46 protein-coding genes, 2 tRNA genes and 2 pseudogenes (1 of these 50 running past the window's edge) are annotated in these 57671 nt (G+C 52.9%); 10 read left to right on the top strand and 40 right to left on the bottom strand.

From position 1 onward, the window contains the following. From ICT70_RS01825 to ICT70_RS01740, 18 genes are all read right to left on the bottom strand, one after another. Window positions 1-209: the 5' portion of a hypothetical protein gene (locus ICT70_RS01825; protein WP_191153681.1), read on the bottom strand. It extends 181 nt beyond the left edge of the window; the window shows 209 of its 390 coding nt (coding positions 1-209); its start codon is at window positions 207-209; the stop codon falls past the left edge of the window. Between the two features lie 99 nt (window positions 210-308). After that, a complete protein-coding gene (locus ICT70_RS01820) occupies window positions 309-611 on the bottom strand; it encodes a hypothetical protein (protein ID WP_191153680.1) in 303 nt (100 codons plus the stop codon). 100 nt (window positions 612-711) lie between these two features. Beyond that, window positions 712-972 (bottom strand): hypothetical protein, encoded by a 261-nt coding sequence (locus tag ICT70_RS01815; protein WP_191153679.1) that lies wholly within the window; start codon window positions 970-972, stop codon window positions 712-714. Window positions 973-1414: 442 nt separating this feature from the next. Next, window positions 1415-2791 carry a sigma-54-dependent transcriptional regulator gene (locus ICT70_RS01810; RefSeq protein WP_191153678.1) on the bottom strand — a complete coding sequence of 459 codons (1377 nt, stop codon included), beginning with the start codon at window positions 2789-2791 and terminating at the stop codon, window positions 1415-1417. Continuing rightward, the gene (locus ICT70_RS15155) at window positions 2778-4394 is read right to left on the bottom strand and encodes an ATP-binding protein (protein ID WP_191153677.1); all 1617 of its coding nucleotides are present in this window, start codon (window positions 4392-4394) and stop codon (window positions 2778-2780) included. The genes ICT70_RS01810 and ICT70_RS15155 overlap by 14 nt, the downstream gene beginning before the upstream one ends. A gap of 36 nt (window positions 4395-4430) precedes the next feature. After that, entirely contained in the window at window positions 4431-5639 is a 1209-nt protein-coding gene (locus ICT70_RS01800) for a type II secretion system F family protein (RefSeq protein ID WP_191153676.1), read from the bottom strand. A 48-nt stretch (window positions 5640-5687) separates the two neighbouring features. Beyond that, the gene (locus ICT70_RS01795) at window positions 5688-6800 is read right to left on the bottom strand and encodes a type IV pilus twitching motility protein PilT (protein WP_191153675.1); all 1113 of its coding nucleotides are present in this window, start codon (window positions 6798-6800) and stop codon (window positions 5688-5690) included. 47 nt (window positions 6801-6847) lie between these two features. After that, entirely contained in the window at window positions 6848-8548 is a 1701-nt protein-coding gene (gene pilB / locus ICT70_RS01790) for a type IV-A pilus assembly ATPase PilB (RefSeq protein ID WP_191153674.1), read from the bottom strand. Window positions 8549-8569: 21 nt separating this feature from the next. Continuing rightward, entirely contained in the window at window positions 8570-9433 is an 864-nt protein-coding gene (aroE, locus tag ICT70_RS01785; protein ID WP_191153673.1) for a shikimate dehydrogenase, read from the bottom strand. 17 nt (window positions 9434-9450) lie between these two features. Next, entirely contained in the window at window positions 9451-10416 is a 966-nt protein-coding gene (locus ICT70_RS01780; RefSeq protein ID WP_191153672.1) for a bifunctional riboflavin kinase/FAD synthetase, read from the bottom strand. A 152-nt stretch (window positions 10417-10568) separates the two neighbouring features. Further along, window positions 10569-11321 carry a succinate dehydrogenase/fumarate reductase iron-sulfur subunit gene (locus ICT70_RS01775; protein ID WP_191153671.1) on the bottom strand — a complete coding sequence of 251 codons (753 nt, stop codon included), beginning with the start codon at window positions 11319-11321 and terminating at the stop codon, window positions 10569-10571. Next, window positions 11321-13237 carry a fumarate reductase/succinate dehydrogenase flavoprotein subunit gene (locus tag ICT70_RS01770; protein WP_191153670.1) on the bottom strand — a complete coding sequence of 639 codons (1917 nt, stop codon included), beginning with the start codon at window positions 13235-13237 and terminating at the stop codon, window positions 11321-11323. The genes ICT70_RS01775 and ICT70_RS01770 overlap by 1 nt, the downstream gene beginning before the upstream one ends. 10 nt (window positions 13238-13247) lie before the next feature. Further along, window positions 13248-13922: a succinate dehydrogenase cytochrome b subunit gene (locus tag ICT70_RS01765; RefSeq protein ID WP_191153669.1), complete on the bottom strand. Its 675-nt coding sequence runs from the start codon at window positions 13920-13922 to the stop codon at window positions 13248-13250. A 385-nt stretch (window positions 13923-14307) separates the two neighbouring features. Next, the gene (locus ICT70_RS01760) at window positions 14308-16977 is read right to left on the bottom strand and encodes a valine--tRNA ligase (RefSeq protein WP_191153668.1); all 2670 of its coding nucleotides are present in this window, start codon (window positions 16975-16977) and stop codon (window positions 14308-14310) included. Between the two features lie 166 nt (window positions 16978-17143). Continuing rightward, window positions 17144-18781, bottom strand: a complete 1638-nt coding sequence (locus ICT70_RS01755; RefSeq protein WP_191153667.1) for a response regulator — start codon at window positions 18779-18781, stop codon at window positions 17144-17146. Further along, the gene (locus tag ICT70_RS01750) at window positions 18753-19235 is read right to left on the bottom strand and encodes a chemotaxis protein CheW (RefSeq protein WP_191153666.1); all 483 of its coding nucleotides are present in this window, start codon (window positions 19233-19235) and stop codon (window positions 18753-18755) included. The genes ICT70_RS01755 and ICT70_RS01750 overlap by 29 nt, the downstream gene beginning before the upstream one ends. Further along, complete coding sequence (locus tag ICT70_RS01745) at window positions 19232-19684, bottom strand: chemotaxis protein CheW (protein ID WP_224746750.1); 453 nt, start codon at window positions 19682-19684, stop codon at window positions 19232-19234. Before ICT70_RS01745 ends, ICT70_RS01750 begins: the two co-directional genes overlap by 4 nt. A 96-nt stretch (window positions 19685-19780) precedes the next feature. Continuing rightward, the gene (locus tag ICT70_RS01740) at window positions 19781-20863 is read right to left on the bottom strand and encodes a deoxyguanosinetriphosphate triphosphohydrolase (RefSeq protein WP_337906523.1); all 1083 of its coding nucleotides are present in this window, start codon (window positions 20861-20863) and stop codon (window positions 19781-19783) included. Window positions 20864-21072: 209 nt separating this feature from the next. Between ICT70_RS01740 and ICT70_RS01735 the strand changes: the two genes are divergently transcribed. Continuing rightward, window positions 21073-21495, top strand: coding sequence for a Ros/MucR family transcriptional regulator (locus ICT70_RS01735; RefSeq protein ID WP_191153664.1), 423 nt, complete (start codon window positions 21073-21075; stop codon window positions 21493-21495). 65 nt (window positions 21496-21560) lie between these two features. On the opposite strand, the gene ICT70_RS01730 is transcribed toward ICT70_RS01735, so the two are convergent. From ICT70_RS01730 to ICT70_RS01685, 10 genes are all read right to left on the bottom strand, one after another. Then, complete coding sequence (locus ICT70_RS01730; protein ID WP_191153663.1) at window positions 21561-21944, bottom strand: DUF2914 domain-containing protein; 384 nt, start codon at window positions 21942-21944, stop codon at window positions 21561-21563. Between the two features lie 46 nt (window positions 21945-21990). After that, window positions 21991-23160 (bottom strand): phosphopentomutase, encoded by a 1170-nt coding sequence (locus ICT70_RS01725; protein ID WP_191153662.1) that lies wholly within the window; start codon window positions 23158-23160, stop codon window positions 21991-21993. 10 nt (window positions 23161-23170) lie between these two features. Then, window positions 23171-23866 carry a deoxyribose-phosphate aldolase gene (gene deoC / locus ICT70_RS01720; RefSeq protein ID WP_191153661.1) on the bottom strand — a complete coding sequence of 232 codons (696 nt, stop codon included), beginning with the start codon at window positions 23864-23866 and terminating at the stop codon, window positions 23171-23173. Continuing rightward, the gene (gene argJ, locus ICT70_RS01715; RefSeq protein WP_224746749.1) at window positions 23847-25037 is read right to left on the bottom strand and encodes a bifunctional glutamate N-acetyltransferase/amino-acid acetyltransferase ArgJ; all 1191 of its coding nucleotides are present in this window, start codon (window positions 25035-25037) and stop codon (window positions 23847-23849) included. Before argJ ends, deoC begins: the two co-directional genes overlap by 20 nt. Next, window positions 25034-26755, bottom strand: coding sequence for a GAF domain-containing protein (locus tag ICT70_RS01710; RefSeq protein ID WP_191153660.1), 1722 nt, complete (start codon window positions 26753-26755; stop codon window positions 25034-25036). Before ICT70_RS01710 ends, argJ begins: the two co-directional genes overlap by 4 nt. A 24-nt stretch (window positions 26756-26779) precedes the next feature. Then, a complete protein-coding gene (secA, locus tag ICT70_RS01705; RefSeq protein WP_191153659.1) occupies window positions 26780-29470 on the bottom strand; it encodes a preprotein translocase subunit SecA in 2691 nt (896 codons plus the stop codon). Window positions 29471-29659: 189 nt separating this feature from the next. After that, window positions 29660-30475, bottom strand: coding sequence for a M23 family metallopeptidase (locus ICT70_RS01700; protein WP_191153658.1), 816 nt, complete (start codon window positions 30473-30475; stop codon window positions 29660-29662). A 131-nt stretch (window positions 30476-30606) separates the two neighbouring features. Further along, a complete protein-coding gene (locus ICT70_RS01695) occupies window positions 30607-31065 on the bottom strand; it encodes an N-acetyltransferase (RefSeq protein ID WP_191153657.1) in 459 nt (152 codons plus the stop codon). A gap of 90 nt (window positions 31066-31155) precedes the next feature. After that, a complete protein-coding gene (gene recN, locus ICT70_RS01690; protein WP_191153656.1) occupies window positions 31156-32832 on the bottom strand; it encodes a DNA repair protein RecN in 1677 nt (558 codons plus the stop codon). Window positions 32833-32864: 32 nt separating this feature from the next. Continuing rightward, window positions 32865-33719: an NAD(+)/NADH kinase gene (locus ICT70_RS01685; protein WP_420488571.1), complete on the bottom strand. Its 855-nt coding sequence runs from the start codon at window positions 33717-33719 to the stop codon at window positions 32865-32867. Window positions 33720-33934: 215 nt separating this feature from the next. On the opposite strand from ICT70_RS01685, the gene ICT70_RS01680 reads away from it, so the two are divergent. Then, a complete protein-coding gene (locus ICT70_RS01680) occupies window positions 33935-35245 on the top strand; it encodes a replication-associated recombination protein A (protein WP_191153655.1) in 1311 nt (436 codons plus the stop codon). A 150-nt stretch (window positions 35246-35395) separates the two neighbouring features. On the opposite strand, the gene rodA is transcribed toward ICT70_RS01680, so the two are convergent. The 5 genes from rodA to ICT70_RS01655 form a co-directional block, all read right to left on the bottom strand. Further along, on the bottom strand, window positions 35396-36493 hold the full coding sequence (gene rodA, locus ICT70_RS01675; protein ID WP_191153654.1) for a rod shape-determining protein RodA: 1098 nt from the start codon (window positions 36491-36493) through the stop codon (window positions 35396-35398). Between the two features lie 11 nt (window positions 36494-36504). Beyond that, window positions 36505-38343: a penicillin-binding protein 2 gene (gene mrdA, locus ICT70_RS01670; RefSeq protein ID WP_191153653.1), complete on the bottom strand. Its 1839-nt coding sequence runs from the start codon at window positions 38341-38343 to the stop codon at window positions 36505-36507. Then, window positions 38340-38867, bottom strand: coding sequence for a rod shape-determining protein MreD (gene mreD, locus ICT70_RS01665; RefSeq protein ID WP_191153652.1), 528 nt, complete (start codon window positions 38865-38867; stop codon window positions 38340-38342). Before mreD ends, mrdA begins: the two co-directional genes overlap by 4 nt. Next, window positions 38864-39682, bottom strand: a complete 819-nt coding sequence (gene mreC, locus ICT70_RS01660; protein WP_191153651.1) for a rod shape-determining protein MreC — start codon at window positions 39680-39682, stop codon at window positions 38864-38866. The genes mreD and mreC overlap by 4 nt, the downstream gene beginning before the upstream one ends. A gap of 109 nt (window positions 39683-39791) precedes the next feature. Then, window positions 39792-40838, bottom strand: a complete 1047-nt coding sequence (locus tag ICT70_RS01655; RefSeq protein WP_224746748.1) for a rod shape-determining protein — start codon at window positions 40836-40838, stop codon at window positions 39792-39794. A 205-nt stretch (window positions 40839-41043) separates the two neighbouring features. On the opposite strand from ICT70_RS01655, the gene ICT70_RS01650 reads away from it, so the two are divergent. The 3 genes from ICT70_RS01650 to ICT70_RS01640 all read left to right on the top strand — a co-directional run bounded on the left by ICT70_RS01650 (window position 41044) and on the right by ICT70_RS01640 (window position 46316). Further along, the gene (locus ICT70_RS01650) at window positions 41044-42987 is read left to right on the top strand and encodes a SurA N-terminal domain-containing protein (protein WP_191153650.1); all 1944 of its coding nucleotides are present in this window, start codon (window positions 41044-41046) and stop codon (window positions 42985-42987) included. A gap of 11 nt (window positions 42988-42998) precedes the next feature. After that, window positions 42999-43880 carry a phosphoribosylaminoimidazolesuccinocarboxamide synthase gene (locus ICT70_RS01645; protein ID WP_191153649.1) on the top strand — a complete coding sequence of 294 codons (882 nt, stop codon included), beginning with the start codon at window positions 42999-43001 and terminating at the stop codon, window positions 43878-43880. Window positions 43881-44162: 282 nt separating this feature from the next. Further along, the gene (locus ICT70_RS01640; protein ID WP_191153648.1) at window positions 44163-46316 is read left to right on the top strand and encodes a 3'-5' exonuclease; all 2154 of its coding nucleotides are present in this window, start codon (window positions 44163-44165) and stop codon (window positions 46314-46316) included. 34 nt (window positions 46317-46350) lie between these two features. Here ICT70_RS01640 and ICT70_RS01635 read toward each other — a convergent pair whose 3' ends face one another. The 4 genes from ICT70_RS01635 to selA all read right to left on the bottom strand — a co-directional run bounded on the left by ICT70_RS01635 (window position 46351) and on the right by selA (window position 51015). Further along, entirely contained in the window at window positions 46351-46515 is a 165-nt protein-coding gene (locus ICT70_RS01635; protein WP_191153647.1) for a Sec-independent protein translocase family protein, read from the bottom strand. After that, window positions 46515-47552: a selenide, water dikinase SelD gene (gene selD, locus ICT70_RS01630; RefSeq protein ID WP_191153646.1), complete on the bottom strand. Its 1038-nt coding sequence runs from the start codon at window positions 47550-47552 to the stop codon at window positions 46515-46517. The genes ICT70_RS01635 and selD overlap by 1 nt, the downstream gene beginning before the upstream one ends. 134 nt (window positions 47553-47686) lie before the next feature. Further along, window positions 47687-49600, bottom strand: a complete 1914-nt coding sequence (gene selB / locus ICT70_RS01625) for a selenocysteine-specific translation elongation factor (RefSeq protein WP_337906518.1) — start codon at window positions 49598-49600, stop codon at window positions 47687-47689. Further along, window positions 49594-51015 carry an L-seryl-tRNA(Sec) selenium transferase gene (gene selA, locus ICT70_RS01620; RefSeq protein WP_191153645.1) on the bottom strand — a complete coding sequence of 474 codons (1422 nt, stop codon included), beginning with the start codon at window positions 51013-51015 and terminating at the stop codon, window positions 49594-49596. The genes selB and selA overlap by 7 nt, the downstream gene beginning before the upstream one ends. Window positions 51016-51217: 202 nt before the next feature. Here selA and ICT70_RS01615 point away from each other — a divergent pair. From ICT70_RS01615 to ICT70_RS01595, 5 genes are all read left to right on the top strand, one after another. Beyond that, a tRNA-Ala gene (locus ICT70_RS01615) sits at window positions 51218-51293 on the top strand. A gap of 77 nt (window positions 51294-51370) precedes the next feature. Further along, a complete protein-coding gene (locus ICT70_RS01610) occupies window positions 51371-52732 on the top strand; it encodes an anthranilate synthase component I family protein (protein ID WP_191153644.1) in 1362 nt (453 codons plus the stop codon). A 3-nt stretch (window positions 52733-52735) separates the two neighbouring features. Then, window positions 52736-53569: an aminotransferase class IV gene (locus tag ICT70_RS01605; protein ID WP_191153643.1), complete on the top strand. Its 834-nt coding sequence runs from the start codon at window positions 52736-52738 to the stop codon at window positions 53567-53569. Between the two features lie 35 nt (window positions 53570-53604). Beyond that, a tRNA-Leu gene (locus ICT70_RS01600) sits at window positions 53605-53689 on the top strand. Between the two features lie 393 nt (window positions 53690-54082). Further along, window positions 54083-54676 (top strand): MarC family protein, encoded by a 594-nt coding sequence (locus ICT70_RS01595; RefSeq protein ID WP_191153642.1) that lies wholly within the window; start codon window positions 54083-54085, stop codon window positions 54674-54676. Window positions 54677-55083: 407 nt separating this feature from the next. Here ICT70_RS01595 and ICT70_RS01585 read toward each other — a convergent pair whose 3' ends face one another. The 3 genes and pseudogenes from ICT70_RS01585 to ICT70_RS15220 all read right to left on the bottom strand — a co-directional run. Continuing rightward, the gene (locus tag ICT70_RS01585) at window positions 55084-55584 is read right to left on the bottom strand and encodes a GFA family protein (RefSeq protein WP_191153641.1); all 501 of its coding nucleotides are present in this window, start codon (window positions 55582-55584) and stop codon (window positions 55084-55086) included. A 930-nt stretch (window positions 55585-56514) separates the two neighbouring features. After that, window positions 56515-56616 (bottom strand): annotated as a pseudogene (locus ICT70_RS15225) (SEC-C metal-binding domain-containing protein); the annotation flags it as partial. Between the two features lie 111 nt (window positions 56617-56727). After that, window positions 56728-57396: pseudogene (locus ICT70_RS15220) on the bottom strand (DUF1186 domain-containing protein); the annotation flags it as partial. Between the last annotated feature and the right edge of the window lie 275 nt (window positions 57397-57671).

The following is a 57671-nucleotide window of genomic DNA, read 5'->3' as shown; positions in this document are numbered from 1 at the left end:
GTGGCGTTCAGATCAGCTGCTACAGCATCGATTTTTTTCGAAAGATGATCATTGACGGTATCGACCTTGAAATCGAGCAACTTGAAACGCTCTTCGTTTTTTTCAGCCTCTTCACGGATCTCACGACGTAGGGCATCATGGCCCTCGAGAACCAGATTGAATTTGCTGTCGATACTTTCGAGAATCACTTCAAGGTGGTCTTTTTGCACGGTTTCCCTCCAGGTGTTGATGTGACAGTCCATCATATTGATGATGGTTGCTGGGAGACGACCCATCGACCGGTTAATGGCACCGCCCGCCGCTGTTGACTACGATTCCTTCACCCGATAGATGTTCCCGTGGGCTTCGGTGTCGGCGCGGTGGGCCTTCAGGTCGGCGGCTACGCCATCAACCTTTGCGTCCGTGATTTTCAGGTCTGCGGTAACGGCATCGATTTTTTTCGAAAGATGATTGTTGACCGTGTCGATCTTGAAATCGAGCAAAGAAATATCCTGCTTGAGTTCATCACGAACAGAATCAATTTTACGATCAAGGGCATTATAACCCTCGATAATAATATCTAATTTTTTATCCATGTTTTCGAGAATCACTTCAAGGTGGTCTTTTTGCATGGTTTCCCTCCGGGGTGTTGATGTGACGGTCCATCATATTGATGATGGTTGCTGGGAGCCGACCCATCGACCGGTTAATGGCACCGCCCGCCGCTGTTGACTACGATTCCCTCACCCGATAAATGTTCCCATGGGCTTCGGTGTCGGCACGGTGGGCTTTGAGATCGGCGGCGACGGCGTCGATTTTTTTCGATAGATGATTATTGACGGTCTCGATCTTGAAATCGAGCAGGTCAAAGCGTTCATCGTGGCGCTTTTCGAGGTTGTCAATTTTGCGATCAAGGGCATTGTAGCATTCAATGACAACATTGAACTTGCTGTTGATATCTTCCGGAATGATCTGCAGGTGGTCTTTTACCATGGGTTCCCTCCGGGGTGTTGATGTGACGGATCATCATAGCGATGATGGTGGTTAGGAGCAACGGTAAATCGCCGGCGGCAACCACACAAGCAAGGGGGACAGAGGCGGGGTAGTGCCTTCTAGCGATCAAACCAACGATTTTTAGTCGTAAAATAAGACCGCTCCCCCGTCGTGTCGAGAAGCCTTTGGGGTTTCAACCGATTCTGATAGATTTTCATCGCGGCCAATCGTCTTTTGAAGTTCTTTTAGCCGCTATCAGAATCTATGAAGGGCTGATAACAGCAATCACCAGAACCTCTTTGTCGCGTTGAAAACCTTTAAATCATACGCGGTGTCAAATGCCTCAACACCATGAACTGGGTACTAGGTAGTGGACTTGGGGAAATTTTTTCGCCGTTGACTTGTACCGCGTCGAAATCTTTTGAATCGCAAGTGATGCTTTTCAACCATCGCCGATACCAAGCTTATCAAGGCGATAACGGATCTGGCGAAAGCTGATGCCGAGCAGTTCAGCGGCCCTGGTGCGTACGCCATCGGCCTGCTGCAGGGCGGCGAGAATAATCTGACGTTCCTGGTCCTCCAGCCACTCTTCCATCTTGAATCCTGCCGGTATCTCGTGCAGTTCGGTCGGGCTGGACGATCTCTTTTTCTGCAGTTGCGGCGGCAGAGAGTCGACGGTGAGCACTTGCTGATCACCTAACACCAGACAACGCTCGACCAGATTTTCGAGCTCACGCACGTTACCGGGCCAGTCGTAGTTGAGCAGCAATTCCAGGGCGTGCTTATCAATCTGGTAGTTGTTGTCACTACCGGTTTTCTGGTGGTAAAAGTTCTGAATCAGCAAAGGAATATCACTGCGCCGTTCACGCAAGGGGGGCAGCTCGATGGTCACGACGTTGAGACGATAATAGAGATCCTCACGAAAGGTTCCTTGCGTGATATTGGCTGACAGATCCTGATTGGTGGCAGCAATCAGGCGGATATCGAGGGGAATGTTGCTGGTTCCGCCCACCCGTCGGAATTCGCGCTCCTGCAATACCCGCAACAGCTTGACCTGCATTCCCATAGGCAGTTCGCCGATTTCATCAAGAAACAGGGTTCCTAAATGGGCGCTTTCGAACAACCCCTGCTTTTTTTTGTCAGCTCCGGTAAAAGCGCCGCGCTCATGACCAAAGAGTTCACTTTCCAGCAGGTTTTCAGGGATTGCCCCGCAGTTAATGGCGACAAAGGGGTGGTTTTTACGCTCGCTACCCAGATGCAAGGCCTGGGCGACCAGCTCCTTGCCGGTACCACTCTCGCCGGTGATCAACACATTGGCCCGACTCGGCGCAACCCGCTCAAGCAGAGCAATCAGCCGAGTCATTTCATCACTCTCCCCAATCAGGTTTTTGAAGGAAAAGCGTTCTTTGAGCTGGCGTTTGAGCTGAAGATTTTCGCGTTGTAACTGACGGCGTTCCAGGGCATTTTTGACCACCAGTCGGATTTCATCATTTTTAAATGGCTTGGTGATATAGTCGTAAGCCCCGAGCTTCATTGCCTCTACCGCCTCTTCGGTGGAAGAAAAAGCGGTTATCATGATCATGGTGGTATCATTCTCCTGCTCACGCAAACGCCGCAACAGATCAATACCGGTCAAGCGCGGCATCTTGATGTCACTGATGATCAGATCAACGGTGTTCTCTGCCATCTTTGTGAGGGCATCTTCCCCATTGACCGCCTGATCAATCTGATACCCCTCGCGCTGCAATAACACCGTCAGCATGTCACGTAAACTTTGTTCATCATCGACGATCAGGATGCGTGAGCTATGGTTGGTCATCTTCTCCCCCTGCTGCATGCGGAAAACTCATAATGAAGCGTTCGCCCCCCAAGGTTGATCTTTCAGCACGAATGGTCCCACCGTGGGCTTCAATAATCGAGTAAACGGTCGACAGCCCCAGGCCGGTACCTTTGTCCTTGGTTGAAAAAAACGGCTCAAAAATCCGCTCCCTGATCTCGGGTGCAATGCCGGGGCCGCTATCTTCAATGGTTAAGGTCCAGGGATTCCCGTGGGCATAGGTTATCAGCAGCGTTCCCTGCCCTTTCATTGCCTCGGCCGCGTTAATTGACAGATCCCACAACACCTGCCAGATCTGGCTACGATCGAGGGAGACCTGACAGGGTGGCGCTGCGTTCATCTGCACATCAATCTCTTGAAAGCGCAGATCACGCTGGAGCATGCGGCCTAATTCAGCGATCATGACAGCCATATCAACGACGGTTTTCTGTGGGCGATGGGGTCGGGCAAAGGCCAGAAAATCGGTGAGCAGATGGTTCAGCCGATCCGCTTCCTTGACCATGATGGTCAGCAGATGCTTATCCTCAGCACTTAATTGTTCATTTTCACCAAGCAGTTGAGCTGAACCGCTGATGGAAGCCAGCGGGTTGCGGATTTCATGGGCCAGGCCGGCCGATAACCGGCCGATGGCGGCAAGGCGATCAGAACGTTTGAGTTGTTCTTCAATCTTTTTGAGCTGGGTTAAGTCCTGGAAGGTCACGAGGGTTCCCAGGGGTTCACCATGATTTCCCTTCACCAGGGTTGTCGCATATCCGAAAGAAAGGCGTTCCCCGGACGGGTGGGCAAAAAACCCCTCGGCGCGGTTAACCGGCTCCGTGTCAGGAGTGACGATCTTGTTGAACTCAGGAAACAATTCAGCCGCCGGGGCATCGTACACCTGCTGCAGGGAGAATCCGGTAATGTCGCTGGCGGCAAGGTTGAACGCACGGATCCGTCCCTGCGGGTTGATCAGCATCACACCGCTGCTGATATGGGACAGAATCAGCCGGTTCATCCGCTCCAGCTCGGAGAAATCAATGCTCTTGCGCTGATAGAGGGCTTCGCTCTGGCGCCAGCGTTCTGCCAGGGTCCCACTTAACATAGCGGTCAGGAAAAAAGCGACCAGATGAACAAACAGGGAATTCAGGAAAACGGCATCGGCGGTGGCAGTGGGAACCTGAAAAGGGCCGAGCAACTGATAAAACTGCAACAGCAGGATGCCGCCAAACAGAATGGAAGAACTGGCGGCAGCAAGGATCGTCAAACGCCGGGATAGAAGAAAGCTGGCCGAGATGATGACCAGCAGATAAAAGAACGAAAAAATGCTCTCCACCGCGCCGGTGGTGAGAATCAGCGCCGACACCAGGAGCAGATCCCAGACGATCTGTGCCTGATTTAAAATCCAGAGATTGTTCAGCCGCGGCAGGATCAGAGCGACAACAATCGCATGGACATAGGAGATGCCAACCAGAAAAAACAGCGGGGTGACTGAATAGGCGAGGTTGCCGTGGAGATAGAAAAATGCCGCGCCACCCAGAACCAGGGTGATCACCGCAGTCCGGCAGACCAGATACCAGATCAGGCTGCGATGTCCTGCTTGTGTCACTTGTTTTGCGCTTGGTTCTCCCGCTGACATTAACCGCTAAACATTCCCGGCCATCTGGAAAATCGGCAGGTACATGGCGATAACCAGACCGCCAACGGTGGTTCCAAGGAACAGCATCAACAGAGGTTCCATCATCGCGGTCAGATTGTTGACAGCGTCATCCACCTCATCATCATAAAAATCTGCGATCTTGGCAAGCATGGTATCAAGGGCACCGGCCTGCTCACCGACTTCGATCATCTGACAGACCATCGGCGGGAAGACACCTGACTCCTTGAGGGGTTCGGCGATGGTTTTACCTTCGCTGATACTGGTACGCACCTTTTTGATGGCATCTTCAACCGTGCGGTTACCGGCGGTCTTGGCGACAATATCAAGACCATCGAGGATCGGCACGCCACTGGAGATCATGGTCGACAGGGTGCGAGCAAACTTGGCCACGGCAACCTTGCGAATCAACATCCCGAAAACCGGCAGCTTCAACGCCCAGCGATCAAAAGCCCGCCGCCCCTTGTCAGTGGCATAGATTTTTTTGAAGGCAAAAATCGACAGAAATATCAACGCAATAATAATGACAATATAATTCTGGATCAGGTTACTTAGGTTAATAACAATCTGGGTTGGTGCCGGCAACGCACCGCCAAAATCGGCAAAGATTTTCTCGAAGGCCGGGATAACGAAAATCAGGATAACCGCAATAACCACCACCGCAATACCGACAATCGTGGTTGGATAGGTCATGGCACTTTTGACTTTTTTCTTGAGCTTGAGCGCTTTTTCAATATAAACCGCCAGGCGGTTGAGGATCGTATCAAGGATACCACCAACCTCACCGGCAGCAACCAGATTGACGTAAAGGTCATTAAACGCCTTGGGGTGTTTGCTCAAGGCATCGGCAAAGGTCGAACCGGATTCAACATCCGACTTCACTTTCAGCAGCACCTCCTTGAAGGTTTTATTGGGCTGCTGATTCGACAGAATATCGAGACACTGCACCAGCGGCAGGCCGGCATCGATCATGGTGGCAAACTGGCGGGTAAAGACGACGATATCCTTGGTGGTTATCTTCGGCTGCAGAAAACTGATATTAATCTCGGCATTCAGGCCCCCAGCCCCCTTGACCTTGGTCGCCTGGATCCCCTGGCGCCGCAGACTGGCCGTTACTGCCCCTTCGCTGACCGCTTCCATGGTTCCTTTATGAGTTTTTCCGTCTTTCGACCGGCCTGTCCAGCTGAACTTCGGCATGGTCCTCCCCTTTCACATTTGGCTTTTACGGGCCTTAACAGTGATCTGTTACATCATCCGATCGGGACTGATGGTACGCTTGCGACTTAACACCGCCTGCGGATTGGCGAATATCTGGCGCAGCTCATCAGGATCATGCGAACGGGTCAAGGCATCATCCTCACTGATCTGGCGACTGTGGGCCAGTAAAAACAGCGACTGGTTCATCGTCTGCATGGCAAACTTGTCCTGACCGATCTGCATCTGGGAATAAATCTGATGGATCTTGTCCTCACGGATCAGGTTACGAATGGCCGCATTGGGGACCATGACCTCCAGGGCCATGCAGCGCCCCTTACCGTTTGCATTGGGGATCAAGGCCTGGGACAGGACCCCTTCAAGCACGAATGACAGCTGAGTCCGGACCTGCGCCTGCTGGTTGGTGGGAAAGACATCGATAATCCGGTTCATGGTCTGCACACAGGAGTTGGTGTGCAGGGTGGCAAAGCACAAGTGCCCGGTTTCAGCAATCGTCAGTGCGGCCTCAATGGTTTCGATATCGCGTAATTCTCCAAGCAGTACCACATCGGGGTCCTGGCGTAGAATGTATTTAAGGGCTTTTTTGAAGGTACTGGTGTCGGCCCCGACTTCGCGTTGATTGACCAGACACTTTTTGTGCGAATGGATATATTCAATCGGATCTTCAATGGTGATGATATGTTCGCTGCGCTCAGAGTTGATCGCATCAATGATCGCCGCCAGGGTCGTGGTTTTACCACTACCGGTCGGTCCGGTCACCAGAACCAGTCCTCGCGGTTTTTTCGACAGACTCTTGACTACCGGCGGCAGGCCGAGCTCATCAGAGGTTTTGATCTCAAAAGGAATAGCGCGAAATGCTCCGGCTACCGCCCCACGCTGGACAAAAATATTACCACGAAAGCGCGATAACCCCTTAACGCCGAAAGACAGATCCAGCTCGTTTTCCTCTTCAAAACGACGCTTCTGGGCATCGGTCAAGACACTGTAGCAGAGCTGTTTGGTATCAGCTGCCGTCATTTTTGGTGCATCGAGCGGCTGCATTTTACCGTCGATGCGGATCTGTGGTGCGGTCCCGGTCGACACATGGAGGTCAGAGGCCCCCTGCTCGATCATCGTTTTCAGTAACTGGTGCATGTTCGCCATACAGCTAACCCCCGTTATTCCTGGTTCTTACTTCCTGGTTCCAAAAATTAATCATCCGCAATCGTCGTCCTTAACACCTCTTCCAAGGTGGTAACCCCTTCCGCCATTTTGGTCAGCGCTGCCTGACGCATGGTTTTAACCCCAAGCCGCATCGATTCCTCTTTGATTTCTGCGGTATTAGCACCGGCGAGAATCGCTTCACGGATCGGTTCAAACATCGGCATAACCTGATAGAAACCAACCCGCCCACGATAACCGGTATCATTACACTCAGCGCAGCCACGTCCTTTGTACACGATGATTTTACCAGCTTCATCCTCGGGGATCCCGGCGGTGACAAGAGCTTCGAGGGGATGTTTGACCGGTTCTTTACAGGCGGCACAAACCCTCCGACCAAGACGCTGGGCAGAAATCAGATTGACTGCTGAAGCGACCAGGAACGGCTCAATCCCCATATTCAAGAGTCGATTGACCGTACTCGGGGCATCGTTGGTATGCAGGGTTGACAGCACCAGGTGACCGGTAAGGGCCGCTTTGACGCCAATCTCAGCGGTTTCAAAATCACGAATCTCACCAATCATGATGATATCCGGATCCTGGCGCAAGAAGGCGCGCAGGGCAGCAGCAAAGTTCAGGCCGATTTCCTCGTGCATCTGAACCTGATTGATGCCGGCAAAGTTAAATTCGACCGGATCCTCTGCGGTCGAGATATTTTCACTGACCTTGTTCAGTTCCGACAAGGCTGAATAGAGGGAAACGGTCTTACCACTACCGGTTGGTCCGGTAACCAGCACCATGCCAAAGGGCTTGTGAATTTCATGTTTGAACCACTTCAGGGACTGTTCCTCATAGCCAAGCTTGGTCATGTCCAACTGCAGATTACTTTTATCGAGCAGACGCAAAACGACTTTTTCACCAAACAGGGTCGGTAGGCAGTTCACCCGATAATCCATTTCCTGATTACGAGCCAGCTTGATTTTGATACGTCCATCCTGCGGCAGGCGCCGCTCGGCGATGTCGAGGTTAGCCATGATTTTCAAGCGGGAGGTGATAGCGTTTTTCAGTTTACGCGGCGGCTTCATCACCTCATAAAGGACACCATCGATCCGATAACGGACCCGGAACATATGCTCATAAGGCTCAATATGGATATCTGATGCCTTCTTTTTGATCGCATCAGTAAGGATCAGATTAACCAGTTTGACAACCGGTGCATCTTCACTGGCCTTTTCCAGTTCATTAATATTCTCGAGTTCGTCGTCACCAACCAACTCCAGATCAACATCATCAAATTCGCTTAAGGCATCGGCCATGGTGGCTGACTGATCATAGTAGATGTCGATCGCCTCCTTGACGGCCGCTTCGGCAGCAACAACCACCTCAACATTGTAGCCGGTCATAAATTTAATATCGTCGATAGCGAAGATATTGGAAGGGTCGGACATGGCAACAATCAGGGTCGCACCGGCTCGATTGATCGGCAGCAATTGATATTTTTGAGCGACTGCTGCCGGCACCAGCTTGATAACGGCAGGATCAACTTCAAACTCTTTCAGATCGATGGAAGGAACACCGTAGTGTTTGGAAAGAAAGGTCGCCAGATCATGTTCCTGAACGTAGCCCAACTTAATCAGTGCCGCACCAAGACGGATCCCCTCGGTTTTCTGCTCAGAAATGGCTTTTGCCAGTTGATCATCAGAAATCATCTGGTTTCTGATCAGTAATTCACCCAGCCGGCTGACGCTCATATGCCGCTATTCCTTTCCCATTTAGGCCAAATAATCCACCAGCGTTTGGCGCATAAAACCATGCGGCAAACGCTTTTCCGTCCAGATATAAAACGCGTCTGTCCCCTGCGCAGCGAGCAGACTCAAACCGTCCACACAGGTTAAGCCGTGGCGTTGGGCAGAGTGAACCAATGCTGTGCCGGTTTTGGAATATACCATATCAAATATTAATGCGCTACCTTTAATATTCTCCAATGGAAGAAAATCGAGGGATTCACCGTGCAAGCCGACAGAAGTGGTATTCACCAATAAATCTGCCGCTGTAACTGCCTGTAAAAACTCGGGAGAAGCATAGGGCACAGCAACCAGATAGGGCTGCCCGGGATCAGACGTAAAGGCCGTAATCAGGTCGGACGCCCGCTCAACATGGCGATTGGCGACGGTTATCTGTTCTACCTGGGCCGTCATCAACGCCTGAACTGCTGCGCGACAGGCACCGCCCGCACCCAGCAACAGCACTTTTTTACCATGGGGAGAAAACCCTAGATCGTCGATGGCGGAGCGGATAAAACCACTGCTGTCCGTATTGTAGCCAATCAACCGGCCATGGTCATTCACCACCGTATTCACCGCACCAATCTGCCTGGCGGTTGGGTCAACATGGTCCAGCAATGGGATAATAGCTTCTTTGTGCGGGATTGTGACATTAATTCCCTTAATATCGAGGGCTTTCACTGCAGCGACAGCGGCAGCGAGGGAATCTGCTGTTACCTGAAAGGGAACATAGACGGCATCAATGGCACAATGAACAAAGGCCGCATTCTGCATCAACGGAGACAACGAATGGGCAATCGGATCGCCAAATATGCCGTAGACTGTTGAATTGCCTGTTACAATCTGCATCATTCCTGGCCTCCCTGAGCCTAAGCATTGGAGGGCAGGTATTCAGAATACTGAACCACCTGTACCCGTTGCAGGATTTGCCGCGCCTTTAATACATCTTCTGCTATAGCCACCGTCAATTCATTCACATTGGCGAAGGCGGTTTCATCCCGCAACCGCTCGATAAAGTAGACTCGTAATTTTTCGCCATAAATTTCACCGCTATAATCGAGCAGATGAACTTCAATGCTTAAGTCATGACAACCAAAGGTTGGACAGTAGCCGACATTGACGACCCCTCCATATTCAAGATCACCATGGCGTACCTTCACCACATAGACACCAGGAGCCGGAATCAATTCTTTCTCTGTGCTGATATTGGCTGTCGGAAAACCCAGTTCGCGGCCGCGTTGGAAGCCACTGACCACCTCGCCGTAGAGATTATAATGGCGTCCCAGCAAAGGCAGAACATCAGCGACCCGACCGGCACTGATCAATTGACGAATGCGGGTAGAACTGTACGGAGTTCCGGCTGCGCTGACCGGTTCTACGATGTCGACGGCAACCCCCTTGCCGGCACAAAAGTCACGCAGAAATGCCGGAGTGCCGCTGCGCCCTTGGCCAAAGGCGTAATCGTAACCAACAACAAGTTTCTGTGCTGCCAGGCGGTTGAGTAAAACCTTATCGACAAATTCTGCCGGTGATTGCTGGGCAAAGGATCGGTCAAACGGGATTTCAATCAGCCAATCAACATGAGAAGCGGCGATCAGGCGGCGCCGCTCTTCCCTGGTGTTGAGCAGTAACGGCGCATTATCGGGAGCAAGGACCTTGAGGGGATGGGGATAAAAAGTACAGACAACCGACTGGAGTTGCTCGGTTCGGGCAATGGAAGTCAAACGCCGAAACAGGGCTCGATGACCCAGATGCACACCATCAAAGTTACCAAGGGTGACTACGCTCGGGGCAAAGTCATCAGGGATACGGGTCAGGGAGTCAATGATAATCACAATACAGGCCTGCCTCTAAATTTCAACAATAACAGTGTCTTGGATAGTACCGATTGTGTGCCGTCAGAGACAAGGGCTAAATCGAATCAACCTGAAAAAAAAAGGGCGAACCGTTGCCGATTCGCCCTGAAATACCGAATATAATGAGATATTTACTCAGTTGAACTGGGAATCATCGACTTTATGTACTCACGATTAAGCTTGGCGATAAACTTGACACTGATTCCTTTGGGACAGGCCGCTTCACATTCATAGTGGTTGGTGCAGTTACCGAAACCTTCTGACAGAATCGCTTCAGTCATGGCCTTGACCCGGCGCTTTGCTTCCGGTTTACCTTGCGGCAGTACCGCAAGTTGAGCCACTTTGGCGCTGGTGAACAGCATGGCTGAACTGTTGGGACAGGCAGCTACACAGGCACCACAGCCGATGCACTCGGCCGCATCCATGGCATAGTCAGCCACCGGCTTGCCAACCAGCAGGGCATTACCGTCGGCAACCCCGCCGGTATGGCATGAGGTGTAACCACCAGCCTGCATGACCACATCGAGGGAGGTACGGTCAACGATCAGGTCCCTGAGGATCGGGAACGCTCTGGCACGCCAGGGCTCAATAAAAATTTCATCACCATCTTTAAACTGGCGCATGTGCAATTGACAAACAGTCGTCAATTCCTGCTGACCGTGAGGACGGCCATTAATCACTTGTGAACACATGCCGCAGATTCCTTCGCGACAATCATGGTCAAAGGCGATGGGATCTTTTCCGGTCTTGATCAAATCATCATTCACCTCATCCAGCATTTCGAGGAACGATTGATCGGGGCTGACATTGTCAGCCTTATAGGTCTCCAGTTTGCCACTGTCTTCCGGCCCCTGCTGGCGCCATACATGCAATGTAAGTTTCATTATTTATAACTCCTTACGGCAAGCTTGACGTTATCAAATTTCAGCGGTTCCTTGTGCAACTCGGGAGCCTTGCCGGCGCCTTTGAATTCCCAGGCAGCAACATAGCTGAAATCTTCATCGTTACGCATCGCCTCACCATCGTCGGTCTGATGTTCGACACGGAAGTGACCACCACAGGACTCTTCGCGATTCAAGGCATCGGTAGCCAGCATCTCAGCAAACTCGATAAAATCAGCCAAACGCCAGGCATTCTCTAGTTGCTGATTAAGCTCCATAGCATTACCGGTGACATTGACGTTGTTCCAGAACTCTTCACGGATTTCCGGAATACGCTTGAGAGCATGCTTGAGGCTGGCGTCGCTACGAGCCATGCCAACGTCTTCCCACATCACGCTGCCAAGCTCGCGATGCAGTTCACCGACAGTTTTCTTTCCTTTAATCAACAACAGCTTATCAAGCTCACTTCTGACGTCTTCAGCAGACTTCTTGAATTCAGGATGGTCATTTTTGACCTTGCCCGGCTCGATCGATGCCAGATAGGGGGTGATGGTGTATGGGATAACAAAATAGCCATCAGCCAGGCCCTGCATAAGCGCTGAAGCGCCAAGACGGTTGGCACCATGCACCGAAAAGTTGGCCTCACCCAGGACGAACAGACCGGGGATGTTGCTCATGCACTGGTAATCAACCCAGAGGCCGCCCATGGCATAGTGAGGGGCAGGGTAAATGCGCATCGGCCGTTCGTAACCGTTTTCATCGGTAATCTTTTCATACATGTCAAAAAGGTTGCCGTAACGCTCAGCGATAGTTTTCTGACCAAGGCGATTGATAGAGTCAGCAAAGTCGAGATAGACTCCCCGTTTGCTCTCACCGACACCGCGACCGTCGTCGCACTGTTCCTTGGCCGCACGCGAGGAGATATCGCGGGGAGCCAGGTTGCCGAAGGACGGATACTTACGTTCCAAGTAGTAGTCACGAGCAGCTTCAGGCACTTCGCTGGGATGCTTGGTGCAATCTTCGGCTTTTTTAGGCACCCAGACGCGACCATCATTGCGCAGGGACTCAGACATCAGAGTCAGTTTCGACTGTTTGTCACCATGCTGAGGAATGCAGGTTGGGTGAATTTGGGTGTAGCAGGGGTTGGCCATGAAGGCCCCCTTCTTCACCGCTTTCCAGGCAGCGGTAACACTGCAGCCCATAGCGTTGGTCGACAGATAAAAAACATTAACATAGCCACCGGTCGCAAGGATGACAGCATCACCCCAGTAAGATTCAATTTCTCCGGTCACCAGGTTACGGCAGGTGATCCCTTTGGCAACACCGTCAACGACAACCAGATCAAGCATTTCACGACGCGCAAACATTTTGACCGAGCCGTTTTTGATCTGCCGGGACAGGGCCGAATAGGCTCCCAGCAACAACTGCTGACCGGTCTGGCCACGGGCATAGAAGGTCCGCGAAACCTGAGCACCGCCGAAGGAGCGGTTATCGAGGTATCCGGCATAGTCACGGGCAAAGGGGACGCCCTGGGCGACACACTGATCGATAATGTTATTGGAAACCTGAGCCAGACGCCAGACGTCCGCTTCGCGGGCGCGGAAGTCACCACCCTTTACGGTATCGTAGAACAGGCGATAAATACTGTCACCATCGTTGGGATAGTTCTTGGCGGCATTGATACCACCCTGAGCAGCAATACTGTGAGCACGCCGCGGGCTGTCCTGATAACAGAAAGCCTCAACATTGTAGCCAAGTTCGCCTAAAGAAGCCGCTGCGGCACCACCGGCAAGGCCGGTACCGACAACGAGAACTTTATACTTACGTTTGTTGGAGGGATTAACCAGCTTCATATCGAAGCGATGTTTGTCCCAGGAAGTTTCAATCGGACCTGCAGGTGCTTTTCCGTCTAATATCACAATAAGCCCCCTATTTCACAATGCGAGCGAGAATTAATAAAGGAATGGCGATATACGCCAGACCATACACGATAGCCAGTACCTTACCGATGGAGATCACCTTGTCCTGGCTCGGTCCAGTGCTCAAGCCGAAGGTCTGAACCCAGCTTGAAATACCATGGGCCAGATGCAACAGCAGGGCGATCATCGCAATAATGTAAATCAGCGAGATAAAGACCTTCTGGAAACTCAGAACCATCATGGTATAAACATCGAGCCGTGAGGCCGCATCAAGGGGAAGATTAGCCGCCGAAATCGACGGGTTAGTGACCTGAATGGTGAAGTGCAACAGGTGGTAGAGCAAAAACGCCAGGATAATCAAACCGGTAAAGATCATAGTCTTGGCAGAAAAACTGGTGACCAGGGTTTTTTCAATGGCGTAGGGATCAGGTGTCGCTGCTTTGTTCTCAAAATACAGTTGAATACCGAAGGTGATATGAATGGCAAACAGAGCCACCATACCCAAACGGAATATCCAGACCAGGGGGCCCAGATCTTGCAGCGCTTTGGCGTAGGCATTAATGCTGTCGGGGCCTGCAAAAACCGACAGATTGCCGATCAGATGGACTGTAACAAACGCGATCAGTAACAGACCGGTTACAGCCATCAAAATCTTTCTTCCCACTGTGTTCGTCAAAAAATTCATAGTTCTTTTCCCTCGAGAGTGTGAATGATTGCCAATGAAAGGTTTTGTTCCAATTTCAATCAGCGTTGTTCAGCTCCTGCGTTTACCGGTCAGGCCCGGCCCTTCTCTCCTCCTGAAAACAAGCCCTGTACCAGTGCCCCGGCGGTGCACGCCAGGAATCAATCCTCCTGTCCATGCTGACATCCCTTCGGTGTCGTCCAATACATTGCAAAGCCCTGAACCAGATTCAGGGCGGCACGTGCAAACAGTATACTGTATACTAAACATTGTTATAAATTTAAACAAAAAAAACGGTAGTTTGGCAAAATCTAATGGCAACACCAATCAGCGTAATTGCAGAAACTGGTCCCAGGGCAAAAAAAGATATCTGAATCACCAGGGTGAATTAACAGGTTGATTGCTGTAGGGCAACAATCTTATCGAGCCCCTGGGTTAATATCTCGCACTTCTGTTGCGCCGCCAGCAACTTCGCCCGATCTTTTTCAAGCACCGCAGCCGGAGCGTTGCTGACGAACTTTTCGTTGCCCAACTTGCGGGTGAAAAAATCAACATCCTTCTGAATCTTCTCGATTTCTTTTTTCAGGCGGGTGGCTTCCTCTGCAAGATCAATCAACCCGCTCAGCGGGATGAGCACCTCGACGTTACCGGCGACCTGGGTTGCCACATCCTCGGGACGCTCGATCGCGACTCCGACCACCAGATCTTCAACCCGCGCCAGGCTGCCGATGGCGGCCTCGCCGGCGCGAATCAGCTGGACGGTGGCCGCATCGTTACAATCGAGCAGCACCTTGATCTTTTGTCCCGGCGATACGTCCAGTTCGCCACGCACATTACGGATGGCTGAAACAATCGCCATGATCAGTTCCATCTGAGCGACCGCTCCGGCATCGGTGACAACACCGCTGCCACTGGGGTAGGCGGCCATCATGATCGACTTATTGGGACGTTGTCCGGGCAGAGCCTGCCAGATTTCTTCGGTGACAAAGGGGAGAATCGGATGGGCCAGCCGTAACAACCCTTCGAGAACGGTAAAGAGCACCATCTGGGTTTGCCGCCTTGCCAACGGGTCGTCTCCGTTGAGAGGTTGTTTACTGAGCTCGACGTACCAGTCACAAAATTCGTGCCAGGTAAAGGTATACAGTATCGAAGCGGCTTCGTTGAATCGATAATCTGCCAGGGCCTGATTCATCTGCGTAGCGGTCTGATTGAAACGGTGCAGAATCCACTGTTCGGCCGGGGCGAGATGCGCTACGGACAAGTCGCTGGTTGCCGGATCAAAGTCTTCCAGATTGAGCAGCGCAAAGCGACTGGCATTCCATAATTTGTTGACAAAGTGCCGGTAACCGCTGATCCGATCGGTCGACAGGCGAATATCACGCCCCATAGCAGCAAAGGCACAGAGGGTAAAGCGGAAGGCGTCGGCCCCATATTCATCAATCACGATCAAGGGATCAATCACATTGCCCTTGCTCTTGCTCATTTTCTGCCCCTGGGCATCGCGCACCAAGGCATGGATGTAGACCTCCTTGAAGGGAACTTCATCCATGAAGCGCAGTCCCATCATCATCATGCGTGCAACCCAGAAAAACAGGATATCAAAACCGGTGACCAGGCAACTGGTGGGGTAAAATTTATCCAGGGCCAACGTTTTGTCCGGCCAGCCCATGGTAGAGAAAGGCCAGAGTGCTGACGAAAACCAGGTATCGAGGACATCGGTTTCCTGCACGATGGCGGTACTGCCACAATGCCGGCAGGCGCTGATATCCTCAATGGACACACTGATCTGGTCACAGTCTGAGCAGAACCACGCCGGGATGCGGTGCCCCCACCAGATCTGGCGACTGATACACCAGTCCTGGATATTGTACATCCATTCAAAATAGGTTTTCTCCCACTGACGCGGGATAATCGCCGTTTGCCCGTTTTCAACTGCAGCAATGGCCTGTTCGGCAAGGGGCTGGACCGCCACATACCACTGCTTGCTCATATAGGGCTCAATCACGGCATGGCAGCGATAACACTCCCCCACTGCGTGGGTATGATCCTCAACCTTGGCAAGCAAGCCCAGGGCATCGAGATCTGCAACAACCTGCTGGCGCGCCTCGGCCGCCGACAAGCCCTGATAAACCCCGCCGTTTTCATTGATGCAGCCCGACTCATCGAGCACATTAATAAATTCCAGGTCGTGGCGCTTGCCCACGGCAAAGTCATTGAAGTCGTGAGCCGGAGTCATCTTGACGGCACCGCTGCCAAACTCTTTATCAACATACTCATCAGCGATGATGGGAATTTCACGATTGACCAGCGGCAGCATCACGGTTTTACCGATCAGGTCACGATAACGTTCATCGTCAGCGGCAACGGCAACCGCTGAATCGCCCAGCATGGTTTCCGGCCGCGTAGTTGCTACGACTAGATGGTGATCGCTACCGATAACCGGATAACGCAAATGCCAGAGGTGCCCCTTCTTGTCATCATGCTCCACTTCCAGATCAGACAGGGCGGTATGACAGCGCGGGCACCAGTTGATCAGGCGGTTATCCCGGTAAATCAGGCCATCCTGGTAAAGGCGGACAAAAACTTCACGGACCGCCTTTGATAAGCCCTCGTCCATGGTGAAACGTTCGCGCTGCCAGTCACAGGACGCGCCAAGGCGCTTGAGCTGGTTGATAATCTGCCCGCCGGACGTCTGTCGCCATTGCCACACCCGCTCGACAAAGGCTTCACGACCGAGTTGGTGGCGATCCAACCCTTCGGCAGCTAATTGCTTTTCCACTACATTCTGGGTTGCAATACCGGCATGGTCGGTACCCGGCATCCACAGCACTTCATAGCCACACATGCGCTTCCAGCGGCACAGGATATCCTGCAGACTGTTATTCAGGGCGTGCCCCATATGCAGGACACCGGTAACATTGGGGGGCGGAATAACGATGGAATAAGCCGGCCGCGGCGAATCGTCGTGGGCGCAGAAATCACCGCGCTGTTCCCAGATATCAAACCATTTTTGTTCTATCTGCGCCGGATCGTAAGCCTTGGGCAATGACATGCTCATTGTATCTACGTCCTTTTTCCTGCATTAAAGGTGATATGATTTTTTTAAGGAGGGGTACTTACGCCGGGGACAATAAAGCGGGGAGGCAAAAGATGTCAAGACCTCCTTTGCCTCCCCGCGGGAGTTTTACTGATTTTCCGGATAACCTGGCTAAATGAGCCGTGGTTCAGGATTCTCCGCGCTTGATTTTTTCGATTTCAGCACGGATCATCGTTTCTGCCAGATCGGGAACCACCTCCCAGACGGTCTGCTCCAGCATTTCACGCGCCAGGCGCTCGATCAGCGGTCCAGCGACCTTTTCGACAATCCGGGCAACCTCCTCCTCAGGCAACTGGCGAAGCTGCTCTTCGACCATCTCGCTGGAGGGCTGGGGATCGGCGCCGGCAAGCGCTGGTTCGAACGTCGGCGACTCGGACGGATCAACCTCCGCGGCCATTTCCTCAGGTTCTACCTCAACCAGATCTGACGCTTCAAACTCGGCCTCATAATCGGCAGTTGTGCTGGTCATGGATTCAATATCGTCCTCGGTGGCGGCTAAACTCTCGTCCACGTCAGTGAAAAGGTTGTCGTCACGCCGGCGGTATGATCCTTCAGCGGCATCTTCCTTATCAGCAGTCTGATCCTGAGGGGCAACGAAAAGATTATCATGCGCCTGAGTTGGTGCTTCTGCCGCAAAGGAGTCAGCAGGGGCAGCAACCACAGCCTCTTCTTCAAGCACGTCACCTTCGGTCAGATCAAGGATCTCATCATCATCCGGGTTTTCATCTGCCTCAAAGGTAAAAACTTCGCCATCCGTAGAAACAGGTTCCGCCGTTGCCTCCTCAGCCTCCGTCAAATCAATGAAGGTTGTGGAATCCTCGATCAGCTCTTCCTCTTGATCAAGAGTTTCCTCCATCAACTCCAGCTCATCATCCCCATTGGCCGTAGGGCCGGCAACAAGATGGTCTATTTCGACAACTTCTTCGCCGACCGGTTGATCGCTGACCAACTCGAATTCCTCTTTGGCTTCATCAAACTCCGGCGCATCCAGATCTTTTGATGGCGCAGCAGATTCCGGGGCAGAGGCATAAGGGGAAAGCTGTTCGGGGGTCAGACCCTGGTCCGGCTCATATAAATCACTTTCGTCGGCGGAAGCGTCAGCCGCGTCCTCTTCATCCTGATCACTGGCAGCAAGCAGCTCCTGTGGTTTGAGATCTTCTTCCTCAAAAGAAACCTCACCCCACAACTCACCGTCAGCATCTTCACTGGCGTCAGTGGTTTCAATCTCTTCTTCAACAAGATCAATGATCGGCTCTTGCGGAGCGAAAGAGACCTCTTGTTCGGTGGCGAAGGAGGTGTCGGTATCCGAATCAGCTGATTGTCCTGCAAAATCAATTGTCTCAGGAGTTTCATCAGCAACGTCACTGGTAGCGGCGGTGACCGCCAGGCGTAAGGGTGGCATCTCAACCAGGGCCGTTACTTTGTCAATCAACGCCTGGGACTCAAAAGGTTTGATCAGCCAGCCATCAGCACAGACCTCCACCGCTCTGGCTTCATCAAATTCCTCAAACGCGCCGGGTAGCAATAATACGGAGGTTACTCCGAGGTCAGGATGACTTTTGATCTCCCGACAGAGGTCGAAGCCGTTTTTTCCAGGCATAAAGATGTCGGCAATCACCAGGTCGGGCTTGTGAACCAGTGCCAGCTCAAAAGCTTTGTCACCGTCGCTGGCGGTTAACAGCTCATAATCTTCCGTCGCAAAAATGATACCGACAACTTTCTGTATGGTAATACTGTCATCGGCGAGCAGCAGCTTCTTCTTCATTGAGCCTCCTTGAACCTGACAGTGTCAGGCAAATTGAACCGTTCCCCCGGGTTATTTCCATGGCCAACACGTCCACATCCAGAATGTGATAGGTTCGTTCTTGATAATAGAAAGTACCAACCTGCCAAGGCGCGTCCCTTTGGCGCGGAACTGACAAGGTTCCTTTATGATCTGCAATAATACGGCTGTTGGGTTGGCTGGCAAAGGCCAAAGATCCATATTCAGAATCAACCAGCACGAAGCATTCCGACTCCGGAGACCCTGTCAACCGATCGCGTCCTTGACCAAAAAATACGATGGGGACCAAGGTCGACTCATGAACCAGGACATAATCAACGCCAGCCGGCAAGAGCGGCAACGGATAAATGGTATGGCCCTGGATAATTCTGCGAATGTGAATCAAAGGCACAGCATAATCAAGTTTACCGGTTTGGAAAAGACCAAATGCGGTCATACCTGTGCTCGATTAATTCCGTAAAATCGTTCCGGTTCAAATACCATAAGTGGCGCATCCTCAACCAGCAGAACCTGACAATCAGCACAGCCCGGTGCAGCGCGGAGCAACGCCGGAATTTCTGCCCTGCTGAACAGGGAGCCCGGGGCAAGCCCGTCGACCCGATCAACCAGAATCGCCCAGTTGCCCTCTGTGCCGCGCAACACCAGGGCACTACGCTGGGTCAGGCCAAGATCGGACACTAACCCGAGCGAAAGCGTCGGATCAATGACCGGAATGGCGGTGTGACGAAATTCCAATGCGGCGACAATCCCCTGGCGCAGATCGCTGCGCTGCACGTCAAGCCGCCCCGACAACGGCTCCAGAACTTCAACAACATGATCCAGATCAAGAACAAAGCGGATGTCTGCCAGGACAAATATCAGCATCTTTCCATCAGCTTTTATCATGTTCCCTCAAAGGTTCAAACATGTTGATATGTTATTCAAACTGCAGCGACGCTAGCATAAAGATTAGAAAGTGTCAAGCTATTAACTAATGGTTCTTCACATAACCCGCCACGGTTGCGGCAAAAACAGTTGACCATGTAATGACAGGGCAAACCGATCGGTCATCCCTGCAATAAAATCAGCAACCGAAACGGCAAGACTGTCGCCCGGATACTGATGACCGCCACAGGCAAGGAAAACCGTCTGGTTGTCCATAAAGTGGCCGAAGAGTTGGCGCAACACGGCAGCGGCCTTGTCGAATTCAGCCTGCACACAAGGGGCCTGATAGACATGTTCGAACAACCAGCTGCGCAAGGCACAGACAGCCTGATCCATATCCGGCGACAACTGAATAAGGCGTTCAGCCGGCACAGACTGTTGGATCAGATCGGTCACCATGTGATTGATTCGGAGCGAATGTCGTGCACCAACTACCGCGACGATTTCTTTAGGAACGTCCTTGTTATTGATAATTCCGCCCCGGATCGCATCATCAAGATCGTGACTGACATAGGCAATAATATCTGCCAGACGCACAATCTGCCCTTCAAGTGTCTGTGCCCGCTGCGTTATCGATGCCGAAAGGGAGCCCCCCTGTCCTTTTGAATGATGAAGGATGCCGTCCCGTACCTCAAAGGTCAGATTCAATCCGGCGCCGTCGTTTTCAAGGACATCCACAACGCGCAGACTTTGCCTGACATGATGAAAACCGCCCGGCACCAGCTCATGGAGTACCCGCTCGCCGGCATGGCCAAAGGGGGTATGACCGAGATCATGAGCCAGAGCAATCGCTTCAGTAAGATCCTCATTCAACTCCAGCGCGCGTGCCACTGTCCGCGCCACTTGTGCTACTTCCAGCGTATGGGTCATGCGCGTACGATAATGGTCCCCCTGTGGAGAAAGAAAAACCTGGGTCTTATACTTTAATCGACGAAATGCCTTACTGTGAAGAATCCGATCACGATCATGCTGAAAAGCCGTGCGGATAGAACATACCTTACCGGCACACAAACGACCTTTACTGTTGACACTTAAACAGGCGCCCTGAGCTAGATGTTCCATCTCATTCTTTTCTTGTTTTTCTCTTATGTTCATATAGGCCTTGATCTGATGAATATCGATGGTATCAGCTATTATCACGGTGACTTCAGTTGCAGTTTGTTATAATCACAACAAAGATCCAAAAATTGACCGACGATAGATTAATCGAATAGAAATAATCATTCCCTCTTGATTTTTTAGTACAGGATGTTCTAGTTAAGATCAGCGTCTATTTTTATTTCCGAAAAACACATCACAAAAAAAATAGATCCTTACCCCAACAAACAAAGAAGGAGGCTAGAAAAAAGATGTCCAGTATCATGAAAATGGCGGCTGATATTATAGCGGCGCATGCATCAACAACACCAATGACCAAGGAAGAACTGATCGCCGAGCTGACCGATATCCATGCCGCCCTGGTGGCGCTGGAAAAAGGGGAAAACGTTGCACCTGAGCCAAGCGATGAAGCAACCCCCGTGGTCAGTCGCAAGAAGGCCTTTGGCAAAGAGGCTATTTACTGCATGATCTGCGGTAAAGGATTTAAAACCCTTTCGCGCCACTTGAAAACCGCCCATGGCATGACAGCCGGAGAGTATCGCAAAGCCTATGACATTCCTCGTGCGCAATCGCTGGCAGCAAAAAATTATTCCGAAAGCCGGCGCAAAATGGCAGTTGATCGGGGCCTTGCCGACAACCTGGCCAAGGCACGAGCCAGTCGCAGCAAAAAATAATGTCTCTGTTCAGCACCGGGGAGGACGGACAACCTATCCCCGGTGGCTGCTACTGCAGTTTCGCCCTATTCAAGGCGAAACATCACCTGGGCCAGGGATGAACCCTGCTGGTCCTCGATGACCACCGACCACTGTCCGATCCACTGCGGCAGAAAACGCTTTGAAGAAAAGGTGCGCCAGTCGGCCGACTGGACCGGCAGGGTGACCCGCGCCATTTCCTGATCTTCATAAAACCACACGTGGGTGACCTGTGTCTCACCCTCGGCTCCAACAATCCGGGTAAAACAGTACAGCTTTCCGTAGTCAGCTGGATAAACCTCCAGGTTGTCGACCGGCATGCGGTTTTCGATGGCGCTGGTAATGGAGACATCGACAACCTGAATGTCCGCTGCCTGAACTGAAAACGCAACGGCACAACAAATCACGAATAAACATAGTTTACTAAACATAAATTAAGCCCCTTGGATGTTAAAACTGGTCATTTGGATAGACAGGTCAAGCTCCGAGAGTAGCCAGAAAACTTCTACCTGTCCGGCATTCCAGCCCAAAATTCTCAGCCAGAGTAGCGGCGAGATCAGCAAAACTATCACGTATCCCCAGATCTTTGGTTTTGCTCAAAGCCGGTGAATATACCAGCAAGGGCACATATTCACGCGTATGGTCAGTTCCAGGGGTTGTCGGATCGCAGCCATGATCAGCGGTAATTACCAGCAGATCATCAGCTTCCAGCCGCGGCAACAATTGGGCTAACCAACCATCAACCTCGACCAGAGCAGCAGCAAAACCTGCCACATCCAGCCGATGGCCATAGACCATATCAAAATCGACCAGGTTTGCCATAATCAGGCCGGTAGAAATGTGATCTAAAGCAGCAAGGATTTTCGTCATCCCCATCCTGTTGTCGCTAGTTGGAATACTCTGAGCCAAGCCTCTGTCGGCGAAAAGATCCCCAATTTTACCGATGCCGCAGGTTGGAATCCCCTTTTTGTGCAACCGATCAAACAGGGTATCGTCCGGAGGCAGACAGGAAAAATCGTGACGCCCACTGGTTCGATAAAAGGTCGCTGAACTCTCACCGCGAAACGGGCGGGCGATCACCCGACAGATGTTATAAGGGCGCAGGGCGTCAAAGGTGGCACGGCAGAGCTCGTAAAGCTGGGCCGGGGGAATAATATCCTCGTGGGCGGCAATCTGAAATACCGAGTCGGTACTGGTATAAACGATGGGACGCTTGCTGCGCAGATGTTCTTCACCAAGATCGCGCAGGATATCAGTACCACTGGCGGCAATGTTGCCCAGGGGCCTCACCCCGGTGATAGAGGTAAAAAGATCGACGATTTCTACTGGAAAACCAGCAGGATAAGTAGCAAAAGAGCGCTGCAGAATAATCCCGGTCAGCTCCCAATGTCCGGTAACCGAGTCCTTGCCGGCACTTTGCTCCGCCATCTTCCCCCAGCTTGCCAGCGGCCGCTGAACCGGAGCTACGCCGACGAGGGGGACAATATTGCCAAGCCCCAAGCGCTCTAACTGCGGCAAGGGTATCCCTCCGACCCCGGCAACGACATGTTGCAGGGTGGCGGCATCTTCATCACCATAAGCAGCAGCATCCGGGAGAGCACCAACGCCGACACCATCGAGAACAATAACCACGACCCGCTTGTACATAATCCCCCCCCTATAAGATCTGTGCCGTGGCAATTTCTCCAACAATCGTCACCCCCGAACTGGTGCCGATGCGCGTTGCCCCTGCAGCAATCATCTCCCGGCAGCGCTGCAAGGAGCGGATGCCTCCAGCGGCCTTGACCCCAATCCGGGTCTGCACTGTTTGCGCCAACAGCAGAACATCTTCAGCTAGGGCGCCGGAGGGACCAAACCCGGTCGAGGTTTTAACAAAGGCGGCTCCGGCCCGCATGATGATTCGAGTGGCGGCAACTTTCTGAGTCCGGTCAAGATAACAACATTCAATAATCACCTTGACCCGGGCTGTCCGGGCTGCCATCACCAGCTGGACAATTTCTTCTTCAAAGCGATCAAGACGGTTTTCCAGCAGATGACTCAGTGCCGGCACCATATCTATTTCTTCAGCGCCGGCCGTTACCAGATCAGCTGTTTCCTGGACTTTCTGACGCAGGCTGTTGTAACCACAGGGAAAACCGACCACACTGCCGACCTTCACCTGTGAGCCGTAAAGACGCTGCACCGCAAGGGGAACGTGTAAGGGAGGAACACAAACAGAGGCAAAACCAAACTCTACGGCCTCTTCACACAGAGTAATAATCTGCTCCGAGGTCGCAGTAGGAGTCAGCAGGGTATGATCAATCATCGCGGCCAGAGCCGCTGCCGGGTGGTGGTCAGGTTCGGTAATCGGCATTGATTTTGACGTAGTCATAATTGAGATCGGAGGTATAGTAGCTGGCTTCCCCTTCTCCCAGATGCAGATTGATAGTGACAACGAAGGTTTCTTTTTTCAGCACATTGCCGGCTTGGGCCTCATGCTCAGGGCCGATTGCGACCCCGGAAGCCACAATTGGAATGCTGTCAAAACTGATATCGATACGATCCTGATCAAGCGTGATGCCGGAATAACCGACCGCGGCGATAATCCTCCCCCAGTTCGCATCCTCACCGAAAAAGGCGGTTTTTACCAGGGAGGAGGTAGCCACCGAGCGGGCCGCCGCGCGAGCATCATCGACATCTTTAGCCCCGATGACTCTGATCTGTACCATTTTGGTTGCACCTTCGCCATCACTGACAATCATTTTTGCCAGATCCAGCATCACCCTGTTCAGATGATCAGCAAAAACTGCTGCTGCTGCCGTTCCTGGACAGATCAGGTTACCACCGGCAGCGCCATTGGCAAGCACCAGCACCGTATCGTTGGTAGAGGTATCGCCATCGACGGTAATGGAATTAAAACTGTCCGCTACCGCGCGATGCAGCAATTCCTGCAGAAAGTCACTGTCGATTCGGGCATCCGTCAAGACAAAGCACAACATGGTCGCCATATCGGGATGAATCATTCCGGCGCCCTTGGCAATACCAAGGATGCCATACGGGTTATCACCCGATTCTTTAGCGCCGGCAATTTTGGTAAAGGCATCGGTCGTCATCATGGCCCGAGCAACCGCTTCGGCCGATCCCGGCTGCAACTCTGCAACGAGCTGGGGAATCGAACGTTCAAACGGAGGCAAAGGCAAGGGCACACCGATAACGCCGGTGGAAGAGACGGCCACCAGATCTTTTTCAATCCCGAGCGCCGCTGCGGTTAACGCCACCGTTTGCTCAGCACACTGGATCCCCTCCGGGCCGGTGCAAGCGTTCGCGTTGCCACTGTTCACCAGAATCGCCTGACACCGCCCGGTGGCTATACGCGGACGCGTCACCACTAACGGAGCGGCAATAACCTGATTGCGGGTAAAAACCCCGGCACAGCTGGCAGCGCAGTCGGAAACAATCAGTGCCATATCCGGTTTTTTCGATTTCTTGATACCACTGGCGACAGCAGAAAAACGATAACCAGCAGGCAACACATGATCCGTCATGAATCCCCCTTGAGGATATTATAGGTCTGTTCCGTTGGCAGCAGCATGCCGAAACTGGTACCTTCTTCGCTGACTTCTTCAAGAAAAATATCGCCCAGCATCCGATCAATAACAACCTTGGTCAACGCCAATCCGATGCCGACACCATGCGGTTTTTCTGTGTCGATGTTACCCAATTGAGTATAAGAACTGAAAACACTGTCAAGTGCGGTAATGGGAATCTTGCGACCATCATTGTAAATCTGCACATAGACGTATTCAAGACCCTCCTGCTGACACGGGCGTGCTCGCACCCGCAACCGTCCGCCAGGACGGTTAAACTTGACCGCATTATCAATCATGGCATGAAAGGCCATACCGAACTTTTCCTGATCGGCGTAGATATCGGGCATATCCTCATCAATATCGATTTCAATCTCCAGCCCCAGAGCCGTCATGCGGTTACAGAAATACTGAAAGGCATCGGCGATGGACCAGGGAACCCCAAAGGCCTTCCAACGCCAGATTTCCCGTTCCGATTCGATGGAAAACAGCCGCAACATCCCGGTGACCAGGCGGTCAAGGCGCTGCCCTTCTTCGCGCACTTGCTTAAGATTTTCCTGTAGCTCCGCGTCACTGAGCTTCTCATAAAAAGACAGAGAAAGGTCGATATACCCCATAATGGAGGTAAGCGGGGTTTTCAGTTCATGGGAAAGATTACAGACCAAACGGGTGCGGGCACGATTTAATCTGACCAGGTCTTCATTGGTACGTTCAAGGGCCGTGGTTTGTCGACGCAGATGATGCACCAGATCAAAGTTTTCCATCGCCAGAGCAACCTGACTGGCAATTGTCATGAGCAGACTCTGATCATCCAGATCGAAAGGCGCACCGGAAACCTTATTGTTGACGTTGATAACACCAACGAGGGCATCACGAATAAAAATCGGTACAGAAAGCAGCGACTGGTTTTTGTATTTATGACCGGCATCCAGGCTGGTAAAACGACGATCCTTATCAATGTTGGTAATCAACACCGGCTCTTTGGTTGCCACAACATGTCCCGAGATCCCTTCCCCCGAGGCAACCCGCACCCGATTGGCAACGTCCGCATCAAGGCCACGAGCCGAAGCGATATGAAGCATTCCATCTTCTTCAAGCAACATCAAAGAGGCCAGTTCAACGCCGGCAGACTGAACGATAGAATCAAGAATCTGGTCAAACAGCTGTTGCAGGTCGCCACCGCTGCTTGCGGTTTCACCAACTTTTTTGAGCAGCACCAGATCGGCCATCCGCCGTTGAGCTTCACGTCGGGCCTCATCCTGATGGAGATAATGGTAATAGGAGCTGATCCCCTGCCTGGCACTCGCCAGAACTTCATCGGGGGAGAAAGGCTGGGTCAGGTAATCAAGGGCGCGTTCACGCAGCACCTCGCGCAGGGTTTTGAAATCCTGTGATTCAGAAAACATCACCACCTGTACCGCGGCACTGTGTTGACGGGTGATCCGCAATACCTCCATGCCGCTGATATCCGGCAGGGTCAGATCACAGAAGACCATGGCGACATGATGGTGATCAAGAAAACCAGCGATCCCGGTACCACGGTCAAGGCAGAGCAACGGACAGTCGATTTCTGCCAGGATGTCCTGGAGATACTGAACCGTTTGTGCCGCGCCACTAACGAGCAGAATAGCCGGTAGATCAGTCGTATTTTTGCGCCCCTTATCAGCCATTTTCATCACAGCATCTTTCAACAAAAGAGCTTACTTACCACAGCATTTTTTATATTTCCGACCACTTCCACAAGGACAAGGATCGTTGCGCCCGACTTTTTCTTCATCACGGGTGATCGGTGTCTTGCCCTGTTCCTCATTATCAGAACGATTCATGATGATTTTGCGACGGCGCTGTTGGGCTTCCAGTTGTTCCACATCCTGTTGGCGTGCCAGCTGAATACGGTAAATTTTCTGGATAACTTCCTGCCGTACCCGCCCCATCATCTCCATAAACAGGGCGTAAGCTTCACGCTTGTACTCCTGCTTCGGATTTTTCTGGCCATAACCACGCAGCCCGATCCCCTGCTTCAGATGGTCTATCGACAGCAGGTGATCCTTCCACTGGGAATCAAGAGCCTGCAGCAACAAAACCCGCATCAACTGCTGCATGACCTCGGGGGTAAATTCTTCCGTCTTTTCGTCCAGACGCCCATGCGCCTGGTCTTTAAGTTGTTTTTCCAGACGGTCGCGGGTTGCCTTGCTACGATCAACGGTCTCAAGGACCGGCATAAAATAGAACTGGTTAAAAAAGTCCTCGATCAGCCGGTCCCAATCCCACTCAGCGGCTGGAGTCTTGTCCGGGCAGAAAGAGGCGATCATATCTTCAACCGTTTCATCGACAATACTTACATAGGTATCCTTGAGCTGTTCACCAGCCAACACCTCACGGCGCTGGGTGTAAACCACCTCGCGCTGCTTGTTCATGACATCATCATATTCGATCAGGTGTTTGCGGATGTCAAAGTTATGGGCCTCGACCTTGCGTTGGGCATTTTCAATCGCTTTACTGATCATGCCATGTTCGATCGGTTCCCCTTCAGGGATTTTGAGCTTGTCCATGACAAAGGCAACACGCTGGGAACCGAAAATCCGCAGCAGATCATCTTCCAGACTCAGATAAAAGCGACTTAGGCCGGGGTCACCCTGACGACCTGAACGCCCGCGCAACTGATTGTCAATCCGTCGGGATTCGTGCCGTTCGGTACCCAGGATATACAAGCCGCCGGCAGCAAGGACCTCTTCGCGTTCAACCTTGCAGCGCTCAACATAGCCCGGCAGCAACTCGTCAAAACGGGTCTGCGGATCCTCAGCCGGAGCGGCTTCACTACGCGCCAGCATCTCCGGATTGCCGCCAAGAACGATATCGGTTCCACGACCGGCCATATTGGTTGCAATGGTAACCGCGCCCTTACGACCGGCCTGGGCAACAATAAAGGCTTCGCGTTCGTGCTTTTTGGCATTGAGGACATGGTGCGGCACACCGCGTTTTTTTAACAGTTCGGAAAGCAGTTCCGACTTTTCGATGGAAATGGTGCCCACCAGCACCGGTTGCCCGCGCTGATGACAATCAACAATATCTTCAACCGTCGCCAGGAATTTCTCCTTGACGGTTTTATAGATGACGTCAGACTTATCGATCCGCTGCATCGGCCGGTTGGTCGGAATCACTACCACTTCCAATTTGTAGATTTCCTGAAATTCAGCGGCTTCGGTATCAGCAGTACCGGTCATCCCTGCCAGTTTGGTGTACATGCGGAAGTAGTTCTGGAAGGTGATGGTCGCCAGGGTTTGATTTTCATTGGCAATCGTCACTCCTTCTTTAGCTTCCACCGCCTGATGCAGACCATCACTCCAGCGCCGACCCGGCATTAAACGCCCGGTAAATTCATCGACAATATGGACTTCACCTTCATTGACAACATAGTCAACATCACGCTCAAACAGGGCGTGTGCCTTGAGGGCCTGATTGACGTGATGAACCAGTTCAATATTGCCGGGCTCGTAGAGATTTTCGACATTCAGCAGTTTTTCAACCTTGGAAACACCCTGTTCGGTCAGAGAAGCCGACTTGGCCTTTTCATCAACGGTAAAATCACCGGTATGACGCTTGACGGTCTGACCTATCTTGCCGTCACGCTCCTCAATCACCTCACCCTTTTCCAGGCGTGGAATAATCCGGTTGACGTTGTAATAGAGGTCGCTGGAAGACTCACTGGGACCGGAGATAATCAGCGGGGTTCTGGCTTCGTCAATCAGGATCGAATCGACCTCGTCGACAATGGCATAGTGCAGTTCACGCTGAGCATAATCAGCAAGCTCAAACTTCATATTGTCGCGCAGATAATCAAAACCGAATTCGTTATTGGTGCCATAGGTGATGTCGGCAGCATAGGCGACCTGGCGCTGGGCATCGGTAAGACCATGAACAACACAATCGACACTCAACCCCAGAAAACGATAGATGGTCCCCATCCACTCCGCATCACGGCGTGCCAGATAGTCGTTGACGGTGACAACATGAACCCCTTTGGCCGGCAGAGCATTCAGGTAGATTGGCAGGGTCGCCATCAGGGTTTTGCCCTCACCGGTTTTCATTTCAGCAATCTTGCCATCATTGAGGACCATGCCACCGATCAACTGAACATCAAAATGGCGCAGCCCAAGCACCCGTTTGCTGGCCTCCCGCACCACCGCGAAAGCCTCCGGTAACAGCTCAGCCAGCGTCTCACCACCAGTCAGGCGCTGACGAAACTCAGCAGTTTTATTCTGCAGTTGCGCATCGCTGAGTTGTTCGAGTTCAGGTTCAAGGGCATTGATTTTTTCAACCTGAGGCATTAACTTTTTCAGATTGCGTTCATTTTTGCTGCCGACGATTTTAACGATAAGATGACGAATCATGTGAGGTAGGTGCTCCAATAAACATCAAAAAAATGATGCGAAAAAAATTGATTCATAAAGGAGGCATAAAGGGACGCCACCGTTGCTGAACGGCGGCATAGTACCACATGGCGAGAAAGGCTCACAAGCACTAATGAGTCATATAAAGAGGGGGATGGTTACTAAAAAAACGATAAAATAATGGGAGTTCTACAGAAAAGCCCGGGGGTCAATGGGGACCCCGTTGAGATGGACCTCATAATGTAGGTGAGGGCCGGTAGAAACACCGGTGTTACCAACCTGGGCAATGCGCTCCCCACGCGTGACCCGCTGACCTACTTTGACCAGGATCCTTGAGTTGTGGGCATAGAGGGTCTGATAGCCATAACCATGATCGATAACCACCTTGTTGCCATAGGTCGATGAATATGTCACCCGCGCAACAATTCCGTCAGCCGGGGCAACCACCGGGGTGCCGGTATTGGCAGCAATGTCCAGCCCTTCATGCATCACTGTGCGTCCGGTAAAAGGGGATTTACGCTTGCCGAAATAGGAAGAAAGCCAACCGCGGGTCGGCCACCCCTTGGGGGTCGAGCGGCTGATGGAGATCTGATCGTTGAGCAGGTTGCGAACATCCTGTTGGGCCTGACGACGCAACTCAATGTCGATCTGAAGGGCATTGATCTGTTGTTGAATTTCGTTCAGCGAAAAATTGTCCTCATCCGGCTGCCCACCCATCGCTACCGGGATCAAACGACCATCGTCTTCGAGGTTGGCCAGTTGGCGAATACGTGCTTCAGTCATTGCCAGAGAGGCAAGTTCCTGCTGCAGCCGTTCCACATCGAGGACCAGACGCTGCATATTCTGGCGCTGATCACTGGCTTCTATGCGTAACCGCTGCAACTCCTGAAACTCAATCCGGTGGGACACATAGTCCCAGGCAAAAAACGAAAATAGCATCCCCCCCAGGAGCAGAGAACAAAGGGTCAAGCCCAGAAAGGTTTTTCTGATTCGTAACGATCTCATCCTGCTTCCCGAGGCAGAAACAAGGATCAACTTTAAATATCTGGATGTGGACATTCGCTTCCTTACTGTCTTTGGCCATACCGCTTATTGGGCCTCGCTAATAATTATAGCGCACCAATACCACAAAGACGTCAGGCATTCAAGATATTTATTGCCAAGGCAAATTCATCGCAATCGGGAAACTTAACACAGTTGATGCAATCTCCCCAAACTTTTTGTGGCAATTGGGCTTTATCGATCTCGGTAAACCCTAGTTTCTGAAAAAATTCAGGCTGGTAAGTCAGGGCAAAAACCCTCTGTAAACCGAGCTCCCTGGCTTCCTGCAGGCATCTCTCAACAATTTGTCGACCAATCCCCTTGCCATGCTGCCCCGGAACCACCGCCAGCGAACGAACCTCGGCCAGATCTGCCCAGCAGATAGCCAGGGCACCGATACCGAGAATCTTCCCATCCTCTTCGTAAACGTAGAAATCACGTATACTGTCGTAAATGGCCGCCAACGAGCGTCCGAGCAGTTGCCCATCTTTGGCGTAGGTCAGCAATAATTGATGGATTATTCGCGCATCGGGGATACGGGCAGGACGGATCATTTTCAACTCCTAAGAACTGTTTTCCTGATATCTTTTAGGTGCCGGGTCAGCAATGTTGCGCCGGGGACGACAATCGATCATGTCGAAAAATCAGCCGGCAATTGGCCGCTGCGACAGGCTGATTAACTCACGGGCATGAATTTGCGCCTGCTCACCAATGTGGGAGCCACCAAGCATACGGGCAATTTCATGTTCTCGCTGCGCATCCCCAAGAGCTTCAACCAGGGTGGTTGTGCGCTCGGACGAAGTGGTTTTACTGACCCGGCAATGGTGATCGGCAAAGGCGGCGACCTGGGGCAAATGGGTCACACACAACACCTGCAGATCACGACCGGTGCGCCGGATTTTTTCCCCAACGGCAGTGGCAGCTTCCCCTCCGATACCGGCATCGACCTCGTCAAAAATCAAGGTGATCAAGTCATCCCCTACCGGCGCACAGCGCCGTAACGCCAGCATAATCCGTGACAGCTCGCCGCCGGAGGCAATTTTTGACAGGGGCTGCGCCTGTTCACCCGGGTTAGCTGCAAGATAGAACTCCCCGCGCTCAACGCCATCAGGCCCCGGCTGCGCCAGCGTGTTCAAGCGCATTTCAAAACGCGCACGGGGCATCGCCAGTTCTGCTAACTGGGCTTCGACCGCTGCGGCCAATTTCTGTGCCGCCTGCTGACGTTGATGACTCAGGACTTTGGCCGCGGCAGTAAGGGCCTGTTTTTTTTCATCACAACGGCGCTGCAGATCCTCGCGTCGAGATTCCCCGGAGTTCAAGTCCTCTAATTCCTGCCCGATGCGTTGCTCAAAGTCTATCAATTCCACCAATGAGGGAGCGTATTTACGTTTAAGCCGCTCAAGTAGCGCCAGGCGTTCTTCGACCTGTTCCTGGCGATGCGGTTCAAATTCGAGCTTTTCGCCATAGTCGCGCAACTGCAGGGCAACATCCTCAAGGTTATAGAGACTTTCGCGCAAGCGCTCCGACAATCCGCCCAGCCCCGGGTCAATGGTACGCAGATCATCCAGCTGATCAGCCACTGCGCCCACCTGTTCACAGACGGACTGTTCGTTACCATAAAGGGAAGCATAGCCTCCGCTACTGGCCAGGGTCAGTTTCTCGGCGTGCTGCAGCAACCGCCGCTCCTGTTCCAGCTCGACATCCTCTGCCGCTTGCAGCCGGGCTTCAGCGAGTTCATGTTGAACAAAAGACAGATAGTCGATACGCTGCCGCCGCTCGCGCAGGGCGATCTCAAAACGGGCCAGGTCGTCCTGGAGCTGGCTATAGTCTTTATAGACCCATTGATAGGTCGCCAGCTCCGGTGCCAGTCCGGCGAACTCATCGAGCAGGGCCAGGTGCAACTCCGGGCGCTGCAGGGTTTGATGTTCATGCTGACCGTAGATGTTCACCAGATCACCGATCAGCTCACGCAGCTGCCCTACCGGTACCAACGACCCATTGACAAAAGCGCGATTCTTTCCTGATCGAGAGAGGGTACGGCGCACCACCAGTTCATCATCCACCGGCAATTCAGCGGCACTCAAGCGTTGCCGCAGCGGCGCCTGCGGCGCTAGAGCGAACACCGCTTCCACCGAAGCACTTTCGGCATCGGTGCGGATCACGTCACCGCGCGCACGACCACCCAGCAACAGATTCACCGCATCAATAATGATCGACTTGCCGGCTCCGGTTTCACCCGTCAGCACGGTAAAGCCCGACTCAAAGGTGACATGCAGGTGATCAATAATTGCGAAATTTTTGATGATCAGGTCTGTCATCATCTGTGTAAACTGTCTCCGCAGTGAAGGTTGTGCTAACGCTCGCCCCAGCTCAGTTTGGTACGCAGGATCTGAAAGTACTCACGATAGGGGCTGATCACCAGGCGTGCACGGGTTTCAGAACGGCGCACCTCAACCCGATCGCCGGACAGCAACTTATGCCCGACCTGGCCATCGGCAGTAAAAAAGACCACATCATCCTGAAACTTGACCTCAATTTCAATAATCGAACGACTCCAGATGATGATCGGGCGGTTGGTCAACATGTGCGGACAGATAGGGGTGATCAACAGGCTGTTGATCTCGGGATAAATGATCGGTCCGCCGGCTGCCAGGCTGTAGCCGGTTGAACCGGTCGGCGTCGAGACAATCAGCCCGTCCGCTTTGTAGGTGCTCAAATGCCGGCCATCAACATAGGTTTCCAAATCAATGATGCGCGCCAGAGCCCCTTTATTGATGACCGCATCGTTCAGCACGGTATATTCACCGACGACCTTGCCATCGCGATGAATCAGGGCATCGATCATCATCCGCTCAGATATTTTGTAATCACCGGCAATCAACTTATCAAGCATGTCAGGCATCTCTTCCCGGGTGATTTCGGTCAGAAAACCCAGCTGCCCCAGGTTCACACCGACAATCGGAACCTGTTTGCTCCCAACCTGCCTGGCGACCGATATCAGGGTCCCGTCTCCACCAAGCACCAGAATCAAGTCAACCAGCGCGGGAATCTCGTCGCCGGCGTAACCGGCTAACTGCCCAATTTGCTCGGCCAAGCCATCTTCAAGCAAAACCTCGATGCCGGCGGCAGCAAAACGCTGGGCAGCAAACATGGCAATCTGCTCAACCTCAGGGTGGCTTTTTTTGGCATAAATACCAACTTTTTTCAGCTTCACAACGTGGACTCCCAAGCCTTTAAATTCACTATAACCTTCTGAGTTTCCTGTCATTATTAAAGGACAAACAAGCCTGCACAACTACCATGAAATCCGGCATTAGTCTATCCCCTTTCCATGAACCAGCCAAGCCGTTGCGCCTGTTGTGAACAAGTGTCCAGCATGCTAGAGTGAGCAGCGCAAACCTACTGACAGTCACGAAGGACATTATGGATCTGTTTGAGCACAGTGTCGCAGAGGATCGCTTTGCCCCTCTGGCGGAGCGGATGCGACCCCGGGATCTCGAAGGCTTTGTCGGTCAGGAGCAATTGCTCGGACCAGGCAAACTGCTGCGCCGGCTGATCGAAGCTGATCAACTGACCTCAGCCATTTTCTGGGGACCACCGGGCACCGGTAAAACCACCCTCGGCCACCTGATTGCCAGGCGCACTGCCAGCCGTTTTGTCTTTTTCTCTGCGGTGATGGGCAGCTTGAAGGACGTCAGAGAGATCCTTGCCGAGGCGCGCCGGCAACGCGCTTATCACCGGCGCAAAACCCTGCTTTTTGTCGATGAGATCCACCGTTTCAACAAAGCCCAGCAGGATGCTTTTTTGCCCGCGGTAGAAACCGGGGACATTATCCTCATTGGGGCGACAACGGAAAATCCCAGTTTTGAAATCAACTCGGCCCTGCTCTCCCGATCACGCGTCTTTGTCCTCGAGGCGCTACCTCCCATCGCCATTAAAGCCCTGGTCAACAGAGCCCTGACCAGCACGGAGGGACTGGCCGACTACCAGCTCGAGATGACGACTGAAGCGCTGGATTTTTTAGCTGAAAAAGCCGGTGGTGACGCGCGTATTGCTCTTGGTGCAATCGAAAACGCAGCCCTGTCCGGTGGAACCGGGGAAATTGACCTGACCCGTATTGCCGAAGCGCTGCAAACCCGCGCTCTGGCTTATGACAAGGGGGGGGAAGAACACTACAATGTGATCTCCGCCTTTATCAAAAGCCTGCGCGGCTCTGACCCGGATGGCGCCATCTACTGGCTGGCGCGGATGCTTGACGCCGGCGAAGACCCCCTGTTTATTGTCCGGCGGATGGTCGTCTTTGCTTCGGAAGATGTCGGCAACGCCGATCCGCGAGCCCTGCAGATAGCCATAGCGACCCAGCAGGCTGTTCACTTTGTCGGCATGCCCGAAGCACGCATCTGCCTGGCCCAGGCGGTCACCTACCTGGCAGGTGCTCCCAAAAGCAACGCCAGCTATGTCGCCATCGGCCAAGCCCTGGCAGAAGTACGCAAGTCTGGCGCCCTGCCGGTACCCAAACACCTGCGCAATGCACCGACCTCATTGCTGAAATCCCTCGACTACGGCAAAGACTACCAGTACGCCCATGACTATAACGGTGCCGTAAGTGATCAGCAGCATCTCCCCGACCAACTGGCAGGCCGGCAATATTATCAACCAACCGATCGTGGCTATGAGAAGCTCATCGGCGAGCGTCTGGAACATCTGAGACAGCTGCGGAAGACTAAAACCTGATGCTTTCGCAAACAGCATCTTACTTGGATGGCAATGCAAAAAGCGCCAAATGCAAGGAGCGCCATTGTTGAGCAATGAGGCGTACTTATGTACGTCGAAGCAGTGAAACGATGGCGGCAACGCAGCAGTTGGTGAGTTTTTGCGGCGCCATCAAAACATGAAACGCCGCATACTCACATTCATCAACAACCCCACCCCAATCATCATGGTCACCATGCTGGTGCCACCATAGGAAAACAACGGCAGAGGAACCCCAACCACCGGCAGCAGGCCGATCACCATGGCAAGGTTCACCACAATGTGCCAGAAGAACATGGCGGTAACACCGATGGCCAGAAACAACCCGAAGGGATCGCTGGCGCGTCTGGCAATATAAAGCCCCCAGGCGATGAGAAAAAGATATAAGAGTAACAACAACAGGCATCCGATAAAACCCCACTCTTCGGCAAAAACCGAGAATGCAAAATCGGTATGGCGCTCAGGCAGAAAAGACAACTGAGACTGGGAGCCCTCGAGAAAACCTTTACCAAAAAAGCCGCCGCTGCCAACGGCGATCTTTGACTGAATAATGTGATAGCCACTGCCTAAGGGATCGGCCTCGGGGTTAAGAAACGTCCGAATCCGGACACGCTGATATTCATGGAGTCCAAACCACCCCAGAGCCCCGGTCACCAGGGCCAGAATTGCCAGCCAGATAATTGTGGCGCGCTGTAGCCCGGCAAATACGAGCATGGTTAAAGCGATCAGTACAACCATCACGGTGGTGCCAAGGTCGGGCTGCTTAAGAATCAGTAGAGTTGGCACCAGCAGCCAGAAAGCCGGACGCCACAAATCTTTGATGGCAAAACCCTGGGGCACCGATATCTTTGACAGCAAGCGGGCAAACAGCAGAATGATGGCCACCTTGATCGCTTCACTCGGCTGAATATTAATAAATCCAAGATTTATCCAACGAGTAGCCCCCATGGTCGCACGACCGTGAAAGGCGACAACAACCAGCAAGCCGATCCCGACAAGATAGGCATGAACAGCCAGATACTGCAGATGACGATAGTCGAACAGGCAGACCAGTGCAGCAATAAGCAACCCACTCCCCAACCATATGGCCTGTTTCAGATAAATCGGGGTCGCCCCTTGCGGCCAGTTGGTTGTAGCGCTGTAGAGATTGACAATCCCAACCCCCGCAAGCAGCAGAACCGTCAACAACAAAACCCAGTCAAAATGATAAACAAGACGGCGATCAAACATTGTGAAAATCCTTATTCACCCCGGTTTTGAAAATAACGGCTGATGATCTCACGCGCGATGGGTGCGGCAACACCACCTCCCGACTGACCATGTTCAACCACGACCGCTACGGCAATCTCGGGGTTTTCAGCAGGAGCATAGGCGACAAACAAACCGTGAGAGCGCCGGTGATAGGGGATATGTTCATCACCGGTGAGCAGATCTTCTTCTTCGTCGCTTAAACGCCGCACCACCTGTGACGTACCGGTCTTACCGGCGACCATGACGTCCTCAAGCTCGGCATGTCGGCCAGTGCCCCGCGGTTCATTAACAACAGCAACCATTCCCTCATTTATCGCTTGCACATGAGCGGCAGAGTAGTCAAGCTGATGAATCAGTTCCGGCTCAAAAAGGTGGGTATTCTGGTTGTTCCAGTCCTCAATGCGGCTGATAATTTGCGGCTTGAGGACCTTGCCACCATTTGCCAGAGCCGCCGTCATTACCGCGAGCTGCAGAGGAGTAGTCAACACATACCCCTGACCAATAGCAGCAATAACCGTTTCACCAGCGTACCAGGGCTCGTTCATCTGCAGGCGCTTCCATTCCCGTGTCGGCATGGTACCGGCCCGCTCTCCCGGCAACGAAAATCCCAGACTCGAGCCAAGACCAAACTCTTTAGCGGCAGCGGCCAGTTTGTCAATGCCAAGCTCGAGTCCAACCTGGTAAAACCAGACATCACAACTTTCCCTTAACGCCTTTTTCAGATCGGTAGGGCCATGGCCGGTGCGCTTCCAGCAGCGAAAGCGCGAATCCCCGACGACCAGATCACCATCGCACTGAATGACCCGATCCGGCGTAGCGATGCCTTCACGCAAGGCGGCCAGAGCAACAATCATCTTAAAGGTCGACGCAGGTGGGTAAAGACCGGTAATCGCCTTGTTCTGTAAAGGATTACGACGATTGCCCAGCAGGTCGCGCCACTCGCCAGGATTGATTCCCCGGGCAAACATGGCTGGATTGTAGGTTGGCAAACTGACCATGGCCAGAACTTCACCAGTATGAATATTCAGCACAACCGCTGCGCCGGCGCGCTCACCAAAAGCGGTCACCGCAGCTTTCTGTAATTCCAGGTCTACCGTCAGATGGATTTTTTTACCTGGCGCGGGAGCCTCGGCCCGCAACATCCGCAACAATCGCCCCTGCACATCAACCTCAATCAGTTGCTGCCCCTTGTTGCCCCGCAGGCTGTCATCATAGGCACGCTCCAGAGCCACCTTACCGACCAGATCCCCACCGCGGGACTCCCCGGCACGCGTGGCCCTAAGTTCTTTCTCGGTGATTTCCCCCAGGTAACCAATCACATGGGCGACCGCATCAGGTTCGGGATAGTCGCGAATCGGGCGCACCTCAATCAACACTCCCGGCAGATCGATGCTGTTTTCCTGCACCCGTTCGACCAGTTCACGATCGACATCCAGCAGCAAGGGAACCGGACGATATACCGGCAAGCGCCGCCCTTCCTGCCAGCGCATTTCGAGCAGTTCGACATTGACATGGAGCAAACCGGACAAACGTTCAAACAACTCATCACGCTGGACAATATCCTGCCGCATCACGGAAATCTGAAAAGCAGGACGATTATCAACCAGCAACACGCCATGTCGATCATAGATCGGCCCTCGCGGTGCTTCGGTGATCAGCATCCGGGTGCGGTTGCGGACAGAACGCTCAAACAAATCTTCGTAGCTGATCACCTGCAGATACCAGAGACGCAGCAGCAACAACAAAAAAACCAGTACTGCGGCGAGGGTGTAGAGATAAAACCGCTGCTTGACAATGGGCAGATCAATCCATTTAATTTTGAGATTCACGACAAATCTCCGCGGAACATGCCGCTATGATCTGAGCGACCTGAATCGTCCAGAAGCCGGTGCGGAAAAACCATGATCATCATGAAAAACACAAAAAGAGTACTCAGTGCCTGCTGTGGCAAGGTGGCAATCAGCAGATAAAAAATGGTGGCGAGATCACTGTAGGTTGTCATGATAAAAGCAACCAGCAGGCCGTGAACAAAGATGACGCCGATCAGGATCAGCACCAGTAACGCCGGGCTTTCAACATTAAGCTTTTCAGCCATCAGGCGAATCATAATAAACACCACCAGACAGGCAGCAATGTGTAATCCGATGGTTGTCCCGCTCAAACTGTCGAGCAAGGCTCCCAGCAGCATCACGGTCAGCATGGCCGGCACCGGCTTTTCACGAACGGCAAGCAGCAGAACCAGAATCAGAATCAGGTTGGGACGCCAGCGCGCCTCAAGAAACAGGGGGAAAAACGTACTCTGCAGCAACAAAAACATGAAGGCAGTCATCAGATAGAGCATGCAGCGCTTCATCGATCTTCACCTAAAATGACAAGTACCTCTTCCAAACGGCTGAAATCAGCGGCGGGAAGGGCCTCAATGCGCTGAAACAGGTCAAAGTCATCCTGAGACATAGAGACCACGCGTGCCAGTGGCAGTCCCTTCGGGAAAACACCGCCCATGCCGGAGGTTACCAGCAGATCACCAGGCTGAACTGTGGCGTTATTCTCCATATATTCGACACTTAAGCGTTCACCGTGACCGCGCAAAATCCCGCGAGAGCGGGTACTCTGGATCAACGCAGCAACGGCAGAAGAGGGATCGGTAATCAGCAGAACCCGCGAGCTGTGGGGAGACGTTTTTATCACCCTGCCGACAACTCCCTCAGCAGCCACCACGGCAAGCCCATGACGCAATCCTGACCGGGTCCCTTTGTCAATAACGATAGTACGGGCCCACGGGGTAACATCCTCACCAATCACCTGGGCCGGAAGGGCTGCGCGATCGAGGTCGTCAACAAAGGCCAGCAGTTTGCGCAGACGCTGATTCTGCAAAGTGACTTCATCAATCTGATTGAGGCGGGCGCGCAACTGTTGGTTTTCCGCCGTCAATTCCAGATTGCGCTGACGCGTGTCAATCAGCCACAGGTAGTTGCGCCAGACACCGACAACACCACTCACTGCACCGTCAATGCCCAATTGAAAAGGGGCAGTAACGGATAGCACCGCACGTTCAAAAAAGGTGGTGACCGATTTCTGACGAATATTGTACGAGTAGAGGATCAGCGTTGCGAGTAATAAGATCATCGCCAACAGGTAAAAACGATAGCGATTAAACAGATCACGCATCAGATGCCCATCGAAAAAAGGCGGTAACAGACGGCAAACAAACGGGGAGGATCAAAGGATCCTCCCCGCCGCCGCTACTAAGATAAACCAAAGATGTCAGCACACAGCCTCAGGAGGAAACTGAAACCTGTCGTAGCAGGTCGAGCTGATCAAGAACGGCGCCGGAGCCAAGGACAACACAGGACAGGGGATCTTCGGCGATCAGCACCGGAAGTCCGGTTTCTTCGCGCAACAACAAATCAAGATTTTTCAGATAAGCGCCGCCACCGGCGAGAACGATCCCTTTATCGACGATATCCGCTGCCAGTTCCGGTGGGGTCCGTTCGAGGGAGATCCGCACCGCTTCAATGATCGTGCTGATCGGTTCCGACATGGCTTCACGAATCTCATCCGAATTGACTTCGAGGGTTTTAGGGATACCGCTGACCAGATCTCGCCCTTTGACTTCCATGGTCTGAAGATCATCTCCAGTGGAGTAGACACTACCAATGCCGATCTTGACCTGCTCCGCGGTACGTTCACCAATCAGCAGATTGTACTTGCGCTTGACATATTGAACAATCGCCTCGTCGAGTTTATCGCCGCCGACCCGAACACTTTGTGCATGGACAATACCGGCCAGCGAGATCACCGCAACCTCGGTAGTGCCGCCACCAATATCGACAATCAGGTTCCCTGACGCCTCGGTGATCGGTAAACCGGCACCAATCGCCGCTGCCATCGGCTCTTCGATAAGATACACCTCACGGGCGCCGGCAGACTCCGCTGATTCACGTACCGCACGTTTTTCTACCTGGGTAATGCCGGAAGGGACGCAAATAACAATGCGCGGACGCACGAGATTCTTACGATTATGGACCTTGCGGATAAAATAGCGCAACATCTCTTCGGCATAGTCGAAGTCAGCAATAACCCCATCCTTCATCGGCCGGATGGCAACGATGCTGCCGGGCGTCCGCCCGAGCATTTCCTTGGCATCCTTGCCCACGGCCAACACCCGGCGCTGCCCGGCGGCGCCGGTCTGAACGGCAACAACCGAGGGTTCACTGACAACAATCCCTTTGCCGCGCATAAAAACCAGGGTGTTGGCGGTACCTAAATCAATGGCCAGATCGTTCGAAAACAAACCTAAAAATGCGTCAAATATGTTAATCATTTATTGTCCTGTAAGCGCCACCGGCGCAGGAGGGATGAGTTACTTAAAAACGTTGAAAAACCTCGCCACTCTAGCAAAAGAGATTTCATTAGGCAAGGGTTATGAGAGCAAAAATTTCATTGCATTCAGGCAATTTTCTGTTCTATTGTTCGGGTTTATTTTTTAGATAAACCTCAGAAATTTTGCTGAAGGAGCTATATAAATAATGCTTGATATTGTCCGGTCCAAACAGAAGTCCTTTCTGATCAAGATTGCCTTTGTAGTTATTATTTTGAGTTTTGTTATCGGCTATACCATGCTGACCGCACCGACCGATCAGCGTTCTGATCGCAGTCGTGACGTAGCCGCGAGGGTCAATGGCGATGTCATCAGCTTTGCCGCCTACCAAAACGTTTACAGCAATCTGTACAGTCTCTATCAGAGCATTTATCAGGGGGCTTTTGATGCCAATCTGGAGCGTCAGTTGAATCTACCGCGCCAGGCGATGCAACAGCTGATTGAAGAACAACTGCTGGTCCAGATGGCTGAAAAACTCAACCTTCGTGTCACTAATCAGGAACTGGTCAACAGTATCGCCGCCTACGATGCTTTTCAGGTCAATGGCCAATTCAACCGTGATCGCTATGTGGAAGTGCTCAGCTATCAACGTATTTCACCAGAACAGTTTGAAGCATCACAGCGCCGCGAGCTGCTAACCCAAAAAGTGCGTGAACATCTCCAGCAGCAGGTTGCCACCACGCAGGACGACGTTATTGCTTTCTTTCACCGCGAAAACGACACGATCAATCTGGATTATGCCTGGTTAACGGCGGCCCTGGTCGAATCGAAAGTTCAAGTGAACGATATCGCCCTTGAGGAGTACTTCAACGCCAACCAGGAGGATTTTCGTATCCCCCAGCGGGTTTCCCTGCGCTATCTGCTGTTTGATCCGGCTCGTTATGAGGCCGAACTGGGTACCTTCAGCGAGGCCGATATGGATCGCTATTATCGCCGCAATCTTGAATTGTTTGAGGTCGAGGAACAGGTTAAAGCTGCCCACATCCTGCTGCAGCTTGGCCAGAACAGTGATCCCGACACGATTAACAAACGCCGTGAACTGGCCCAGGATATCCGACAACAGCTGCGCGAGGGCGCTGACTTTGCCCAGCTTGCAAAACGTCACTCCGACGATGCCGCCAATGCTGCTGATGGCGGGGACCTGGGCTACTTCGGCCGTGGCATAATGGTCAGTGAGTTTGAAACCGCGGCCTTTGCCTTACGCCCCGGGCAGATCAGCGATGTGGTTCAGACCCCTTTCGGATTCCACATTATCAAAGTGACCGACTATATTGCTGCGGGCTTTAAACCGCTGGTTGATGTGACGGATAGGATCAAAGCGGGGCTGACAATCGAAGAGTCCCGGCAGATGGCTTACGAAAAAGCCATGGATGCCTTTAATATAAACCGACGCGGCGGGGACCTGGACGCCGCAGCCAAAGAGAATGATCTGGGCATCAAGGAAACCGGTTTTTTTGCGGTTGACGAGCCCATTAATGGGCTCGGTCGGGTCGAAGAAATCGCTGCTGCGGCATTTTCACTCCAGCCCGGCGAACTGGCTCGCCCCATCATGACCACCAATGGAGTCTTACTTATTGCCCTGAAAGATCAGCAACCCAGCCGCCTGCCCGAATTGGCTGAGGTAAAAACCTCGGTTGAAAAGGCCTACCGTGAAGAGCAGGCCCAATCCCTGGCCTTTGAACTGGCCCGGAAGCTCCTTGAGCTTGCCCGCGAGCAACAGAATCTTGCTGCCGCAGCGGATCAGCTTGACCTGCGGATCGACAACACCGGCGATTTCAGTCGCAGCTCCGGCTACTTTATTCCCCGGATCGGGTCTTCCCAGGAATTGGCCGACGCCGCTTTTACATTGACGGAGGCCGATCCGGTTATCGACAACATTTTCACCTTCGACAACCGCTATCTGGTAGCTGCCCTCAAAACTGCCAGGCGTGCCGATTTTTCTGCCCTTAATGATGTCGACATCGCTCAACTGCGTGAGCGCTTATTACTTGAGAAAAAAGAACAAGCAGTCTCTGACACCCTGGACGAATTGTACCAGCAGGCACAGATAGAAATCATTGCTCCCGAACTTATAACGGCCTTTCAAAACTAGAGGTTTTCACCATGACTGCAGTCATCACTACAACCAACTGTCCGGAGTTAAAACTGATCAACCGCGGCAAGGTGCGCGACATTTATGATCTTGGCGAGCATCTGTTGATCGTTGCTACTGATCGTATTTCCGCCTTCGATGTCATTATGGATGAAGGAATCCCACAAAAAGGCTATGTCCTCACCGCCATTTCACGATTCTGGTTTGATCAGATGACCGACCTGATTCCCAACCATCTGGTTTCTACCAATATTGACGAGTTCCCCGCGATCACCCACCAGTACCGGGATCAGCTTGAGGGACGCAGCATGCTCGCCCGCAAGGCCCAGCCCCTTCCCATCGAATGTATCGTGCGCGGCTATCTTTCAGGCAGCGGCTGGAAAGAATACAAAAAGTCCGGATCGGTTTGCAGCATCCCCTTGCCGGCCGGGCTGAAAGAGAGCGACAAGTTACCGCAAACCCTGTTTACCCCTTCAACCAAGGCAGAGCTTGGTGAGCACGACGAAAATATCTCCTTTGATCAGGCCGCCGAGTTGTGCGGGCGCGAGATGGCAGAAAAGGTCCGCGATATCAGCATTGCCATTTACGAACGGGCACGCAACGTGGCCGACAAAAAGGGCATCATTATTGCTGACACAAAATTTGAGTTCGGTGTCCACCAGGGGGAACTGATCTGGATCGATGAGGCCCTGACCCCCGACTCCTCGCGCTTCTGGCCCAAAGACCTGTATGCTCCAGGGAGCGCCCAGCCAAGTTTCGACAAACAATTCCTGCGTGATTACCTTGAAACTCTTGACTGGGGTAAGCAGGCGCCGCCGCCCAAGCTGCCCGGGGAGATCGTCACGAAAACCGGCGAGAAATACCTCGAAGCCTTAAAACGCCTCACCTGTTAGATACAACATTGTTTTTCAACCAGGCCGCAACCCTGCTCTCATCGGGTGCGGCCTGGTTTTTTTATCGGCAATGTGAACTTTTGCACTAACAACGTTTGCCATCTACGTTCATTTATCTTATATTTCACGATAAATAACTTGGGTTTCATTGCCACGTGCACGGAAACCGCGTTTCTATAAGATCAACCCGGTTTTTTTGAATTATTTAAAACGTACTTCAACCGCGGCCACATCACCCTGAACCACATCAACTACTCTTGATCCGGGTGTGCTTTATTATCTATGAAACCTAGTTTTAAATATTGGATTTTTCTGGTTGCCATCTACTTTGCGGTCATCAGTATCATGGCCGCCAGCCTGATTGGTTCCTGGGCCAGCATTAATGAGTCACAACAGCTGGCGCTGCAGGAAATGCTGCCCAAACTGGTCCCCTTCCCCTTGCTCGGCTCCATTACCATTCTGTTTATTATCGGGGCCCTGATAAACCTGTTGTTTAATGATTACATCATGCCGATTCTGAAAATGGCAGAAAGTTCACGCATTATCACCACGGTCAACCCCGAGCACCGCATCGAACTGAAGGCCGCCTCCAAAGAGATTGAATATCTGGCTAAAATCATCAACCAATCGGCAGATGCCTATGCCGCCCTGCAAAAAAATGTCGATGCCCGGGTAGCCTCAGCCCAGGCCGCAATCAACGAGGAGCGGACTCGCCTCGCCGCTCTCATGTCGGAACTGCCCCATGGCGTTATCGTGTGCAACGGTGACGGCCAGGTTCTCCTTTACAATCAGCAGGCGCAGGAATTGATCAACAACAACTCCGGCAGCAAGCAGAACGCGCAAGGGCTCCTCGGTCTAGGGCGCTCGATCTTCGGCATCCTCGACCGCGATCAGATTGCCCACGGCCTTGAAATGCTCAACCGCTGCCATGCGACCGGACACTCCAAGCTGATCAATAATTCAATGATGACGCTGCGCAACGGGGCCTGCCTGCGGGTCAACATGGCGCCATTTTTCCTTGAGCAGGAAGAAAAGCACCTCATCTCCGGTTTTGTTCTCACCCTTGAAGACATGACCCGCCAGATAGAAGCTGACAGCCGCCGCGACATACTGATTCAATCGCTGATCGATGAGCAGCAAAAAGACCTTGAAGAAATTCGCAGCTCGATCACCTCCATCCTCGCCAAACCGCAGCACGACCCCGAGCAACTGCAGGAATACCGAAGGGTGATTGACCGCGCCTCCAGGGCATTGCAGGAAAAGGTGGTCGAAGCGCGCGCCAACTATGCCCTGCACCTTCATGCCTTAAGCAAAACCGAAAATGTGCTGGCCGAAAACCTGCTTGAGGTTATCAGTCAGAATATATCCGAGCGCTTCGACCTGCAGATTATCAACCTCGCCCCCCAGGGTATATGGCTGGAAATTGACAGCTATTCCATGGTCCAGGCTTTTTCCCATTTAGCCGGCCAACTCAGCAAACATTCGAGCTTGAAGGATGTTGTTCTGACCTTGACGATCAATGAACAACAGCAGATCGAGATCGTCATCAGCTGGCCGGGACAACATGCCGACCCGCGCCTTTTGACAAACTGGCAGCAGACCCCCCTGATCGCCGATACCAATGGTAAATTGCTGAGTTTTACTGACACCATTGAAAAGGCCTCGGGCGCCATCGACATCTTGCTGGACCATGAAAAACAAGCCTGTGGCATCCTGATCACCCTGCCACCGGTCGACCAGGAATGTCGCCTGGCGGTGCAGAGTGACATCGAACATCGTCCAATTTCCTATGAGTTTGATCTGTTTAATCGTGGTGAGGAGTGGGAGGAATTGGGGCAGACCCCGTTACGAAAATTAACCTATGTGGTCTTCGATACCGAAACCACCGGGCTTAATCCAACCCAGGGTGACGAAATTATTCAACTTGGTGCTATCCGGATTGTTAATGGCAATATTCTCTACCGCGAAATCATCGATCAGTTGATCGATCCACAACGTACGGTGCCGGCGGAATCGGTCGCCATTCATGGCATCCAGCCCCATCTGCTCAAAGGGCAGCCAACCATCGACAAGGTATTGCCACACTTTCAGAAGTTTTCGGAAAACTCTGTTCTGGTGGCCCATAATGCTGCATTCGACATGCGGTTTCTGCAGATTCAGGAAGAGCGCAGCGGTATCACCTTGACCAACCCGGTGCTGGACACCCTGCTCCTGTCATCGATCATTCACCCCAACCAGGGCAATCACTCCCTCGATGATCTGGCCAAGCGCTTCAACGTCACTATCGTCGGTCGGCACACCGCCCTGGGCGATTCCATCGTTACCGCTGAGGTGCTGCTTAAATTGATCCCGCTGTTGGAAGCCCACGAAATCTACACCCTGTCGGACGCCATTGCCGCCTCGGCCCAATCACAATATGCTAAGGTAGCCTATTAAGGGTTGATCCTGTAGTATTCCAGCGAAAAAGACCCTAGAGAAACCGGAAAGGATTGCGCAACAACCCGCGCACCCGCTGAACCAGGCCGTGGATACGCCCCAGCTGCAGTGCCACCTGCGGGACCCGGCCGAGGCCAAACAGCGCCACAAAGACGCCTCCTAACAGCACCAGCTCCCATATCCCCAAGCCCAGAATCATCAGACCTCCAGTTCCAGTAAACCGGCGCGTTGGTCCATCACTTCACCAATATGCCAGGCCATGATTCCACGCTGCTGCAGGCCCTCAAGACACCCATCCAGTTTCTCAGGAGCCAGCGCCAACAGTAAACCGCCAGAGGTCTGAGGATCACACAACAGATCAATCAACAACGGATCAAGCGGGCGCGGTTGGCGGCAGCGCGGCAGATAAAACTTCTGATTACGGTGCGAACCGACGGGCACCAGCCCGATTTCCGCCATCTCCAGAGCATGAGGATAAGCGGGAAGACGCGAAGCAAACAGGCGTAAACCGACCCGACTGGCTTCAGCCATTTCGGCGGCATGACCCACCAGGCCGAAACCGGTGATATCGGTAGCGGCAGAAGCACCAACCGCCACCATTACTTCAGAAGCATCCTTATTGAGTGCCACCATGCCGTCAATCGCAGCAACAAGATCGACCTCGGACAGCACCTCTCCTTTTAACGCGGTGGTTAACAAGCCGGTACCCAGGGGTTTGGTTAACACCAGCTGATCGCCGACTCCGGCTCCGCAAGTGGTCACCATGCGTGCCGGATCAACCGTACCAGTGACACTTAAACCGTATTTAGGTTCATCATCTTCAATCGAGTGACCACCTGCCACCACTGCCCCGGCCGCATGAACGCGCTCGGCCCCTCCACAGAGGATCTGAACAAGAATGCTCTGGTCCAGGCAACCGATCGGAAAGCAGACGACATTCATCGCCGTCAACGGCTTGGCACCCATGGCGTAGATATCCGAAAGGGAGTTGGCGGCGGCGATCTGGCCGTAACGATAAGGATCATCAACGACCGGAGTAAAGAAGTCGACCGATTGCACCAGTGCCAGCGACTCACTGAGACGATAAATAGCCGCATCGGCAAACGGAATTTCCTGCGACAGTAATGCAGGATGTTCACTCTGGGGGAGCTGACTCAGTACCTGGGTCAGGGTCTCAGGACCTATTTTTGCCGCTCAACCGGAACTGCGCGACAAGGAGGTCAGTCGAATACTCATGTTCATCCCTTAAATCATTTCAGTTCTACCCACTACCCACTACCCACTACCCACTACCCACTACCCACTACCCACTACCCACTACCCACTACCCACTACCCACTACCCACTACCCACTACCCACTACCATGAACCTACACTTCAGGCAACTGCCAGGCCACCCGATGGTCATCAATGCGGCGGGTGAATTTCAGGCTGTCGAACAGTTCCAGCAACGCCTGGGTCAGCTTACGACCACTGCCGAGTTGGTCACGAAACTGCGCCAGGGTCAGGGTGGGTTGCTGGTTAAAATGCTTGGCCAACAACTCTTCGGCCTGACGGTAATGCTCCCTGTGCAGGGAGCTCTCCTGGTTCAAACGCACCAACATGCCTTCCAGATACAGAAAGGAAAAATAAGCCTCTGCGTCGATATCCTCATAGCCCAGCTGCAACAGTACTTCCTGATTGTTCTTGACGTCAAACCCCGTCGAACGAAAATAGGCTTCAATGCGCGCGACAATCTGTTGTTGCTCCGGTTGCAACTGTGGTTGCCAACCGGGCGTGGCAATCACATCACGACATGGTGTCAGCAGCTTCTCATCAAACGCCCATTGCAGCAAGACCTCAAAACCCTTGGGTGCCAGTTTGGCTGAAAGCTGTGCCTGCAGCGTTGCTCGTGGCATGCCATGGCGCAAAGGATGTTGACGGTGATAATGACTGACGATGTCCGGCACTTGCTGCTTCCAGCTACGCAAGCGTTCACTGCTCACCCACTGCTCGGCCAACGGTTCGACGCGCCCCTGCTCGCGCAATGTTTCCAACCCCGCCAGCAGTTGATCCCGACCGGTCCCGGTCTGCTTTTCCAACTCTTTAAGGCGCGCCAGTTGCAGTTCATCGAGTTTCTGGAGCCAGAACCCCAGGTCTCCGGACAACAGTTCCTGCAAACGCTGGGTGACCTCAGGACGAAAACGTTTGTGCTTCTGCGGCTCAGCATCAATGACGACACCACCGCCGATGGTGTACATGGGGGAATAGGAACGGATAATAAAGCGGTCACCCCGATGCGCCAGAACCGGTTGATCGAGAGTCAACTGGACCAGAGCTTGCTCGCCACCCTCCATCTTTTCCCGGTCCAGCAGCACCACCCGGGCAACACTGCGTCCGGTGCCCAGATGAAAGTGAACCTGGTCACGAAATTTCAGTGGCCATGGGACTTCGGGCAACAACTGCAGCTGGACATCGATGCGTTGGGTCGCGCGAAACAACCCCGGAGTGCCCAGCACCGATCCACGCGGCACCTGCTCGCGGTTGATCCCGGCCAGATTCAGGGCCACCCGCTGACCGGCAAATACCTGGCTGACCTGCTGGTCATGCACCTGGGCTTCACGCACCCGCGCGGTGACTCCGGCCGGCTGGATTTCAAGATTGTCACCGGTTGCAATGGTGCCACTAGTCAGGGTGCCGGTTACAACCGTACCAAAACCACTGATACTGAAACAACGGTCGACCGGCAAACGCACGGCACCGCTGTTGTCGCGCGGCTCAACCCGGCGCAATTGCCGGCGGATGGTTTCCAGCAACGCGTCCAGCCCCTCTCCGGCCAGGGCCGAAACGCGACAGCAGGGAGCTTCTGCCAAAAAGGTACCAGCCACCTGCTCACGAATCTCTTCCTCAACAATATCAAGCCAGTCCGGTTCCACCAGATCACATTTGGAGATCACCAGGATGCCATTCTGCAATGTCAGCAGTTCCATGATCTGCAGATGCTCACGGGTCTGCTGCATCACCCCTTCGTTAGCATCAACCACCAACAGCACCAGATCGATACCGGCGATGCCACTGAGCATCTGCGGGATGAATTTTTCATGACCGGGCACATCGACGACCCCGGCAATCTGACCATGACCGAGATCGAGACGGGCAAACCCCAGTTCGATGGAAATCCCCCGTTTTTTCTCTTCGCTCAGGCGATCGGTTTCAACCCCGGTCAAGGCCCGGATCAGCGCCGTCTTACCATGATCAACATGGCCGGCAGTACCGATGATATAATGTCCCTGATGGTTCAGCACGACTCCTCACCCACCAACGCCGCCACCAGTAATTGGGCCAGCAGACAATCTTCTGCGGCAAACACCGCCCGCAGATTTACCAGCAGAGCATCATCACGAATCCGGGCAATCAGCGCTGGCGTATAGTCGCGCAAACGCGCCGCAAGTTTGGCAACACTGAGATGGTGAGGCCTGATAGCGACCGCCCAATCAGCCAGCTCCGTCAGGGGCATCGCCCCGCCACCAACCCGTGCCACATCTTCCACCAGGGTTACTTCTGCCGCCACCGGTGCATCCAGCAAACATTGTCGTAGAGTTTCACAACGCCCTTTTTGTTGTTGAAGCTCGGCAGCAAACATAGATAACACGGGGACCGCCCTAGCGGCCTGACACGGCTGCAGATAAAGCCGCAAGGTCGTTTCAAGAGCGGCCAGGGTCAGTTTATCAATACGTAAGGCCCGTGCCAGTGGATGTTTGGCAATCTTGCGGATGAGATCCTTGCGGCCAACAATCAGTCCCGCCTGTGGTCCACCCAGCAGCTTGTCCCCGCTGAAGGTCACAACATCCACCCCGGAGCGCACAACGTCACCAACCGTAGGTTCAGCGGCCAGGCCATAAGAGCTTAAATCGGTGAGCAGGCCGCTGCCGAGATCTTCCATAACGATCAACTGATGTTCACGCCCAAGCCCTACCAGTTCGGCGGAAGTGACCTCACCACTGAAACCGACTATCCGGTAATTGCTGGTATGAACCTTGAGCAGAATAGCGGTCTGTTCCGTGATAGCCTGAACATAATCCCGCCGATGGGTACGGTTGGTACTGCCGACCTCGCGCAACAGCACCCCACCGGCCTCCATCACCTCGGGAATCCGGAAAGCGCCACCGATTTCCACCAGCTCACCACGGGAAACAATTGCTTCGCGACCACGACCCAGGGCGGTGAGTGCCAACAGCACCGCACCGGCATTATTATTCACCACCAGCGCAGCTTCGGCACCGGTCAAGCGACACAGCAACCTCTCAACATGGCGGTAACGCTCACCGCGCTTGCCATTGCTCATGTCCATTTCGAGGGTGGAATAGCCGCTGGCGACATCATGAATCGCCCGCAAGGCCTGGGGAGCCAGAGGCGCCCGCCCGAGGTTGGTATGCAGCAGGGTCCCGGTGGCATTAATCACTTTACGCAAGGAGGGCTTGAGCAGATCGCGACAATAGGCAGCTGCGGCATTGGCGATGGCAGCAGGTTCAAGCGCCGCACCGGCAACGGCTGATGCCCCGCCGCCAAGCAACTGCCGACGCAAATAATCAATGTGCTGGTGCACGGCCTCCGCCAGAATATCAGCGGACAATTGATCAGTCAGCGCTTGCAGCTCCGCTTCACGCAACACCCGATCAACCGCCGGGAGATGTCGTAACAGATTTTGTCGTTCGCTCATGCGTTCACCCTTGTAATAATCACATCAATACCTGCATGTGTTCTGCAGCGACTAACAGGGACCTATTCACTTTTTTTTGCGAGCGGAGTCTAACACGACACTAATCAGATGACTAGACCAGTAGCGCCTGCCATTAGCGCAAAGCGGTTTTTTCCTGTTGACAGGTCAACTCGGGGTTTGTTATAACTCGCTCACTTCAAATGGGGCTGTAGCTCAGTTGGGAGAGCGTTTGACTGGCAGTCAAAAGGTCCGCGGTTCGATCCCGCGTAGCTCCACCATTAAAAGTAAAAGGGGTCAGCTTTCACGCTGACCCCTTTTTTGTTTTTTTATTTCTACCACGCATCCTGTGTCGACCATGAAGACAACCAGCTTTACCCTGACAACCTTCGATCCCCTGGCACTCTACCTGAGCTGTGTACCGGACGGCCCCGGTTTGCTCGAATCCCTGAACCCCCTGACCAAAACCGGACGTTATTCCATCGTCCCCTTGCGCCGGCAAGAGCTATATACCCTGGCCAACCATCAACTGCACTGGCAGCATCCGGATGGGAGCCAAAGCAGCTCAGATCAACCCATGAAAACCCTGGCACAGATATTGGCAGAACGCCGCTGCCCACGCTCTGCTGAAACCCCCTTCCCCGGTGGCTTTTTCGGGTTTTTCGGCTATGACCTGGCCAGACAAATTGAAGACTTGCCCTATCAGGCAACCCGTGATCTGCCCCTGGCTGATCTGTATCTGAACTGGGTTGATGTAACCGCGGTTTACGACCATCACCAGCAGCTGATGACCCTGGCCACCCTTGATAACAGTGTCGACCTGCAGCACTGGCGAGAGCAGGTGCTGCTTTCCCAGATCAGTCCACCACCGGAAACTCCCTTGTCTCTGCGTCAGGAACCTCAAGGGGTCATGACGCAGCAGGATTTCATCGCCATAGTTAAGCGCGCCAGGGACTACATCGCCGCCGGTGATATTTACCAGGTCAACCTCTCCTGCCGTTTTGATGCAGTCGTGGACGGATCTGCCGGCGAACTCTACCGGCGCCTCCGGCAGATCAACCCGGCGCCCTTTGCTTGCCTGCTCAAGTTTGGTGAAGTTGAGATCATTTCCAGTTCCCCGGAACGCCTGGTGTCACTGCGCGATGGCATCGCCCAGACCCGCCCTATCGCCGGCACCCGCCCACGTGGTTTTACTCCACCGGAAGATCACCAACTGGGCAAGGAGCTTCTCGGCCATCCCAAGGAGCGAGCAGAACACATCATGTTGCTCGATCTGGAACGCAACGACCTGGGCAAGGTCTGCCAGGGCGGTACGGTGGTAGTGGATGAACTGATGGTGCTCGAGCGCTACTCCCATGTCACCCACATTGTCTCCAATGTCAGGGCAACCTTACGACCCGACTGCACCGCCATTGACCTGCTCAAGGCAACCTTTCCCGGCGGCACCATCACCGGCGTTCCGAAAAAACGCTGTATGGAGATCATTGATGAACTCGAACCGATGGGGCGTGGCAGCTATACCGGCAGTGCCGGGTACATCAGCGCCTGCGGCAGTGCGGATCTAAACATCCTGATCCGCGGCTTTCAGCGCATTGGTAACCACCTGAGCTATCAGACCGGCGCCGGGATTGTCGCTGACTCGGTACCTGAACGGGAATGGCAGGAGTGTCTGGACAAAGGCAAGGCCCTGTCTGCCCTGCTCCATAGCCTGGAGAGGTGATGTATGCTGACCTGCCTTAACGGACAATTCATCTCGCAGGAAGAAGCCCGGGTAGCTGTCAATGATGGTGCTTTTCTCTATGGTGACAGCCTTTTTGAGACGATCAAGGCGCGCCGACAGCAGATCCTGCTCCTTGATCAGCACCTGGATCGGATTGAGCAATCAGCACAGTTGCTTGAGTTTCCCTGCCCACGCTCAGCCATTGCAACAGCAATAAGACAATTGTCCATGCGCCTGACGGCTGCGGCTTCTCGCATCCGTCTGACATTAAGCCGGGGGTCATACCAGGGCCTGGTACGCCCTGCCCACAAGCAAGGATGGTTCCTGCTCACGGCGGTTTCTTATAACGAAATGGATGAACCTCGCCGCGTGCAAGGGTTCAACTGCTGTCTTGCCCCCAACCAACGCGTTAATCCATTTTCTCATCTACCCCAGCTTAAACTCGGCAACTACGCCGATTGCCTCTACGCCCGCAACCATGCCCGTCAGCAAGAGGTTGAAGAAGCTCTTTTTCTCGATCGCAACGGCAACCTGCTCGAAGGAGCAACCAGCAACATCTTTGCCATCATCGACAACCAGCTTGTTACCCCACCCCTCGGCAATCTGGTACTGAACGGTATCATGCGCCACCAGGTGATCGACGCAGCAGGTGAACTTGGTATCCTCTGCGGTGAATCCTCCCTGCCCTTGGCAGATGCCATCAAGGCAACTGAGGTATTTATCTGCAACTCCCTGATCGATCTGGTTCCGGTCAACACCATTGACGGTAAGTCGATCAACCGGGGAAGATTATGGAAAGACATCTACAAACGTATTTCCCTGCGCATAGACCCTTGACAAACAAATCCTGCTCACTATAATCGTCGAACCATGCCGAAGTGGTGGAATTGGTAGACACGTCGGTCTCAAACACCGATGGCGCGAGCCGTGCCGGTTCGATTCCGGCCTTCGGTACCACATTGCTAAAAAAGCCTCCGATTCGTTGGGGGCTTTTTTATCTCTCTTTTGTGCGAACAACCATCCGGCCCATGAAAACCATCACCTGCAAGCACTGTTCTGCCAAACACCCACGTAACAGCCTCAAAAGGCTGTGCGGCAACTGTTTTGCCTGCACTGGTTGTGAAATCTACCGGTGCCCGGCCTGTGGTAACAGAATTGTCATTACACCACTGCGCTCGCCGGATCTTTCCTAACGTTCCCGACGTCACCAATCCAGCCTCATCCATGCCACAGGGTTGGGGCTTCGGCGCTGAACAATTGTGAACAGATACTGTTTTGGCTGAAACGGTGGTAAGTTGGAAGTGGAACTTGTCTCACGTAACAGCTTGATAAGAGGCTGGGAGTTATTGAATGGCAACTTTGTATATTAATCTTTTTCTTAAAGTCTTTCTTATTTTTACTCCTTTTTTCGTCATTTCCGCTTTTTTGTCCCTGACCAAGGATGACTCCCTGGCGGAACGGCGCAGAATAGCCGTCAAAATCTCCCTGGCCGTTGCCATCAGCTGCTTTGTCCTGTTTTTCTTCGGCACCTACATTTTTGCCCTCTTCGGCATCACTCTCGACGCTTTCCGTATTGGTGCCGGGGCCGTACTGTTTCTCTCTGCTGTTTCAATGATTCAAGGTAAAGCCACAGTATCACCACAAACCTCAAGGGAAGATGTTGCCGTTGTTCCCCTGGCTATACCGATCACCGTTGGTCCGGGAACAATCGGGGTCATGCTGGTTTTGGGAGCTGATCTTGTTACTCTGGGCGAGAAGTTTGTTGCCGGACTGGCCCTGTTGAGCGCGGTTGTGGTGTTGGGAGGATTACTCTTGATTGCCGGACGCCTGGAAAAGGTTCTCGGCCAACAGGGCCTGACCATCCTGACCAAGCTGACCGGACTCTTTGTCTCGGCGATTGCCGCCCAGATCTTTTTTACCGGACTTAAAAACTTTTTGGCCTGATACCAGCGCCCCTTCCTGTCCATCAAAAACGCAATATTCTTGACATGATCATCCTGGTTGTGCGCGACAATATTGAAGGTCATGCGCCAGGGCTCCGAGAGATTGCATATGTAGTTTTCCACCACCTGCTTGCCGATCTCGAACGGACTGGGCTGACGCGCCCGGTGAGGTCCCAGCGCCGGCGGCCCAGACGATGGCCGATATCTGCCAAAAGTATCTTGTCGCTCATATGGCGAATAATACCCAGAATTAAATCTTTTTTCGCCAAAGCAAGCGAATTAATACACAAAACAAAGGCACAAAGGTCGTCAAAGTTGTCGAGTTACAGGCTTCATCAGGCTTTTATCGTCAGATTTGACGATAAAATGTTTTTGGACACACTGTGAAAAACGTCCGCACGAACAGGATCAACAACGGGCAGAATGATGTTTGTGTCCCAACCATTTAGGCAGATCATCATCAATATCGATCACCCGCTGGCCGTAGAAAATATGGCAGGTCGGTTTGAAACTTTGCGGTATCGTGGCCGGCTGTCCAAAATCGAACAGCGCAGGAAAAGCGAGCCACATCCGGCGCCCCTCATCCGCTATCAGGGTTCCGCAGTGGCTGCAACTGACCTTGCAGGGCAGCACGCGCGCGATGAGGTCCCGATCACTATAGTAAAAGCGTAACAGATCTGTCCCGGCGGTGAAGCGTACATGCTGTTTGTGAAAGAGAGCAGCCCATTGCATCGGCGCCCCATGCAGGGTTTGACAGGCTTTGCAATGGCAGAGTTTGGCATCCACCGGCTCAGCGCTCACCTCGTAGCGAACCCTGCCGCAAAAACACGCTGCCCGGAACAGGGGAACAAAGGTCGTATCGTCAAGGGATGCGTACGCAGTTCCGAGGGGGTGGGTGTCTGAAAACATGATGTAACCCTCTCTATGAATGCAGTCCCGATGGATTCAATTTTTCGGTAGCTCTATTCACATGCTGATGACATAAAACCGTTCATCAAAGTATTCCTTCAGTACCGGCTTGACCCTCTGCCAGTCGACACCACCGTGGGTCTACCGAATATTCCTATCTTGTGCTCTCGTCATTCCCACACTCCAGCGGATAAAGCGCCAGACGTGTCGTCAGAGACGTCTGATTTAAATATGCTTGCATTGCCGGAAGTTCTTCTCAAAGCCCAAGGAATGAATATCCTGAACGGCAGCAAGCTCTTCTGTCAAATCTGCCAACCGCATCTCGATATCCCACCCTTCACAATCCGTGGCATTTTCGAGTGCTTGTACCAGCAACTGCTGTGCCCGTTGAAAATCAGGGCGAAGATTGAAGCGTTGACTGTCAAAACTCAATGCGCTCGACAGAATCGCATACCCCTGTGCGGTATCTGGATGTTGTTTAATGAATTCCTGGATGTGTGAAAAAGCTTCGTCCGATTTGCCAAGCACCAACAGAAGATAAAATATGCTCTCGTGTAAATTATTCTGCAAGACCGGATTCATGGCCGGGAAGCGTTCAATAACCTGCCGACAAAATTGCAGGCCATTTTTAACAGCAAAAAGATTGTGATGCAGATTTTCTTCGATCAGGCTTTGATAGTCCTGCAACCAGTTACTGAAGAAATCACAGTTTGCAAACAGCCCTTCATATTCTCTGCTTCCAGGATCATCAACGCCCTCGGGAAGAAAATCTTGAGCTGTCTGCCAGGCATTCCACCAGCAGTCCAGGGCGCGATGCGGCCAATGCTGATCCTGGTAATAATACCCGGCAGCAAGCCATTCATCGGCTAGTTCCAACCCCTCGGCAGATACCGAGGTAGCTTCTATAAGTGCTTGATTCTGCTGATCAATACAACATTTCTTGTATTTTTTTCCACTCCCGCAGGGACAGGGCTCGTTACGACCGATCTTAACGGCTTTCGGTAAGGATTTTTTCAGGCGTGCCGCGCGTGGCTCCCGCAACAGCTCCACAGAATCAGGATCGGGATGATCGTTCTGCTTATCCCAATTTTGGACAAAAAAGGACATCTCACCCTCGGCCTTAAAAGACTCTGATTTGTCCTTAATGCGGGTCAACTGTTTTTCCACAACAGAACGATTCAATCCAGTTTTAACCTCTTCAAGGGTTTGAGAGCCCGGATGAGCCCACCCCCGCTGATAGGCACGCTCAATCCAGGGTAGCGCTTCGTGGAGACCCAGGTCCTCCGCAAGTGAGACGGTGTCATCCCAGACATAGGAGGGCCTGTGTTCCAATCTGTGTTCCAGCAAATCGAGACAATAGCGCTTCATCTCATTTAATTCGACACCCCCTGTCCCCACCAGAACATAGAGTGCCTGTAAAGACGCGCAGCGGGCGAATTCATAAAGGGTTTCATCCTCAATGAGGGATTTGATCTCGTTGATCCGCCCGGCGCAGGTGCGCGCCAGCATCTCCTTCATGTTTTCAGTCAGGATGTCCCCAAGCAGGTCACTTAGTATCAGGTTTGGCAGACGGAGAATCCTGACATAACGTTCAAAAGCTGCGTCACTTTGCCTTTCTGCACACAGAAATAGTGAATATAAAAACAGTGCTGTCCGTTCTTTGTCCAATGGGGGTTGATCTATGCACCGATCCAGCTCCGCCAGCAAAACCGGCTCAGCTTCATGCCAGTTATTGCGGATGAAATTCAGCGCATCTCTTGGGACTTTCGGGGAAAAGGGCTTCAGGGCATTCAGTGCTTGATCCAGGGTCATATTAAAAACTCCATACTTGCTGACAATTGCGGTTGGGACAGCCAGACAGTCTCGCGGTCCAGCTGGACATCAAGACGGGTTTTTCCATCAGAGGCGTGATTAATAAGGGTATCATTTGGCTCATTAGGTTGCAATTCGTCCTCCGTAGCCCAAATCCACCACCTGAAAAAGCATAGATGGTCGCGACGTCTTTTTTAAGATATTTTTTCCTGCCTATACCCTGTTTTTACGTTACGTCAGGGTGAAAAATGTCGGATTTAGAAAAAATCGGCCTT

Source organism: Pelovirga terrestris, from assembly GCF_014773365.1.
GTDB classification, from domain to species: domain Bacteria; phylum Desulfobacterota; class Desulfuromonadia; order Desulfuromonadales; family Geopsychrobacteraceae; genus Pelovirga; species Pelovirga terrestris.
The sequence above is the reverse complement of the archived record's forward strand: the minus strand, read 5'-3'. Positions and strand labels throughout refer to the sequence as shown.

What these genes read in the sequence shown, in the direction of transcription:
- ICT70_RS01815 (WP_191153679.1), bottom strand. Translation starts at nt 972, where the DNA reads ATGGTAAAAGACCACCTGCAGATCATTCCGGAAGATATCAACAGCAAG.
- ICT70_RS01735 (WP_191153664.1), top strand. Translation starts at nt 21,073, where the DNA reads ATGTCCAGTATCATGAAAATGGCGGCTGATATTATAGCGGCGCATGCA.
- ICT70_RS01775 (WP_191153671.1), bottom strand. Translation starts at nt 11,321, where the DNA reads ATGAAACTTACATTGCATGTATGGCGCCAGCAGGGGCCGGAAGACAGT.
- ICT70_RS01810 (WP_191153678.1), bottom strand. Translation starts at nt 2,791, where the DNA reads ATGACCAACCATAGCTCACGCATCCTGATCGTCGATGATGAACAAAGT.
- ICT70_RS01595 (WP_191153642.1), top strand. Translation starts at nt 54,083, where the DNA reads ATGGCAACTTTGTATATTAATCTTTTTCTTAAAGTCTTTCTTATTTTT.
- ICT70_RS01755 (WP_191153667.1), bottom strand. Translation starts at nt 18,781, where the DNA reads ATGAAGAAGAAGCTGCTGCTCGCCGATGACAGTATTACCATACAGAAA.
- ICT70_RS01655 (WP_224746748.1), bottom strand. Translation starts at nt 40,838, where the DNA reads ATGATTAACATATTTGACGCATTTTTAGGTTTGTTTTCGAACGATCTG.
- ICT70_RS01710 (WP_191153660.1), bottom strand. Translation starts at nt 26,755, where the DNA reads ATGAAAATGGCTGATAAGGGGCGCAAAAATACGACTGATCTACCGGCT.
- ICT70_RS01695 (WP_191153657.1), bottom strand. Translation starts at nt 31,065, where the DNA reads ATGATCCGTCCTGCCCGTATCCCCGATGCGCGAATAATCCATCAATTA.
- ICT70_RS01800 (WP_191153676.1), bottom strand. Translation starts at nt 5,639, where the DNA reads ATGCCGAAGTTCAGCTGGACAGGCCGGTCGAAAGACGGAAAAACTCAT.
- deoC (WP_191153661.1), bottom strand. Translation starts at nt 23,866, where the DNA reads ATGCCGATTACCGAACCTGACCACCACCCGGCAGCGGCTCTGGCCGCG.
- ICT70_RS01635 (WP_191153647.1), bottom strand. Translation starts at nt 46,515, where the DNA reads ATGATTCTGGGCTTGGGGATATGGGAGCTGGTGCTGTTAGGAGGCGTC.
- ICT70_RS01650 (WP_191153650.1), top strand. Translation starts at nt 41,044, where the DNA reads ATGCTTGATATTGTCCGGTCCAAACAGAAGTCCTTTCTGATCAAGATT.
- ICT70_RS01750 (WP_191153666.1), bottom strand. Translation starts at nt 19,235, where the DNA reads ATGACCGCATTTGGTCTTTTCCAAACCGGTAAACTTGATTATGCTGTG.
- selA (WP_191153645.1), bottom strand. Translation starts at nt 51,015, where the DNA reads ATGAGCGAACGACAAAATCTGTTACGACATCTCCCGGCGGTTGATCGG.
- secA (WP_191153659.1), bottom strand. Translation starts at nt 29,470, where the DNA reads ATGATTCGTCATCTTATCGTTAAAATCGTCGGCAGCAAAAATGAACGC.
- ICT70_RS01700 (WP_191153658.1), bottom strand. Translation starts at nt 30,475, where the DNA reads ATGAGATCGTTACGAATCAGAAAAACCTTTCTGGGCTTGACCCTTTGT.
- ICT70_RS01645 (WP_191153649.1), top strand. Translation starts at nt 42,999, where the DNA reads ATGACTGCAGTCATCACTACAACCAACTGTCCGGAGTTAAAACTGATC.
- pilB (WP_191153674.1), bottom strand. Translation starts at nt 8,548, where the DNA reads ATGAGCGTCAGCCGGCTGGGTGAATTACTGATCAGAAACCAGATGATT.
- mreD (WP_191153652.1), bottom strand. Translation starts at nt 38,867, where the DNA reads ATGAAGCGCTGCATGCTCTATCTGATGACTGCCTTCATGTTTTTGTTG.
- ICT70_RS01680 (WP_191153655.1), top strand. Translation starts at nt 33,935, where the DNA reads ATGGATCTGTTTGAGCACAGTGTCGCAGAGGATCGCTTTGCCCCTCTG.
- rodA (WP_191153654.1), bottom strand. Translation starts at nt 36,493, where the DNA reads ATGTTTGATCGCCGTCTTGTTTATCATTTTGACTGGGTTTTGTTGTTG.
- ICT70_RS01585 (WP_191153641.1), bottom strand. Translation starts at nt 55,584, where the DNA reads ATGTTTTCAGACACCCACCCCCTCGGAACTGCGTACGCATCCCTTGAC.
- argJ (WP_224746749.1), bottom strand. Translation starts at nt 25,037, where the DNA reads ATGACGGATCATGTGTTGCCTGCTGGTTATCGTTTTTCTGCTGTCGCC.
- ICT70_RS01745 (WP_224746750.1), bottom strand. Translation starts at nt 19,684, where the DNA reads ATGATAAAAGCTGATGGAAAGATGCTGATATTTGTCCTGGCAGACATC.
- aroE (WP_191153673.1), bottom strand. Translation starts at nt 9,433, where the DNA reads ATGATGCAGATTGTAACAGGCAATTCAACAGTCTACGGCATATTTGGC.
- ICT70_RS01795 (WP_191153675.1), bottom strand. Translation starts at nt 6,800, where the DNA reads ATGGCGAACATGCACCAGTTACTGAAAACGATGATCGAGCAGGGGGCC.
- mreC (WP_191153651.1), bottom strand. Translation starts at nt 39,682, where the DNA reads ATGCGTGATCTGTTTAATCGCTATCGTTTTTACCTGTTGGCGATGATC.
- ICT70_RS01765 (WP_191153669.1), bottom strand. Translation starts at nt 13,922, where the DNA reads ATGAATTTTTTGACGAACACAGTGGGAAGAAAGATTTTGATGGCTGTA.
- recN (WP_191153656.1), bottom strand. Translation starts at nt 32,832, where the DNA reads ATGATGACAGACCTGATCATCAAAAATTTCGCAATTATTGATCACCTG.
- ICT70_RS01760 (WP_191153668.1), bottom strand. Translation starts at nt 16,977, where the DNA reads ATGAGCATGTCATTGCCCAAGGCTTACGATCCGGCGCAGATAGAACAA.
- ICT70_RS01725 (WP_191153662.1), bottom strand. Translation starts at nt 23,160, where the DNA reads ATGTACAAGCGGGTCGTGGTTATTGTTCTCGATGGTGTCGGCGTTGGT.
- ICT70_RS01610 (WP_191153644.1), top strand. Translation starts at nt 51,371, where the DNA reads ATGAAGACAACCAGCTTTACCCTGACAACCTTCGATCCCCTGGCACTC.
- ICT70_RS01640 (WP_191153648.1), top strand. Translation starts at nt 44,163, where the DNA reads ATGAAACCTAGTTTTAAATATTGGATTTTTCTGGTTGCCATCTACTTT.
- ICT70_RS01730 (WP_191153663.1), bottom strand. Translation starts at nt 21,944, where the DNA reads ATGTTTAGTAAACTATGTTTATTCGTGATTTGTTGTGCCGTTGCGTTT.
- ICT70_RS01820 (WP_191153680.1), bottom strand. Translation starts at nt 611, where the DNA reads ATGCAAAAAGACCACCTTGAAGTGATTCTCGAAAACATGGATAAAAAA.
- ICT70_RS01605 (WP_191153643.1), top strand. Translation starts at nt 52,736, where the DNA reads ATGCTGACCTGCCTTAACGGACAATTCATCTCGCAGGAAGAAGCCCGG.